This window comes from Candidatus Methanomassiliicoccus intestinalis Issoire-Mx1 (genome assembly GCF_000404225.1).
Taxonomy (GTDB): Archaea; Thermoplasmatota; Thermoplasmata; order Methanomassiliicoccales; family Methanomassiliicoccaceae; genus Methanomassiliicoccus_A; species Methanomassiliicoccus_A intestinalis.
The window spans coordinates 1-57,671 of record NC_021353.1 but is presented as its reverse complement, the minus strand read 5'-3'; the positions used below and the strand labels follow the sequence as shown (position 1 = coordinate 57,671).

Sequence of the window (57,671 nt, the reverse complement as noted above, 5' to 3'; positions counted from 1 at the left end):
TTGGCGGCCAGACGTTTCCCAAGCTCATGAACGAAATTTTCCGCACCGCCACTCTGCGGATGTGTGATATCACGCCAGTTCAAGATAAGAATCCTCATGCTATCTGGTGACAATATCTAGTCTTGCTGATCCTATTTTAAGACTCTGAATTTATTAAAGAACGCGTGTGTGTCCAATAATGCACTATATATATGAATGAAAGCCATCAAAAGTTAACCTGGGATTCTCATGAAAGTTGTGGTGCTCTGCCGAAAACTAGAAGGTATGCCAGCTAACGGTTTTGACAGGTATTCTCATGATCTTGTAGAAAATCTTTCAAAATTACCGGAAGTCGAGATCATTCTGCCCAATCAGACGCCATCTTTGGATATACGATCTTATGGTTCTGTAGCTAGTCCGTTGTACTATGACATTTTTCTTCCGATCGTTACCATTCTCCGCGGACGCATGAAAGGTGATGTATTCCACGCCGTCACAGATGGCCAAGCGGTTGTTTTTCCATGGTTGAAAGGCAAAAAGATACTGACGATGCATCATGTTGACAAGACCCCGCCGATCGGTGTCAAAGAAAAGATCTTCCGCGTCTTTTACGGCTTCGGCACAAGGATGGGAGTCGAACACGCCGATATGATTATCTGTATTTCTGAACAGACGAAAAAAGAGATTCAAGAAGCATATGGAGTAGAAGATTCGCGGCTGTGCGTCATCAACCACTCTGTTTCCAGCCGCTTCCAGCAGCTGCCTGATGTTAAAAAAGAAAGAGTCGTGGGGTATCTGGGAGCACTTAAAAACAGAAAGAATCTTGAATTTATGATCAGAACTGCAGCAGCTTACAAAAAAATGTATCCGGATGATAAGGTAATCTTTTCCATATGCGGAGAAGGTCCAGAAAATGGAAGGTTGAAGTCTCTGACTGCACAACTTGCATTAGATGATACCATTGAATTCCGGGGGAAAATTCCCGATGATGGGTTGGTAAATACCTACAATTCATTCAAGCTCTTCTGCCTTCCCAGCCTGCAGGAAGGCTTTGGACTGCCGGTAATTGAAGCTGAACGCTGCGGCGTGCCTGTATTGACGATTGCCGATGCAATGATACCAGAGGAGGTTGTGACGGCAGCCACAAAGTGCCAAGACGAAGAAGATATGGCAGCAAAAATCCACCTTCTGCTTGATGATGAGACTGCTTATCAAGAAGCAGTTGATAAGAGCCTGAAACACTCACAGATTTTCAGCCCTGAGTGTACTGCAAAACAAACTTTGGAAGTTTATCAAAAGGTTCTCGGCAGAAGTTAATCTGCCGATTTTACAGAGTTCATTAAAGGCCACGTTTTTTATTCTGCATAAGACGGACAACCACAAACATAACTACTGCGGCTCCTGCAACTACGAGCAGGTAGGTCAGCAGCATTTCATTGTAAGTCTCTTGTCCCTCATAGTGCAGCGTGATCGTATGCTCTCCCGGCGGCACATGATATGCATTTGCCATCGAATTTGTGGCAACATGATCTAAGACGGTCCCGTCCTCCAAAGTGGCGACCCACAGATCAGAATAGCTGTCGGCAACGATCATCCACATCCAATCCTCTGAAGAGGTCTTGATGGTATAGTCAGTATTGGTAGGATGCGTAAACTCGATCGTACCAGCAGATCCATCAGAAACAGAGAAGCCCGCTGGCAGCAGCGAGACCCCGTAGAAGTTCATATCATCTACCCTCAGCTCATGGACCCCTGCCTCCAGATGAATTACCGCTTCCAGATAATCGCCATTACGCTGCAGATCCACCTGTTCGCCATCAATCGAAAAGGTACCAGCACTTTCGCCAGCGACCCGGATTAAAAAGTCGCCGCCGTATGGCAGATCAATACTGTGAGTGGCATAAGAATGTTCAAGCGAGACAGATAAAGAGTCAAGATATACTGTGTTCTGACCGACTGATTTCAGAGTGATCTTGAGAGAACCTCCTGACGAGACCACGGTTAAAGCAGCTCCCTGCATATCCGCGCCGGAAACAACTAGCGTGCCGATCGGCATATCGGAATTATTCTCCCACACTTCAACAAGAACTGCAGAATTAGCATCAAGTGGAGCGGCATTGAGTTCAATTGTATATGGCACACCAGCGGCAGTCTGCGGAATTTCGCCCAAAGTAATCGTTTCACCAGGCTTGACTTCCTGTGGCTTTCCATCGACAACGAAAGAGTTCGTGTAGAATGATCCGATACCGTATCCGTCTTCACCAAGCCACGGCAGGTAGACGCCGTCCCATGATGAGGAAGACACAGGCAGCACAAAGGCGGTCTGGTCCGCCAGTTTAGTTAGAAGTTCTGTAGCGCGGCTTAAGGCAGCATCATATTCGTCAGCACCGATCCATAAAGTACGCTGCAGACAGATTTTACCATCTCCATGGGTAGAAAGTGTTACCTTGTGGCTGCCCTTCGTCACATCAAGATCCGCGACATGTGTCCAAGCAGAATGCGTGAATGTGCCGGATGTATCGATTTCTGCCACCTCCTTGCCGTCCACATAGACGGTGACGGTACCGCATCCTGGTCCGAAGATCATATCAAGCCAGAGTGAGAAGGTTCCGTCCGTGTCGGCATTTATGGAGATATCAAGCGTATGTTTCCCGGTAGTTGATACACCTGGATATGCGGAGTATCCCCCCATGTAGTAAGAGGGGTCATAAATCCAAGTAGAAGCACCATCAGTTGTATGGGTGCTGCCTAAATCAGAAAGCATGATCATTGCTCCTCCCCAGTCTTCCATTTCCATGACGAAATCTTCTAAAGAAGGAGTGGCAATGGTTCCCATAGATTCCAGGGCATCGCTGACATCGCCTCCGGGATAACCGGCGAGAATGTTAAGACCAGCGAGATCTGCTATGCCCATACCAGACAAGCCGATGAGGTATTGCCTGGGACCGGTAGTGAAAAGAGGATCACCGGCCTGATGAATGCGGTCCAGCCAGTCTTGGTTTTCATAGATAGTAGCTCCGCTTTCGTAATCTTTCCAGACTGTGAGATCCTGCAGTGAAGCAAACAGACGGGCTTCTTCTTCAGGCGTATGCACCTGTACAACTATGAAACGGACATCTGCCGTACCGCCAAGCAACTCCGAGATGGTCTTATAGCCAAATGATTCACTATAAATGGCCGAACCTAAGAAGGACCAGTAATCTTCGGTTTCTAAACCGAAGGCATACATCTTACCGGAGATATACGGACTATACATTCCTACTTCGGGTGTCTGCGATGAAGGATAACCGTCAAAGCGTGGCTGATCAGGAGTGTAGTAAACCTGCGCATAGGGCAGATTTAGAATGCGGAAATTCCCATCGACACCGGCTAGATCCTCATAGGGTTGTGCATAAACACCAGGCAGATTGAAAGATTTGATTTCACCGGAAAGGACTGCCGAAGAGGAAAATATTATACAGACAGATAGTGCAACGGCGAGAACTTTAGGCTTAAGAACGTCCCGCCTGATCTTTTTCCAGATCCCCTTAAGCATAGTTGGGGAATGACGCAGTTCATCAGCATGCGTGACTAACATTCCAACCATCAATGCATAGGCGAATCCTGTCAGCAGATGAAGGCGCGAGTAGACACGGATCGAATCCATCAACGGAACTGTGTCAAAGAGAATTTTGAATGATGACCCGAAAATAGAATTAGGCCCGCATGCCAGTACAATAAAGATTAAAGAGGGGATGGCCAGTGATAACAGCAGCCGTCTTTCTTTTTTGATTTTTAGAGAGTAGAATGCAGCAATAGGAACTGCGAAGGCTAAGATGTAGCCTAAAATTCCATAGCCGCTCAGTATCGTCCAGTTATCCAATGACGGTTCTGAATGAATAAAGGAGTTTTCTGTGGACTGCAAGAGGAAAGAATAGAGGAGAGAATAACTGCTGTACTGCTGGGCAGCTTCAATCGTGTAAACAGTAGAAAGCGTGGACATGCCGCCGTCTGCAAATTTTGACAGAGCCATGGGCATGACTAAAACTGCCACTGCCAGTATTCCGGTAAAAAGTAAAAACGCCGAATTTTTAAGTTCGATGTGCTTGCGATAAAGCGGAAGCAGCGTATAGACCAGAATAAAGAGTATTAGAAACACTGCAGTTATAAGGACAATGTGCGGAGAGCCTATTGAGCCTAAAATAAAGGCAAAAACAGGCAGCAATGCAGCATAGAGAGATTTGTGTTCCGTGATAGTTTTGTAAAAGCAGAGAAAAAGAAACGGTAAAATTGCATAACCAGCAATGAAGAGATGATGATTTTCAGTGATCTGTGAAAGATAGATCTGCGAGAATATGTAGACAATACCGGCAGTTACCGAAGCCAGCCTGTTTTTTGTAATCCCATATGAACAGAGATACATAGCAAAGCCAGCAAGCCAGAAAAAGCCAACTACGAAAATCTTAAACACTGTTGCGGCAGACAGATGGAGGACCTCTTCCATCAGATAGTACCCTGAAGACAGAATCACAGAGGGAAAATCAATATGCCCTAACGAGGGCATATCTCGCCAGGCAGAAAAATAAGAGTTCTCGTTGAACATCACGCTGAAGTCTGTAGGCGGACCCATTGCATCGGTGCCAACAAAAAACGAGCCTGAAAAATAATTTCTAAAAATGATTAAGGTAATAACGGCAAAGAATAGCGCCGGCACTAATATATTTTTTACACTGCGGCTGGATGCTATATCCTTCCAGTTCATTCTTTACCCGCCTGAGACTTTGAAATGTCCGTATATATAATTAATGTCTATACAACTTATGCTTATCTATATTTTCAGATTATCTATTCAACAGAATTTCTGCAATTGGATCAACAAAGGCTTTAATTTAGTTGAAACACTTACCCTATATAGAGAAAGTTAAGAGGCTTAGTTCATGCAAGATTCCGATTTCCAGCGTTTCTCTGTAATTCTCCCTACCTTCAATGAAGCAGAAAATATAGAAAAAATGGCATCAACACTCTTTGGACTGTACCCAGGAATAAAAGTTCTCGTAATGGATGACAATTCTCAAGATGGTACCATCGAGATCTGCAGGGAAATAGAGAAGAATAACGCTGATTTTAGAATCAATGTAAGAGACATTAAAGATAAGGGCTTGACTGCAAGCGCCATGGAAGGGATTGTAAAGAGTGAGACGGAGTATTATATAGTGATGGATTCCGATTTCCAGCACCCTCCGGCAATCCTTAGAAAATTGATGGAGGAATTATTGTCCGGTTCTGATATGGTCATCGGCAGACGTTCAGAGAAAGGTGCTTTGAGTACGGGCCGGAGATTATCATCTGATGCGGCACAGTATCTGGCCGCCTTCTATCTATGTTTTATCGGCCAGCAGGGTTCGAAAGACATTATGAGCGGTTTGTTCGGTGGTCGCACAGAGATGTGCCGCAAAGTTATTCAGGAAAAAGAGCAGGAATTTGAACGCATGGGTTTTAAAATCCTTTTTGATCTGTTGAAGTTTATCAATCCTGAGGCAAAGATTACTGAAGTGGAATATGAATTCGGCGCCCGGGCCGGGGGCGAGTCTAAAATCAGTTCCACAATTATAATCTCGGTCTTAAGGCAGTGCGGAGTCTTCGGTAAAGGCTGCGCCAGCATTGCCAATGCAGTCCTTTCTAAAAAATAAACAACCAGAAAAAGGCCAGAACATTGAAACGACAGTTGGCCCATAAGAAGATCTGCAAAAACTATTGATTGTGCAGAGAACAACATGAAAGTAAATTATCAATCAGTCTGATAACCTTTAGAGAATTGAACATCTGGATGATGTCTGACTTGATCGTTTAAGGTAACAACTGATAAAAGAGTAGGTTCAAGGAAAAAGTATTTTTATAAAAATATGTGAAACTCTGAAATGAGAGAATATCATGTTATGCATTGACAATAAATTTGTGTTAAATGTATAGATGAATAAGTATTACGAATATTAATATAATACTAATACTATCTACATATGCTTCATCAGAAGCTACATAACATGGTGGTAAGGACATGAATAGAACTATAAAAATGCTGATAGCATTTGCCGTTGTAGTGTCATTCTGTATAACACCTGTTGCATATGGAATGAGCACTCCAGTTACTGAAGAGATGTCTCTTGATATGACATTGGGAGATTACGCAATCTCTTCGTCAAAGGCAGAAGAAATAAGTGAAAAAGTAGTTGAATTAAATTCAATGGAAAGTTTCAAATCCATTGAAAAAGACAGTATATTGGAGATTGGCAATAATTCATCCAGCTTAGTTGGCTCTGCAGAATATTATAAGTCATTGACAAAATGCATATCTGACAGCATTCCAGTGGTTTCTTTAGATGGCGTATCTGCATTCACAGACAGCAATCTCGATATGCCTACTGCATTTGTGGAAAATGCAACCGCAAGTGGGGTTTATTATGATAAATCAACTGGTGCAATGTGTTGCTATAGTGTAAAATGTGATGATTTGAATGAAGCCCGAAACAGAGTATACGGATGGGCGGATGATAAACTAACTCAAAGCCTTGAAATCAAGGAGAATGCATCATTAGCTTCCTCTGCAGAGACCCCGGTGTGGGGCGGTGAAATCCAGTCATATGGAGATATATCATGCGGAGATTATGGATGGTTCTACATAAGGACTAACTATTACGAGCAAATGACGAACAGCAATACATATCGTTATTATCAAGCTGATTACAAACTTCAGGCTGTTCCAAATACCAGTGCAAACACTAGAATCGCTGATATGAATGTGCAGTGCGATGTTGACAAATTAAGGAGCACTCAAAAACTTCTAGACTATGGACCAACAACTACCTCGGGATCTTCAACAGCAAGTGTAAACCTTAATTGGAGCGTCAGCTTAACTGGTGGTTTCCAAGTAGAATGGGAATTGAACGTTCATATTCCATACCAGATATAATGGTTCATGATTATTCTTCATTTGGAGAGAATTTATTTACATGTAGCCATGACATCCAAGAAAGTGGCAATGTTGGATCCAGTACAATTCTAGTCAAACCAGGATTGATTGCTTCATCTGCTAGGTCCACAGATAACGGTTCATATACCATAGAAGACAATTATAGTGTAAATTATTGTAAATATCAAAAAGTTGGATCCAGTTGGTCCTGCCAGAATTATCACTTATTTTACACTACACTAAATGTAAACATTCCTTAAACACTACATTTGTAGTTTAGATATGCAGTTTACACTGCATTCATTTTTATTTTTAATTAGATTTTAGCAGAGTACTGATAAGAATATTCAAAAATAGAAAAATGCTCAGTGAATAAAGAGCATTTTTGACAGGATTCTGAAATGTTCAAACGGATTAAGACGTTTGATAATCACCGAATATTGCATCAGAGAGTATAGACCCGTCAGTAATTTTGCAGCCTTCGCCCAGTAATACATTCTGGAGACGGCAGTCGCGTCCAATTGTGCAGTTGTTCCGCATGAAAACACCGTTTAATTCCGAGTCTGCACCGATTACTGAATCGTGTCCGACAGCCGCAGAGTTCAAAACAGCGTTGTCACCAATAGAAACATTTGCACCTATGTAAGCCGGTCCAACGACCGTACATCTGCTGGTAGCAAAATTAGAAGAAACTATCGGCCCCTCGCAACGAGCATTGTTACGATCACCCATTGTACCCCGGCGTTCAGCCATCTGCAGATTGGCTCGCAGCAGATCATCTGGATGACCAATGTCAACCCACATCCCCTGCAGCACCGATCCTTGAATCTTTTTACCATCTTCCAGAAGAGCGGGGAAAAGTTGCTTAGAAAAGTCAAATTTTTCACCAGCAGGAATGTACTCCAGCACTTCTTTGTTAAGAATATAGATGCCAGCATTAATGAGGTTTGAAAAAACTTCTTCTGCCGCAGGTTTCTCTTTAAAACGAGTCACAGCCCCTGTTTCATCCAGTCCCACAATTCCGAACTCGCTGGGGTTTTCTACACTTGTTAAAGCCATTGTCGCTACTGCTCCAGACTGCTGATGCTCATTAAGCAGTACATTCATATCAACATCTGCAAGCACATCCCCACTAGCTACAACAAAAACATCAGAAAGTTGGTCCTCAAGGAGTTTGACAGCCCCGGCAGTACCAGCTGGCTGTTCTTCAACTGTGAAATGAACATCGACACCAAAGTCTACATTGCGAAGATTCTGGATCAGATCCTCTGATTTGTAGCCACAAGTCAGGTATACTCCTTGTATTCCTGCCTGAGCCAATGAGCTTACAACATATTTGATGCATGGGACATCAAGTATCGGCAACATAGGTTTCGGCAACGAATCCGTCAGGGGCCGGAGTCTTGTTCCCTCTCCCCCCGCTAGAATTACACCATTAAGCGGTCTAAACATTGCACATTAGTATGTATTCAGCAGGTATTTAATGGGAAAGTTCAACAGTGCGTAAATGCAACGCCTCATTCAAGATCAGCCTAAGAAACCTCTTTGATTAGCTGCTCGCAGTACAAACTCACCAAGATCTTTAGACTGTCTCAGATTGCTGGAGATATATGAGGTGATTTCACGGTGTGATTCATCAGTCTCATAATCGATACTGAGTGTGTCTACGGCCTTGGCGATGTCAGGCATTGAACTGAGAATATCTGGATTCATGAACTGCAGAGCCGAACGCATACTCGTGTCAAAGTGCGGGCAGACGTCACGAACAAAGTCTAGATCCTTTTCTGTTAAAGCATCCATACCCAGCAGCTCTGGTGGAATTCCTAAAGAGTATAAAGCACAGCAAAAGCCGATTGCCCGCGGCAGTTTTACACCTTCCATGCTGCGGGAGTAACCAAAGAGACCAATGTGCAGTTTCCTTTTCCTCCTACGCGGGACATAGTTAGAAACTTCACAGATGAGCGGTGCTAGTTTGACAAGACGCTTGCGGTAGGAGGTAGAGCAACGCGTTATGATGTCCTCAGCCTGCTGCTGATCAATTTCATGAGCGTTCTTTTTGCAACTGTCATTGAGCTGCTGGATGCCGCTGCGGACTTTCTCATTTGAATTATCATATTTGAAAGCGGATTGAACTGTAAAAGTCTGCACGGACGGGTATTCTTCCATGATTTCGTTTACATTATCTGGCTTCAGATCTCCTCTGAAAGGTGCTGAACCAACACCGATTATGGGGAATATCTCAACACCGCTTCTCTCTTGCAACTCTTGAAGATTATATAGAGCAATTTTGTTCATAAGTATGGCACTAAGATCGCCATAGTTCATAGCAGGGTCAGAGCGGGCTAGGAATACGCGCTGATAATCCAGATTTTTGCCGCTGATGTATTTTTCAGTAATATTGTGTGCATCCAGCATATGATCAAGATCTTCAAAAAGAGGGATGACATTGATGGCTTCGGGTTCAAATGTTCCGATCCAGTCAGATACTGGCGTTGAATCATCAAAAAGCATGTGCTGTTTACCTACCACAAAATTGCGATAGTAACTGTAGACACGATCCAGCGACAGAGCTGAAGAAGTCATCGGCAGGATTACTTCAAAAATAGGCGGGATGTCGTTTTGATAGAACAACTGAGCAGTATCAAAGGAACGGGGAATCGACTCCAGCGTTTCCAGCAAAATCTTGGCTTCATCTTTTTCTACAGTTGGATTGGGCACACGCAATGTAAGAAAAAGATCTTTGCCTATCTGCTTCTCACGGAAATACCACTCATATTTGGAAAGCAATTTTTTGACCACAAAGTTATCAACTTCCTTACCTTCACAATCCCACATCTGTTCATCACATTCTAAGTGAGAAAACACGTAATAAGCTTCCTGAATCTCATCTTCACCACCCATTTCTGGCGATTCTGCAAAAAAAGGCGGATTGACATTATCAGGGTGCTGGGTACTCATACAGCGAGGAATGTTGAAAGAGGTCATTGTATGTGCACTTGAGCATTAGTATTTAAAATTGATCTTCTCTCAAGTCGTTATTTGAAAATAACGTAATTACTACACGAAATCATTAGAAATAAGCTTTATATTCTATGAAAAATGTAAAAAATATAACGAAAAACGTTTAGAGCTTTTTAGTGCTCTCAACTATGTCCCACATCACCACATCACCTTTCTGGTTTGATACGTGGCGAGCCGCTTTTACCCGGGAGTATAATTCCAATGAAATAGAGAAGATGAACTTGAAAGGATGAAATCCCAAGGTCTTCATTGAATCAAGCGTTGCATGGAGAATTAATTTTTTATCCCAGGTGGGAATTTCAAAATCATAATCTTTTTTCATATATTGCTCGCCGATATTAACCCTGATCCGCTGCTTAAGAAAGTCTTTGACGGTATCAGGACCGCGGTTCAGAACAACTGCATCAGGTGCATAGACGCTGTGATAACCTTTCCGTTCCAGTTCCATCTTCATAATATCCTCGTCAGACTGCTTGCCCACAGTCAGCGAGATTCCCAGATTTCTAAAGGCTATGAGCTCCCCGATTTTCGGGACTTTAAGAGAAATGTTATGATGCATTTCCCAGATCATATGGGAAGCAAACCCTACAAATGTAGAGATGTCATTGGTAGGTATCGGATGTCCTCCTACTATACCAGTCTGCGGATCGTCAAAAGGCGCCAACAGCGGCATAAGACATTTGCTGTCACGGAAGACATTATCTGCATTGAACAAAACAACGATGTCTGTATCAACACGACTCAGAGCAGCGTTGATTGCTGAGTTTTTACCTTCTCTTTTTTCCTGCACGATGAGTTCCAATGTAGGATATTCATTGATGAGTTCGGTGACTATTTTATCTGTATCATCAGTGCTGGCGCTTGAAACAACATACGTTTTCTTCAGCACAAACCCTTCAATCTGCTGCACATAAAGCGAGCGAATTGCTTTCTCGATATTATTGGCTTCATTATATGCGCATATACATACTGAAACAGACTGCATTTTTTCACCAATTAAATAAAAAGTTAGTGGAGGGGAATCCACAAACTTCAGTGCCTGAAGACTCTGGTTCCGGTAAACACCATTGCCATGTTATGTTCGTTGGCAGCCTGAATCACTTCTTCATCACGGATGGATCCGCCCGGCTGGATGATTGCGGTGGCTCCCACTTTAGCAGCCTCATCGACTCCGTCCCTGAAGGGGAAGAAGGCATCGGAAGCCATCACTGAGCCTTTTGCATCCTCGCCTGCCTTGTGTCCAGCAATGAATGAAGAATCGACACGGGACATCTGCCCGGCTCCGATTCCTACAACTCTTTCGCCTTTAGCAAGAATGACAGTATTGGACCAGATATGTTTGACTACTCTGTTGGCGAACAGCAGAGTCTTGATTTCTTCCTCAGTCGGAGCGCGGTTGGTTACCACTCTCAGATTGTCTCTTGTGACCTGAGAATTATCAGCACTTTGCACGAGCATTCCGCCTTTGACATATTTCATCTTCAGTGTCGGGGCGTCAGCCAGAGTTACAGCTTCGTTGGTCCTCATGATCCTGACATTCTTCTTTTTAGTAAGAATCTCAAGAGCCTCGGGTGCAAAGGATGGTGCCATGACAATCTCTACAAAATGCTTGCTGATTTCATCAGCAGTAGCTACATCGCATTCTCTGTTCAGACCGATAACACAACCGAAAGCGGCCAGAGAATCAACGTTGTAAGCGGTAATGAATGCGTCATAGATGTTATCGGCACAGGCAATCCCGCAGGGATTGGTATGCTTAATCACGACTGCACAGGGACGCTCTTCGAATTCACGTAAAAGAGAAAGTGCTGATTCAATATCGAGAATATTGTTGAATGAAATCTCTTTTCCGTGCAGTTTCTCCAGACGGGAAGCTGCCACGCCCTTGGTAAATGGATCAGCATAGAAAGCTGCAGCCTGGGAAGGATTTTCGCCGTAGCGGAGATCCTGGACTTTCTCCATGCCGATGGTAAGATACTTCGGGAACTGTTCTGTGGGGAACACTCCTCCGAGATACTCAGAGATCATACAGTCATAAGCAGCTGTGGAGCGGTATGCTTCAAGCATCAGACGTTTAAGCGTCTCCTCGCCGATTTCCCCATTGCTGCTGTCCATCTCTTCGATTATTGGATTATAATAGGAAGGATCAGTAACAACTGCCACTGAATTGTAGTTCTTGGCGGCAGCGCGGATCATGGAAGGACCACCGATATCGATGTTTTCGATGATGTTTTCCAAAGTAGAATTTGGTTTAAGAACTGTTTCTTTGAAAGGATACAGGTTTACAACAACCATATCGATCTTCTTGATGTTCATTTTTTTAAGCTGTTCCATGTGCTCAGGAACATCTCTGCGGGCCAGTATACCAGCATGTACATTTGGATGCAGTGTTTTAACGCGTCCATCAAGCATCTCCGGAAATCCGGTGATGTCTGAAACATTCACGGTAGGGATGCCCTTGTCATTGAGCAGAGCCGCGGTTCCACCAGTTGAAATTAACTCTACTCCGCGTGAGCGCAAGGCATCTGCGAAGTCTACTATGCCATTTTTATCCGAGACACTTACAAGTGCGCGTTCAATCTTGACCAAAATCAGGCCTCCACAAAAGCAAACCGTGAGGTTTACCAGCTATATATCTAACCTTCACATATGAAGCTTATTATCAAAACCAGCTAAAGAAGGTATAAGATTCTTGAGTTTTCAGAAGCACATCTTTTATTTTGATGAATATTAAAAGAGCATTTTGTAAAATATGATTTTAACAAATAACTTCGTCAATTAACGAAATATATCTTCAACAAATACTAAAACAGATATATAGCAGAACAAAATCAATATTTCATGGCCGACAACAACAATATGCCGACCAGAGTCCTTGCAAATCCTGCGCCCCTGGGGCTTCTAGGTTTTGGAATGACAACTGTACTGCTGTCATTTCACAATCTGGGAATGTTTCCCATGGATATGACAATCCTGGCACTGGGAGTTTTCTACGGCGGACTGGCACAGCTGATTGCAGGGGTTATGGAATACAAGAATGAGAACACTTTTGGAGCTACTGCCTTCACATCATACGGATTTTTCTGGATGGCTTTCGTCCTCGTAGTTCTGAATCCGTTTGGTGAAGCAGATACCACAGCTGGAGGAATGTTCTTCCTGCTCTGGGGAATTCTTACGCTCTTCCTTTTCATAGGAACGCTGCGCTCCGATATGTCTATGAAGATAATCTTCGGAACACTGACCGCATTATTCTTCATCATTGCAGCAGGGAACTTCACTGGAAGCGAGATTATTCCGATAATGTCAGGCGCCCTGGGAATAATCTGCGGAGGCTCTGCGATGTACAGGGCATTCGGAGAAGTCATCAACGAACAATATCAAAGAGAGGTCTTACCTCTCTAAATTTTTATAGTCATAAAAAACCTACATATTAACTTACACAGCTGAACTGACACTAAGGGGGCAGCTGACTCTGTCGGCACCTGTTTAGAAAAGCCTCGGCGTTGATGAAGATGATCAGGTATCGTTAATGGAACGTGAATACGATTATGATATCTTAAATACTAAAGATCATAAGATGCAGAAGCGGCTTGAATAGAAAGAGCTGAGAGACAGGTTTGAAGGAGCAGCAGAAGAGACTAGCCGAAAAGAATAGATACATGAAGGAAAAGTGAAAGGAAGAATAACGATCAGATGAGTTATTCCGATCAATTGCTACCTTAAAATTTCAATGGGCATGATCTAAAGTGCAGACAGGTCAGACCGCTCGTATGAATTGCTGCCAGACATTGATTTCTTATAATTCCAGCATTGAATCGCCTGCTGTAAGGTTTTGTCAGGATTGTCTTCAAAAAATGCATGGATGTAAGAATTGTACTCAAACTGCCTGCCTATCTCAGCCGGTCCTTTCTTCTTTTCTGCAAGAATTTCATGATACGCCGCTATCGCTTCAGCATACGTCTTTCCTGTATTTACCTTCAGCCATTTTTGAAATTGAACGTTAAAAGAGAAGCTGTTTCCGATTCTTTCTTTGAAAAATGCCCTGTGTTTTTCAGAGCATACAAAATCAGGCTCAATCAGCGATTCTTCTGAAATCTGCACGACTCCAGTCTTTGTCTTCTTTGCTTTTTCTGCTGGCTTTATTTCACCAGTTGTCAGATAATCTGCGATGCGTTCTGTAAGTTCCATTTTGCTGCCTGATGCAGGAAGTCCGTTTGCTCTGCAGAATGCCACCAGTTCTTCTTTCAGAAAATAATAGCTTCGAAAAATCTCTTCGTCAAGATTCCTGTCAAGAGCTGGCTTTTCATTCATGAATGCACCTTTTTTTCTGTTGGCTATGTAATTGTGCATCTGTATTTTAGTGTGCGTTGATGTAATAGTCCATAAAATTGCTCATTCAATTGAGCAATTCTTTATTTTTTGATAGTTTTGCTCAGTTTATTGAGCAAAATTTAATCTACTATTCCGCTTATTTACAATGCACATGATTGCCAGAGACGAGTATCTGCAGAAGCTCATAGACCTTCGCGATACTGATTTGATCAAAGTCGTAACGGGAATCCGCCGCTGCGGGAAATCTACACTGTTCAAACTGTATCAGGATTACCTGAAATCAAACGGAGTTTCCAACGAGCAAATCATCTCTATAAACTTTGAGGATCTGGCATACGAAGAGCTGCTGAATTACCGCAGTATTTACGATCATGTCAAAAGCCGTCTGATCTCTGAAAAAATGAACTATGTTTTTTTAGATGAAATACAGGCTGTAGATCAGTTTCAGAAAGCAGCCGACAGCTTGTATATCCAAGACAATGTTGATCTTTACATCACTGGTTCCAACGCATCGCTTCTTTCAGGAGATTTAGCAACTCTGCTTTCTGGCAGATATGTAGAAATCGCAATGATGCCCTTGTCGTTCAAAGAGTATGTTTCTGCGCAGACTGACAAGTCAAGCATTTCAGAATTGTATTCAAAATATCGCAAAAACAGTTCTTTTCCTGGTGCGATAGAAATCTCCAGCCACGGCAAACTGCGGGAATATCTTTCAGGAATATACAATACTATAGTGCTGAAAGATATTGTCGCGAGATACAATATTCAAGACGTATCAATGCTGGACAGCATCATCCGCTTTATGTTTGACAACATTGGGAATGTCTGCTCATCAAGAAAGATCGCGGGAGCTCTGGCTTCCAGCGGAAGAAAGGTCTCTGCCAATACTGTGGAGCGCTACCTTTCGGCTATGACTAGCAGTTATATCCTTTATCAAGCAAGACGTTATGATCTCAAAGGAAAACAGTATCTGGCGTCAGGCGAGAAGTACTATGTGGCAGACATCGGCCTGCGGAACTATCTTCTCGGTGACAAGGCTGCAGATTTGGGCCACATCCTTGAAAATATTGTTTTTCTTGAGCTTCTGCGCCGCGGAAATGATGTATATATCGGCAAAGTAGGCAATTCAGAAGTGGATTTCATTGCTGTCGGCGAGGAAGGCACAGTATATTATCAGGTAGCAGCAACAGTCCGGGAAGAATCAACACTGAATCGAGAGCTGGCGTCTCTGAATATGATTCAGGATCACAATCCTAAGTATCTGCTCACACTTGATGATGACCCGCCGATGTTTCATAACGGCATCAGGCAGATAAACGCCCTTGACTGGCTGTTGTCCCGTCCGCAGGATTGAACTGCTGAGCGTTTAGTCTCAATCACTGAGTTATTCTGCTCTTTAGAAACTTTATTACCTGTTCCCTGTCATGAATGACGAACTTATGTTCAAAACCGTCATTAGTATAAACTGAAATTCCGTTCGGCACAATGCCCAGCGTATTTCTTTTCTTTATATCTTGGATGGCAGCATACTCAATGCGCGTTTCTCCTGTTTGTATGTTAACAGCATGCGATTTGAATGTAAGACCGTTCTCGTCAAAATTGATCCAGCCGCCTACTGCTTCTTTTCCACGCATATAGTTAGCACCGATTTTCTCATTGACATAATTCTCAGCCATATTTCATCACATCCTTCATATTGTTAAACGTAATAGTAATATAATCATCAATATTTATATTATGTTATACATATGTATTATGCTGCATTGAAACTGCAAATAACCGTTTTAACAAATGCTGCAATCTCTAAAAAGCAGCATATTTTGGTTGATTAGTTCCATAGAGAAGCAGAAATGATAATACCCTCATTCCAGATACAGTGAGAAAGGTGCGGATGCATGTTCATAATCAGTGAAAGGATCAACGGGCAGTTCATTTCAGTAGGAAAAGCGATAGATAACAGAGATTCAAAATTCATTCAGGAACTCGCTTTGAAGCAGGTAGACAGCGGCGCCCAGGCTTTGGATGTCAACGTAGGACCGGGAAGAGACAACGGCCCGGAAGACATGACCTGGCTGGTTTCAACTGTTCAGGAAGTGACGGAGGTCCCGCTGTGCATTGACGCTTTTGGACCCAAAACCATGGAAGCAGGAGTCAAAGCATGCAACAACCCGATCATAATGAATTCAACCAATGCAGACCCGGCGCGCATGGAGAAGTATTTCCCCATCTGCAGGGAATACAATGCAGACATCATATGCCTCTGCATGGACGAAAAGGGAATTCCCAACTCCGCCGATGCCAGAGCTGAAATGGCCATGCTGATGATGGCTACTGCAATGGAATATGAAATCATGCCGGACCGCCTGTTTCTGGATCCTCTTGTAATGCCGGTCTGCGCGGCCCAGGATCAGTGCGCTAAGGTCATTCAGGCAGTAAGCATGTTCCAGTCGCTCAATGAACCTGCACCGAGGACTGTAGTGGGTCTGAGCAACGTTTCCAACGGAGCCAAGAACCGCAGTCTCATAAACACCACATATCTGGCAATGCTCATGGGCGCCGGACTGTCCTCAGCAATCATGGATCCTGAAGACAAGGAGCTGATGGATGCCCTCAAAGCCGGGGAGATCCTGCTCAACAGATCGCTCTACTGCGATGATTTCCTGAGAGCTTAATTTCTCAGTTCAGCGTCTTCGATTATTCTGGGAACGACTGATTCCCAGGAAATTGCCATAATGTGCACGCCGTGCACTCCCTTTATCTTCTTTATTTCTTCAATAGTCTCATGACAAATGGCTAGACCCTCTTCCTTGGGGTCGGCAGCAGACTTCATTCTGGAGACCATTTCATCAGGCAGGCTGATGCCGGAAACATTATTCTTCATGTGTTCAGCCATGTTGTAAGACTTCAGAGGCATCACGCCGGCAAGGATATGCACTTTTTTATCGAGACCTCTGTCACAAACGGATGACATGAAATTTCTGAACCTTTCAACATCGAACACTGCCTGAGTCTGAATAAAATCAGCACCGGCAGTGATTTTCTTAGCCAGCCTCTGCACCCTGAATTCAAATGGATCAGCAAAGGGATTGGCGGCAGCACCGAGAAACAGTTCAGGCTTCTCTTTAAGCTCATCTCCGCCCCAGACCCGGCCTTCGCAGCGCATCTTGTTGAAGATCATCAGCTGCTGAATTGAGTCAACGTCATAGACGTTCTTAGCCTCCTTCTGATTACCAAAACTCTGATGGTCGCCGGACAGACACATCACGTTGTGAATGCCGAAAGCAGATGCGCCGAGGACGTCAGACTGCATGGCAATTCTGTTTCTGTCGCGGCAGGTCATCTGCAGTATCGGCTCGACTCCCTCCTGCAGACAGGCCAGAGAAGAAGCGAAACTGGAGATTCTTACGATAGCGGTCTGATTGTCAGTAAGGTTGACGGCATCAACGCAGTCTTTGAGCATAGCCGCTTTCTTTCGGATTGTTTCACACGAAGCAGATTTAGGCGGGCTTATCTCAGCAGTCACGGCGAACTTTCCTGACTCAAGAACATCCTTCAAATGACTCATTCCAGCCCCTCCTTGATTTTCTTCTCATCTTCGCTTAAAACCATCTCCTTGCGGACAATCTTTCTCGGACCGCCGGATCGGGAAGGAATCCAGTTTTTAGGGGGAATTATTTCTGAAAGTGTTTCAAGACGGTTCAGCCTTTTGAGGTTCTGATATATTGCATCCCAGGCGCATTCAGTATCAGGATTAATCTCACATTTCCCGTTTTGAGAACCGCCGCAGGGGCCGTTAAGCATAGATTTCGAACATCTGGCAATGGGACAGATTCCGCCGGTGAGGTGAAGCGTGCAGTCTCCGCAGCCGCCGCATTTCTCAAGATAGATTCCCTGTTCTTCCGGACCGCCCATGTTAGAAGTGTTCAGACCAGGGAAAACAGGAATGCTGCTGACTTCCTGAATAAACTGCACTCCGACCCCGCATCCCAGAGACAGAATGACATTCGCCGAGGAGGCTTCTTCAGCAATCTCTTTAGCCCACTCTTTTTCACACTGTCTTTCCTTAGAGACTTCAGAGATCTCCCAGCCTAGAGAGTTCAAGTCTGAGTACAGACCGAGAGCTTCCGACAAGGCAGAGACTTCCCTGTCGCCTCCCGCCATACACACAGAGGCACAGGAACGGCAGCCGGCAATCAGGATTTTTTTATTATTTCCTATTATTGAAATAATTTCGGAGATCGGTTTTCTTTCAGCAATTATCATCTCTCAGCCCCCAGAATGTCAGGATGTCCCAGTCTCATAACTACTTCTTTCATGTTTTCAAATAAATTAACTAAATCAACTGCCTGATTAGGAGCCAGATTTAGAATTTCAAGCCTTTCACCGCTGATTCCAATTTCTGTAAGTATGTCACGGACTTCATTCACGCAGCGCCTGGCCTGATAGTTTCCAGAATTGTATTTGCAGTTGCCTTCAACACAGCCTGCAATAATCACAGCATCTGCTCCCTTCCTGAAAGCGCGCAGAATGACAGCCTCATCGATTCTTCCAAGACAGGGAAGCGCTAAAACTGCAGAATCTGGCAGGTCTGCACTCTCAACTGTTTCTTTCATTTTTTCACAACAAATTATCAAAATACGGCAGTCATTCATGCAAACACCTCAGGACATCATCGACAGCGCTAATGATTTCCAATCTTCCAGAACCCTTTAAGGAGATAGCAGAAGCAGGGCAGAGATTTACACATAATCCGCAGGCCTGGCAGAGATCTCTGCAGATTTCAGACTTTCCTCTTTCATTAATGGAGGGAGCATGAAACAGGCACACTCTGACGCATGTCATGCAGGACGCGCATTTCTCCTCGTCAACTTCTGCAGAATCAACCGCAAGAGGATTGCGGGCGGCAGTAACAGCTCTGGTGGCAGCGGCTCTGGCAGAAGTGTCCATTTCCCTCGGCAGCAGAGCACGCGAGGCGGTGCCGCATAAAAAGATACCGTTTCTCATTGAAGTCACAGGACCTCTGCTCACATTTCCCAGACGGAAATGCCCGTCCTCGTAAAGATTGATGGAAAACGCCTTCGCCCAGAAAGCGGCGTTTCTCACTTCCTGCTCTTCATCGGTAATGACTAGATCAGGAAGGATATCCAGCACTTTTCCTGATGGAGAATCAGTAACTCTCATTTTACCGAAAGAGCGTTCAATATTCTCTGCCCTGATGAATATAATTCCTTTCTTCTGAGCTTTACAGTATTCCAGCTCATCAAGCCCGAATGTCCTCACTTCAGGAGTGATTATATAAATTCTGCAGTCTGGATTGTTATCCTTTATCTCGATGGCCTTCTCAACTGCAATGATGTGCGATGAACGGGAAGGTTTCTTGGCATCAAGCATTATCACAACTGTGCCGCTGCATACTATTGAATTGTTTTCTAAAACTGAAGATAATGTAATGCAGTTGGAATCAGCAGCCTTGGGAGTCTCGTCGACGGCAATGACTGCAGCACCGACATTGAATTTTTTAACTTCAGAATCAGTCTCAATCTCAGCCAGAAAGTCTCCCTGCATGCCTGTGAAGCTGAGCAGCCTGCCCTTGACAGTCTCAACACCTTCTAGAGGCGAGAAGGTCTCTTCAGGAAGCACCAGGCGCAGAGGAACCTCACCCTGATGAATGATTTCTTCAGCAGCAATCTCTGAAGATTTTCCTCCTCCGGCGATAAGAATCAATGAAGCCCCTCCAGAAATGCAGCGGCCTTGCCGGCGGCGGCGATGCCTTCTTCCACGCTTTCCCTGATGTCCTTGGGACCGGTGCAGCAGCCGGCAGCGTAAGCTCCCTCGCCCTTCTTGATGAAGAAGCCGTACTGATTGCACTGCAGTCCGAGAGAAGCAGCAAACTTCTGCGAGTTCGGCGGAGGCTGCAGTCCTACTGCCAGCACAACAATGTCAAAGGGATCCTCGCGGACTTCGTCTTCGACTGTGGCATATCTTACCAGCGGCCTGCTGTCTGCTATGACTTCCGCCGGCCTGCTTCTTACCACATGCACGCCGTCTTCCCTGCCGTACTCGGCAAGCTTGTCATAACCTCTGTCAGAAGGCCTCCAGTCCCGGTAGAAGAATGTAACCTCGATACCGGGCAGTTCTTTTCTGATTCGTTTCACCAGTTTGAGAGAGTATTTGCAGCATACTTTGGAACAATAGGGAGCACCGTGCTTGGCGTCTCTGGAACCTACGCACTGAATAACAGCCAGGCTTGAGGGGGCTTTACCGGTCGAAGGCATGTGTATGTCATTAGAGATCATCATCGTCTCTAAGTCTCGGGAGGTAAGAACGTCAGCGCAGTCCGAGTAACGATACCTCGCATCTATGGCAGCGTCGAAAGTCGGCGAGCCGATAGCAATGATAACTGCTTTCACCTCAATCTCAGAAAGACCTGAGGAAGACTGGACTGAAAGAACATAGCTGCCGGGAATACCGCGGACATTAATTACTTCTGAATCAGAGAGCAGTGTAACAAACGGGGACTTCCTCACCTCTCTTCTGATATCCACAGGAGAACAGGCATCACATCTCTGGCAGACTGGATTGGCTTTGCAGCACAAATCTCTTGACAAACCGCCTATGTGCCTGCCGGAATCTATCACTGCAGAGGATATTCTCCTCCTGGAAAGCTCGAGAGCTGCGGCAAGCCCGGCAGCTCCTCCCCCGATGATTCCGACTTCGTACATATTGTTCTCCTGAGATGATGCTATTGTTTATTCACTTTGTGAAGGAAGCTTGAATAACAGACAAGAATATAGCGGTTTGTGGCTCTGATATCATTTACGGTAGATGTCGACAGGGATGTTAATCAAGCGGTGCAGGGAAGCCCGGACGCGGTCTGTCCTGGAGGCTGCACCCGTTTCAGTTCATCATATGAAGGCTTGAAGATATTTATCGAAGTTTTAAATGAGCTGGGAATCAAAGGCACGTTTTTCATGGAAGGAAAAACAGCTGAAGTCATCAGCGCAGACTGCGACCTGAGAGATTTGATGAAAATCCACGAGATAGGATGCCACGGCTATAACCATGAAGACTTAACAGGAAAAGACAGCGGGGTAATTCTCACCAATGAAGAGATAAAAGCAGCTGTAGAAAGAGGAATCAACGCAGTAAAAGAAGTCTTCAAAAAAGATCCGCGGGGATTCAGAGCTCCTTATCTTCACTACGATGACCGCATACAAGCAATAATTTCAAACTTAGGATTTAAATACAGCTCATCGACCGTGAAGGTTGATGACGAGTGTGTCTGCTCTGAAAACAAGATTCTGGAAATACCAGTGCTGAAAACCAGAGATTCAGGCGGCAGATGGATGCAGTCCTACCTGTGGCCGCTGCACGAAGGAAAACGCTCTCTGGCAGATTATAAGTACCTTTTATTGAAAGAAGTGCCGCTGCTGGTTCTCGGAGACCACTCATGGCATATGGTAGAGAATTACTCAGGAATGTTTTCAAAAGAGAAAATAAAACAAAATAAGGAAGAGCTGAGGGACATTCTGTCCTATGCTCTTGACAGGGAGTTTGAGTTCGTAACACTGGAAGAGTATGCGGAAAGATTCAGCTCAAGCCGATGATTTTTCCATCGTCCGTGTAATCGATGTGTTTAGCAGCCGGATCGGTAGGCAGACCGGGGATCAGCATGATCGTTCCGCATATGGGGACGATGAACCCTGCTCCTGCAGACAAAGCGACTTCTCTCACTTCCAGTTCCCAGCCTGTCGGGGCTCCTTTGAGCGCTGGATTGTCTGAAATGGACAGCTGAGTCTTAGCAACGCAGACCGGCAGATTTCCTTTGCCTGACTGCTCTATCGATTTTATGTCTCTTTCAGCAGTCCCCACATACCTGACTCCGGAAGCTCCGTAGATTTCTGTAGCGACCTTGTGGATCTTTTCTTTGATTGTCAGCGAGTCTTCATAAAGAGTGTGGAAGTCTGCTTTTCCTTCCTCAAGAACCTTCATCACTGCCTGTGCCAGCTCGTTTCCTCCTTCGCCTCCCTTGGCAAAGACTTCGGAAATGGCGCAGGGCACTCCCAGTTCTCCGCAGTGCTTTCTTACTGCCTCGATCTCTTCATCCGTATCAATGGAAAAGCGGTTGATGGCGACCACAGGAGGCACGCCGAACTTCTTGATGTTCTCAACATGCTTATCCAGATTGGCAAAGCCGCGTTCCAGTGACTCTTCTCCCAAGGCATCGTGCAGCTTGATTGCTCTGACTGAAGCTACAACGACCGCGCAGTCGGGGCGGAAGCCGGCCTGTCTGCACACAATATCAAAGAATTTCTCAGCTCCCAGATCAGCGGCGAAGCCTCCTTCAGTCACCAGAACATCTGCAGTCTTCAATCCGTACTTTGTCGAAATGACGCTGCTGTTGCCGTGAGCAATGTTGGCAAAGGGAAATCCATGAATGTATACCGGGTCCCCCTCTAAAGTCTGAACTAAGTTGGGATTGATGGCATCTTTGAGAATCAGCATCATAGCACCGACGCAGCCGATCTGTTCTGCAGTTACAGGCTTGCCGCGTATGTCGTAAGCTACGACTATCTCACCCAATCTCTTTCTCAAGTCGGATACTGAATTTGCCAAAGCAAGGATGGCGCTGATCTCAGACGCTGATGTAATGATGAAACCGCTTTCCCGCGGGATGCCGCCGGTGCTCTTTCCTCCCAGGCCGACAACAATGTTCCTGAGTTCCCTGCAGTTTGTATCCATGGTCTTCTTCCATGTAACTCTCGTAGGATCGATCTGCAGCTCGTTGCCCTTGGCAAGATGATTCTCAACCATTGCTGAAAGAAGATTGTGGGCTGCTGAAGCTGCATGAATGTCGCCGGTGAAATGCAGGTTGATGTCCCACATCGGATAGACCTGCGCATAACCGCCTCCGGTGGCTCCCCCTTTAATGCCAAACACCGGCCCCATGGAAGGTTCCCGGAGGCCTCCGGCCACTTTGACGCCCAAACGTCCCAGCGCTTCAATCAGGCCGATGGATGTGACTGTTTTTCCCTCTCCTGCTTTGGTAGCGGTGATGGCAGTAACCAGAACCAGCTTGCCGTTTGGCCTGCTGTCAAAGCGCTTGAGAACATCCAGAGGAATTTTGGCGGCGTATTTGCCGTAAAGATGCAGATCGTCAGGTGTAAAACCAAGTTTAGAAGCCGCAGCCTGTATCGGTTCCATGCATGCTTCGCTTGCAATTTCAACATCAGTCTTCATAAAGAATCACTGTATATGAACTGGTGATAGGAGTAGAAATATTAGAGAGTTGGTGAAGCGTGTAGGAAATACAGATATCAGTCATTTATAAGATTCTACAACCATATAATAAACTCTATTTTTCAAATAACGTATATATGTATTACGTTATTGAAGTAATTGAAAAACTATAATATATGAAATGTATCTCAAGGGCCCCCACAAAAGATTGGTGATTAAGCAAGTCTTTATGAAATATGTTCAATATAGTATAGGATGATGATCATGTGCTATTATATTGGGATTCAGGATCTCGTGGCTAATGCGTTAATCGAGTTAGTCGATAACAATAAAGAAGGAAAGGTCAGTTTTAAAGAACTGAATGAGTACGGAGCTAAAGTTCTTGATGTATTGAATGAGAAAGGAGAAAGGGCAGTATTAGTACTGTCTAGGGATTATACAAACAGATTCATTCATAATTGCACAGAGTATTTCGAAATAGAATCTCATGATGATGAAAAATATGTCTGCCTTAAAGAAGGTATTACAACAGATAAACTAAGAGATGTGTTTAGATCGTATACTACATATCAAGTTCTTCAAGCATTCGTTGACGCGAAGTCCCTTGAAGTGTTAGGAATAACAGCCTAACTCGATAATTTTTTTAATTCCCAAATTTCTTGTGTTAATATGATGATGTTTTATATATTGAAAGGTCTTTAAGAAATAAATTGATGCAACAGAATACATGTAAACTGTTTAAAGATCCAATCTATGGATATGTTCAAATACCTGAAAAAATGGTAAGACAATTCATAGATAGCGCCTGTTTTCAAAGACTAAGGAGAATAGGACAAACGAGTTATACTCCCTTGTATCCTGCTGCACTTCATAATCGTTTTATTCATTCAATAGGCGTTTATCACCTGGGAAAAATTGCATTTGAATCATTGAAAAAAGACGTTTGTAAAAGATATCAGGATTGCAAGGATCTAGAGTGGGATTATCTAGAAGATGTGTTTGAAACTGCATGTCTTTTACATGACGTCGGTCACGCGCCTTTTTCACATTCTGGAGAAGAATATTATCTAACAAATGGTAAATCAGATGATCCATTGTATGAATTATTGAAATCCACTGTATCTGATGAATCTTTTACACAAGATATGGAGTACTATCTTGAAAATACAAAATCTGCTGCGCCACACGAAATAATGAGCGTTATTGTATCGATTGTATCGTTTAAAGAGTACTTTAAAGACTCCGAGTCTAAAAGTCTTTTTGCCAGATGTATAACTGGATATATACATCAAAAACCAAATGGATTTGAAGAGTATCTTGAAAACATTCTAATAAAATTGTTAAACTCTCCCATCATCGATGTTGATAAACTGGATTATCTTATCAGAGATGCATACGTGACTGGGTATGATAATATACACTTAGATTATACTCGTTTATTAAACAGCATAATGATGCAGAAGATTGGTGAAGAGTATGAGCTGGTTTTTGATAAAGGTGCTTTGAGTGTGCTGGAAAACGTAATCTATGCACATGATTCAGAAAAGAAATGGATACAGTCTCATCCAATAATTCTCTATGAGCAATTTCTAATAAGATATACGATAAAACATGTAAATTCATGCATGAGAAAGGATAACCAAGTCGATCATGAAAATCTGATATGCTTTGATGCAATAACTGAAAAAGGAAAAAAGTTTCAAGATACAACCATTTCATACTTATGTGACGATGATTTGATTTTCTTAGTCAAGAATGTCTGTCCAGATAAGTTGACTCAAGAATATTTTGAAAGAAATAGATGGCGCCGTCCGTTATGGAAATCAAAGTCAGAATTTAGATCAATAATTAATACAATTGGATTAGAAGCCATCGATGAAATAAATAGATATTTCAAAAGAATTTATAATTTTTTATCAGAAAAAGAAATCCCAGTGTTAGATGATACAACAATCAAAGAATTTGAAGACATGATATCTAATTTAAAGGAAATTGATAATCCAAAATTAAAAACAGATAAACAGAAGAATTTAGAGTTAGACGCTAAAACATTAAAATTCATGGAATTCATTAGAGAGATGCTAAAATGCAAGAATATTCCATTTGATATAGTAATCTTAAAATCAAATGATTTTAAAAGCGGGTTCCAAAAGGAAGAACTTTCTAACACAAAAATATACTTTCCCAGTTTAGATAAAGTAAATAAGTTGAAAGTTGTGTTAAACACCCTAAACTTTACTGAAGATTCGATGGAAATGTATTACATATACTACAGACCAGCCTATGAAGATGATAGTCTAGTAAAGATAAACCTTAGTGAATTTATGAATGGATTAAGGAAATATCTGATGCCTAACTGACTTTGATGATCATACGGAGTGATAGTTGTTGATTGTATCATACACAATGAATCCTATGCTCAATAAATCATTAACATATATTCTGCAGATAGTTCGTTAAACTGGAGATTGTTAAATAGTCTCGATGCACTTTGCATGAAGACAGAGAGGATTATATGGGCGGATCACAGATTATTTTCGCTGTTGCAACGTGCATGGTAGTCATCGTCATCGCTGCGGCTTCATACTGGTATTTCAAATTTTACAAAATAGAGAGTTTTGTATGCCCGAAGTGCGGCTGCGAGTTCAAGCCGAATGCCGGCAGGATGCTTCTGTCAAATGATAATTCAGAAACTAAAGTAGTCAAATGTCCGAAGTGCGGCTGCAAAGAACACATGCAGCCTGTAAAAGCTGACAATATTCCTAAGAACTAAACTATTCTACAACGATGACGGTACTGCAATATGTCAGTTGCAGTCCGTTAGAATAATTCACAACTCTGAAAAAACACATACTCAGGGAAGTTAAGTGTGGTTAGTCATAAAAAAATAAAAATATTAATATCAAATAATGTCATATACCCTTGTGACAAACGGCCCTGGTGATCCCTCCGTCGCATTACAGGTCTCCGGCACTATTCTGGGAATTCATATGACTGTCCAGATTGAGAAAGGGCCGGACAGCACAGCACTGTCTGGTACCTGCAGTCTGACTGAAAATGACCTTCTCAGGATTCTCTCAAACTTATCATCAGATTGGGAGAAAGAGTTTCGGGAGTCTCCGCTATATCCCTTAGTTAAAGACTTGAAGCTTGAAACTGCACTGATATATGACAGCCGGGGAGATCTTGCAGCTGTCGGCCATGTTACATCAAGCAAAGAATCAGCTGCCCTGGGAATTCTGAAAAACGGGGGAGATCTCCTACTGCTGCTGTCATTTACAGATCAAAGTCTGAATGATGCTTTGTGTGCTAATGATTCATTCACCGATTTTCTGGCAAAGGTCATAGAAGTTGCCGGTGCCATGAATCTCTGCATCGGTTTCAAGAAAGGAACGGCAGCATCATTTTCAGATGCAGGCAGCAGATTTTCAAAGATTGAAAAAGCAGTCTTTGATAAAAGCGTGTTTGAAAGGGTAGCTCTTCCTGATAGGAAAGAGTTAGACAACCAGACTATAATAGTTTCAGGGAAAGTAGTGCTTGAGTCAAGTTCTCTGGAATTTCTGCGCAGTCTGGGAAGAATAGTGCCCAGCGGCTCTGCGGTTTCACTCACTGCCGGCTACGGATCCCCGTCATTTATTCTCATAAGGATAACAAAAGGTTCCGAGACACTTGAGATAATGAATGACGGCCTAAGCTTTAGACATCTGGATTGTTACCTGAAGCTTGGATCCCCGATACTCATAGATGTCAAAGGAATGCTGGATTTCGATATTAACGGACAGGCTTCAACATTCATTATAGACTGTAAAGCATCTTCATCAAGCTTCGGGATATCTGCTGAATACGGAGGAGCTCCGATACCTTTTGGAGACTTGTTTTCACTAAGTCAGATCGGCCTCTCGATAGGAGAAGCAAAGGATCTGCTGACTTTCGGAATCTGGGGAATTGTGCAACTCCAGAAGATAGATCTGTTCGCCCTGTTCTTTGCTCAGGTCGGAGGCGGAACCGTAAGAATTCTGGCAATGGGACTTGCATTGAACAGGCTCAGCATATCATCATTGATTCAGTCTCTCATGCGTGTGACCCTGCCGGGATCAGATTACTTCGACTTCATCAAACTGGAGCCTTTTCCTCTTGAATCCACGGTGATGGAAACAAATGTATTCTCAGATCTTTCCAGAGAAGGTCTTGATAAGATAGCTGAGACGTTCAATAAAGCATGCAGCGGCAAGCTGGGAGGAAGAGCTTCCAGTCCGGTAAAGGGCGATTCCATAATTGTAAGGGCAGACGGCAGCAACGGCTGGGTTCTGACTGATGAAATAAATGTCAGGCATTATTCTATAACTAAAAGTGGAAAAATCTCTCTGTCCCCTCAATTTTATTACTGTACAGAAGCGAATCTGTCAGCGGGCAGTTATAACCTGTACAAAGGGATGTTTGTATGCGCATCAATCGAGATTCTGAAACAGAGAATCAATATTTACGGAGAAGTCGACGATAAGAACGGCTTCGAAGCTTTAGTAATGGTTGCCCCCATCAAGAACTCCTGGATCAAGCTTACAAAATCCGATAAAAATTACGCACTGATGGAAACTGGATCCAACAGCATTGTGGAACAGTATCTCCATGACGGGGACGGCCCGGTATTTTATCTTTGTTTGAAGAAAAATAATTATAGAATGTATCTTGATGCTTCTCTGGAAATTACATTTCTTTCCTTGAAGGCTGCTACATACCTGTCATTCGAATCGGGATCATTTTACTTATATGCACAAATCAAATTTTTCCTGATAGAGGCGCGTTTGATGCTCTCGGCATCATACAGCGACTTCAACAATTCTTCATTCTTCTTCAAAATAACACTTGATTTCTCATTCTTTCAGGATATCGCTCAAACAGTAATAAACATGGTAAGGGCTTTTGTTGCCAAGACTCAAGCCAGAATCACAGATGTTCAAAATAAACTGGCGTATGCTCAGCAGCAGGTGCTGGGTTTACAGTATCAGATTGACAACGTTAACAGAAAGATTGATTCATATTCCTATGAACTGTCACACCTCAAATGGTACATGTTCTGGAAAATACCATATTACATCTGCGTACTGGGAGTTTTGGAAGTTGAAAAGGCTGGCATATATATTGCCATGGGTGTTGCATATGCTGCCCTGGAAATAGCTAAGTTAGCATTAGAAGCAGTAAAGCAGGTCACTGGAGCGATAGGTTGGCTCATAGAGAAATTGGTTGAAGCGGTGTCGTCAATATTCTATCTTAAAGAAATTTCAATAACACTTGATGCTAAGGCAAGTCAAAGCATGAGTGCTGCCCTGAGCGCCTGCTTCACACTCTTTGGGAAGGATTATACAATAAATACTTCAGCATCCCTCTCAGGCAACGTCAGCAGCGGCATACACAGCAGCATATCAAATAATGTCACCAGCAGAACGCAGTCTGAACTGAACAATATGGACAAACTAGATGCCGTTGCCTGCATAGATACAGCCTTGAAAGACTATATTGAACAAAGCGACTTTCCCTACACAGACTGTGATGAATACTGTCAGTGCATTTCAGACGGTCTTGAATTTGTATCTAAGTCTGCCACTACATATGGAGCATTAGGAGCATTTTACAAGTACACCTACGGGAAGGATGATGATCTCAGAGAAAGCAGAACCGGACAGATTGTCAACAGACTGAGCAATGCCCGTTCCCAGTGGATGGGAAACTTCGAAATACTGCTCAATGTAGACTGCGAATCTCTGATTCAAGAAGTAAAAAAAGAGACGCAGGCAAATGGCACTCAGAACGACTGTTCTGAAAACGTCCTTGGAGCTCTAGAAGAAAAAGGAAAAAAGTTTAGGAACTTTCAAGAATATCTGTTAGAACAGAAAGATATTATTTCTAAGATGGATGAAAATTTCCAAGAAGCAACCAGATCTGTTCAGGACAGTATCTCCAGTTCTCTTCCAGAACAGGACTGCAGCAACTATTCAGAAGATTTGGGAGAACGGTACTACGAAAGCGTTTTCAATATCTGTTCTGATTTTGCATTAAATGATGAAAATGCACCAGACAACTCTTTGGATGGGTTTGAATTAGACGATAAGGAGACATATTTCATAAACCCGGCGAATGAGCCGATTATCAATGCCATGTTTCTCAAGGTCTGCGAGAATTCAGAATCTCCGCGCCTGCAGAACATGAAATCAAGAGTTCAGGAGAATCTTGAAAGCAAACAAAAACTGAAGAATTACAGAGTAAGGATTCCGATAGTTAATGAATGAAGTTAAAGGGTGAAAAAATGGCAGATGAATTGGTAAGTCAGCAATATGAGGATCTTGCAGCAAGTGATTCAGCGACACAGATGAGAATAACTGTAGGATTTAAACTATTGAATGTTTCCCTGTATGGAACCCTGGAATCTCATGCAGACGACAGCAAAGAGCTGCTGATTATGCCGTCTATGAATTATGATGCAGAACCGTTTACATTAGTAGAGTTGGTAGATGGATTAAACTCATTCCTGAAAGGCATAACCGGCAAAGAGTGGTTCACTAAAGATGGCATACTAAATAGTTTAAAAAAATTCTTAAATGAAACAAATTTAGACTCATTAAAAATCTCAATTCAGCAGGTTTTTCTGCATGTTAAAAAGCCAAAAAGCGGTGAGTCTACAACAGAATATGCATTCAGTCTTAAAATATCAAAGGATTCAAATGCAGCTCCAAAGGATTTTACATTTGCATCCATAGACAGTTTGGCGTTTGGTATCTGGAACACCAACAATGTCCGCATCCTTTCAAATATGGATCTATTGTCAATTAAACAATTGCTGGAGTGATATGAAGTATGGATGAGGAAAGATTAAGCAGCATTGCGTCTAAAATCGGTTACACGATCATAAACGGATTGAATGCAATCCCCTCATATCAAAGATATTTTGAAAATTTTAAAAGCATTAGTATAATATATAAATTAAATAAAAAATGGAGTGAAATATCATCTGAGATAGATGCTTACATCAATGCATATTACATGTCAATATTAAATCAAATATGCTGCACTAGAAAAAATACCATAAACTGCCCTAAGTTAAATTCGTTTGCCATTCTAACTGGATGTACATCCTGTCCAGCATATGATTATAATCACAAGGCACTGAAAGATCGTATAGTATCAGGCATTAAAAAGCATCTTGAAAAAAATATTGTTAAAGTACGGCACAGGTGTTTTTATCGTTTCTACCCTGTGGGGCAAGGGCTGATGTGCGGGATTTATACATGCAGATATCAGTATACAAATGTAGATATTGACATGGACATAAGTTCAAATGGATTCAGCAGCAGATATGATATAGTTGACGGTCGCCTTACAATCTACGACTGCGGAAGCACAATAAGCTTGAATTTTCCAGAAAACCAGGGAAATATTGTATTTCAAATGCTCAAAGACGACTGTGAGCGCTTTAAAGTGTGCACAGAGACAGAAAAATATGTGATAGACCAGCTGATTGTTTCTCATTTTGACTGCGATCATATTAATGGAATCAATAAATTAACTAAAGATTACGTAATTAAGAACTTTATCTATCCCTTTTCAAGTAAATTAGATAAGATTTGTATGTTCTTTAAACATCTTGATGTTCTTACAGAGTTAGAAGAACTATTCGCACCGAAAGAATATCTGATGTCAAATTTGAATGCTAAAAATATAATTGAAGTTCATTCTGGAAATAATTCAGATTATGGAACCATGCCCTTTCTAAAAGATAACATAGAGATAGAAGGTATTGCTGGCTCATTGATTTATGATCCTGTAGATGAGGTGAGTAATAATGAGAGACCGGCATTCTATAAAGCATATATGCCAGATGGAGTGGGTGTTGAAGACAATATATCCGCCACCAATAAAGATGATGTGTGGATGCAGCAGCTAATTTTCTGTCTGCCCTCTGATAAAACCTATGAAGATGTATATGAAATTATTAAAAAAGAGTTCATAAAGATAGGAATAAATTTAGAGACAGAAACGCCGGAAACAATACGCAATCTAATTATGATCAAATTAAAGACTAAAGAAGGTCATGGAGAGATCGCACAGATATTCAGAAGCTTAGGATATAAAGCGGATTCGGACACTAATGCCTCATCACTGTGCTTTTATTTTGGTCCCACAACGTCAGGAAATGTAGTGGATAGCGGCTACAGAATTAGTGCAATCAATGTAGATGGCCATTGTATTAAGGAAATTCAGAAAAGCCTGAATCAAAGAGGGCTGCTTTTAACAGGCGATAGTGTCTTAGATTATGAAGAGAAAGTCTCAGAGACGAATATCGTGTCTCATGCTCAAACACTAGTTAATGAGATGAAAGAAAGCGGAGCAAGTCCTGGAGCAATTTTACTTCCCCATCACGGTTCAGAACATAATATCAGTGCAGACTCATTTAATATCCTGCATAATGGCACTGGTGCCAAAAACTGGGTAGTCAGTTTTGGAATAAATTATAAGTTCGGACACCCTCACAACGTACCCTGCATGTTATTCGGATGTCATGTACTTCCAGTAATTCAAAAAGAAGAAGCCGGCATAAGTGATGTAGAAAAACGTTTTAAGCCAATAAATGAAAACTTAGTCTATATCAACACAGTTCCGGACCCCTCATTTCAATTTGGCAACCGGTGCATAAATGATGTAACGCTCTTTCACTGTAATGATCAGTGCTGTGTTCTCTTAGAGAGTTATAATTCACTATGACAATGATTAAAGAACCCAATTTTTCCTCTAGAAACGTTAAAATACACTCATGCCCTCGAAAGGTGCAAGATGGCGTTCGAGCTCTTGGATGACCGCATTCGTGCGGTTCTCAAGGAAAAGGGCATTGTAGAAGCTACAAAGGCTCAGGAGAAGGCAATTCCACGCATACTGGAAGGTAAAAACATACTCCTAGTAGCTCACACCGGCATAGGCAAGACTGAATCTGCCATGCTTCCTATTTTTCACAATATTCTCAAGACCTCCGGAAAAGGAATCAGATGCCTTTACATAACTCCTCTGAGGGCCTTAAACAGAGATATGCTGGGACGACTGACCGAATTGGGATCCGCTCTGGATATCCAGGTAGCCGTAAGACACGGAGATACAGCTCAGGCAGAAAGGCAGAAACAGTCTCAGAATCCTCCAGATGTTTTGATCACTACACCAGAAACGCTACAGGTGCTCTTCACCGGCAAGAGATTAAGAGAACATCTCAAAAATGTGAGATGGGTTGTAGTCGATGAAGTTCATGAACTGGCATCAAATGAAAGAGGTGCGCAGCTGGCAGTCGGACTGGAAAGGCTGGCGGCGATCTCAGGAGAATTTCAGAGAGTTGGTTTGTCGGCTACAGTAGGAACAGTGGAGGAAGTCGCCGGCTACTTAGGCGGAGACAGGGAAGTAGAGATTGTACAGGTAAAATCATCAAAGGAACTGGACATCTCCGTGAAATGTCCTGTGGTAGATGATCATGTTAAAGACTTAGCAGGAAGGCTTCAATGCGATCCTGAGTTGGCAGCGGCGATGGTGCTCTCAAAAGAGATTATCGACGCACACAGATCAACGCTGCTTTTTGTAAACACAAGGGATACTGCGGAAGCTTTGGCAGCAAGATATGCTGTCTGGGATGAGAACACAAAGATCGGAGTACATCACGGATCGCTGTCTAAAGACATCAGAATAGATACGGAAGACAGATTCAAACATGAAGAGCTCAGCGGCCTCATCTGCACATCATCTCTTGAATTGGGAATTGATATCGGATCAGTAGATTATGCTCTGCAGTATAACTCTCCCAGACAGGTTTCAAGGCTGATTCAGCGTATGGGCCGGGCGGGGCATGCAGTAGGAGAAAAAACAGAAGGTTCAATAATAGCCACTGAACCAGACGAACTGGCAGAGGCAATGGTAATTACCAGAAAGGCTGTGGCGGGAGAACTTGAACAGCTGAATGTAAGAGAGAATCCCCTGACAGTCTTGGCAAATCAGCTTGTGGCGGCATCAATGGCCGGCAAGGTGGAGAAAGAAGCCACTTACAGCATATTCACAAGATCATACCCATTCAGGAATTTATCTAGAGACACTTTCAATGATGTCATTGCTCAGCTGGTCTCGATAGGTTTGATCTTCGACAACGGCACAGATTACAAGCGCTCCAAGAGAGGAATGACATATTTCTATGACAATCTGTCAATGATCAGAGACGAACGGACTTTTCTGATCAGAGAAATAAGCTCAAGGAGAATCGTCGGTACGCTGGATGAGTCGTTCGTGGCATCGTTTGCAGAGCCTTACGCGGTATTCATCACACAGGGAAGATCCTGGAGGATCGTAGAGCTGAGAGAAGATGAGGTGCTGGTAGAGCAGATAAATGATCTGGGCTCCATTCCATCATGGACAGGAGAAGATATCCCTGTGCCTCTGGAAGTGGCAGAAGAAGTGGGCAGTCTGAGAAGGCTGAAAAACTTCAAGGATTATAACGGAGACAAGCGGGCAGTAGAGACAGTTAATAAATATTTAGAAGAAAACGGAGAGAATATTCCGTCTGATAAACTCATCACTCTGGAACTGAGCAAAAGAACGGCGATCATCAACATGTGCTTCGGCACAAAGGTGAACGGTACAATTGCCAGGATTCTTTCTATGCTCTTGACTGCGAGAATGGGCGAGTCTGTTGGAGTTACCACAGACCCTTACCGCATAATTCTTGAACTTCCAAAGGAAATCGGACCAAAAGTAATCGAAGATACTCTGATGTCTGTCAAATCTGCAGGAATTGAATCATTGATGAGAATGTTTCTCAAGTCGTCTTCATTCCTCAGATACAGATTTGTTTACGTAGCGAAGAAATTCGGCGTCATAGAGAAAAATGCCGATTACCGCAGTGTCAACTTCACGAGGCTGGCTGAGGCCTTTGAAGGCACACCTTTGTTCGAAGAGGCAGTCATGCATGTCCTCTGGAATGATTTTGATATTGCAGGAACAAAAGAAGTTATAGGCCGTATAGAACGCGGTGAAATTGCATTTAAAGTAACGGGCAGCACCACTATCGGCATTGCAGGACTGCGGCAGTCTAAAGAGCTTATCATGCCTCAAAGGGCAGATCACAGCATTCTCATGGCATTGAAGAAAAGATTAGAAGACGAGACTATGAGCATGTCGTGTGTAAGCTGTCAGAATCAATGGAGAATGAAAGCAAAGGATGCTCCCTCAAGAATTCTCTGTCCCAAATGCGGGGGCATGATGGTTGCTGCGCTTCTGCCTTACAACAGAGACAACATTTCTTTACTAAAAAAAGATAAACCTACTGCAGAGGAAAAGAAAGAAATCAAAAGAATGTACAAAAATGCCTCGCTGGTAAAAGACTACGGGCCCAAAGCGGTAGTGGCGCTTGCGGGAAGAGGCGTAGGACCAGACTCAGCATCAAGAATACTTTCAGGATTTTATGAGAATGAAGATGAGTTTCTGCGGGACATCTTGAGTGCAGAACTCACCTATGCAAGAACAAAGAGGTTCTGGGGCTGAAGGAGCAGTAAATAATCTTTTGAGAATTACACAAGATATGATGAAAAATTAAAATAATTCTTTTGGAGCTCCTGAATCACTCAATGGCACTCATTTTATTAAAGAGTACCAGAATATTCTGAACCTCCAAAGTCTAGGAGCCAATCAATCACATTAATGATTTTCACACCTTCCGGGACTTCTGGAAATTCTCGATCCAGCGTTATCACGATTCTTTTGAAATCTGGACCCATGGATACAAACGATCTGGTTTCACGGTCCAGAGTGTTCTTGTCTGTCAATGAAAGAACTACCTGATAAAATTCTGGTTCCCCGTTTAGCCAGGCAGTAAAGTCAATCTCCCTGGTTTTGTAAGAGCCTACAAACACCTCATAGCCTCTGCGGATTAGTTCCAAATACACTACATTCTCCAAGAGTGCTGACTCATTATATTCCAAGCCATAGATAACCACATTTCTCAGGCCTGTATCGGCGGCATAGAACTTAGCATTCGTCCTCAGGTGTTTTTTACCTATGATATCATACTTGCTTGCCTTATAGAATACAAAGCACTTGCAAAGTTCACTGAGATATTTCTCAGTGGTGCGAGGATCACCAATCAATGCACCATTGGTTATATTGGTTGTAGAGACTAAGTTTCCAATATTAGCCATCATGAATGAGGTTACATTCTCCAATATGCCTTGCTCCAAATCTACACGCATTCTGATATCATTATTTACGATCGAGTCATAAACTCCTCTGAGTATAGCTTTGTTTTTAGACTCGTCATCTTCGAGATCTACTATCGGCATCCCACCCCAACGCAGATACTGATAAAATCGCTGAGTGTATCCATTTTCCATATCAATAGGATATCTTACAATAAACTCCCTAAAAGAAAACGGAAGAATGTGAATTTCAACAAATCTGCCTGTGAGATGTGTTCCAAGCTCAGAAGATGTCATCTGTGAGTTAGACCCGGTTATGTATATGTTCGCTTCAAATTCTAACCTCAGTGTATCTACAGCTCTCTCCCATCCACGGATCAGTTGAACTTCATCAAGGAGGATGTAAACCCCTTTTGTGTGAATCAGATTATGAATAGATTCATACAGCATTCGCTCAGAATCAATGATGTATCTTTTCTCTTCTAAATCAACATATATTACATCTTGCTGTGAGACGCCGTGGTCCAAAAGGTATTGGCGAAACTGTCTTAAGAGCTCCGATTTTCCAGATCTTCGAATCCCAGTTATAACCTTGATAAGTTCGGGATTCTTTCTATAACTCTCCAATTGAGACAGATACTGAATACGAGGCACTACTATTCTACTCACAATCATATCATGATAAAACATGGATTTAAATGTTATTAAAATATGGATGACAATACACTAATTTTATGGATCTGCATACACAAATTCGTATGAACATCCAAAATAGGAAATGTTCTGAATTAAAATTATGCAAACAAGGATATTGAAAAGTTGGAGAGAACCTGCACCAGATATTGAATTGAAGATCTACTGCTATGGAATGAAAGACACCAGCAGTCTAAATTAAAGAATTACAGACTCATTAGAGCCTGTGAAATTTATTTCTCAGAGTGCCTACGCTTTCAATCTTCACTTCCACCTCATCGCCGTCCTCTAAGGGACCTACACCAACAGGAGTTCCTGTAGCAATTATGTCTCCAGCTTCCAGAGTGATGTATCTTGTGATGTACTCGATGAGCTCTGGAACAGAAAAGATCATGTCGGAGACGCTGCCGCTCTGTTTCAGTACACCGTTGACTCTTGTCTCAATTTTCAGATCACTAAGATCAGGCACATATGTAATCGGTACTGGATCAGACATAGGCGCAAAAGTATCAACACTCTTGCTGAGGGCCCAGGGAAGTCCTGCAGCTCTCGCTTCATCCTGCATATCTCTGGCAGTAACATCATTGAATGCCGCCAGGGACACTGCATATTCCAAAGCGTCTGCGGATTTTACATTTTTAGCTTTCCTGCCGATAATGACTGCCAGTTCTCCTTCGTAATCAACCCGTCCTTCTCCAGGAAAATAGATTACTGCCCCGTTTTCAGCAAGAGAACTCTGAGCTTTAAGAAAGATCACCGGCTCTTTTCTTACTTTAAGTTCCATCTCATCAGCATGAGCTTTATAGTTCTGGCCTATGCAGACTATCTTCATTGTTCTTCCTCCGGCACAGGTTCTTTGGGAGGAATGAATCCTTTCGCTATTATATAAATCTCAGAACTGCTGTCTCGTGAAGCTTTTGGAGAGTGCAGTTTTACATTTTGGAAACTTGAGCGGACATCATTCAGGAAACCTTTCATCATGTCGCCTTCGAAAATCTTCATGACCAGATTTCCTTTGGGCTTCAAAACCTGTCTCGCAAAGTTCAGGGCATATGTGCAAAGCTCTACAGACCTGGCATGATCCATACAGTAGCTTCCGCTGATGTTCGGAGACATGTCGGATATGACTACGTCAGCTTTGCCGCCTAGAAGCTCTTTGAGTTTTTCGGCAGTCTCGGGCTTCAGCATATCCCCTCGTATGGTCTGAACACCCTCCAGAGGTTCAATTTTCTGTAAATCAACACCTACAACTTTGCCCGTTTCGCCTACTCTCTCTTTTGCGATCTGAAGCCATCCCCCGGGAGCAGCCCCCAGATCGGTCACGGCATCTCCTTCTCTGAAAATATGGAATTTTTCGTCTATCTGAGCTAGTTTAAACGAAGCTCGGGAACGATAATTCAGCTTCTTGGCCAAACGGTAGTAATGTTCTCGCTTTCTTTCAGCGAGCCACCTGTCGCTCATTACAATGCAATCTATGGCAGCGCTTTAAACCTTTGGTTATTCTAAAAATGTACTGGGTTTAAAAATGAATGGAATAAAAAACAGTCAGTAAACGTAAACTAAAGAATTCTGCTAGAAAGTTTAGGTATACCAAACATTTATTAGGTACGACTAAAATACAGATTTAGGTTAGCCGAAATAATCCTTACAGATTAAGGATACTCGGCCGGATGGTGAAAGATATGCTGTTATCAATGGCTGGATCTGGAGAAAGCGTAGAGATTAAGAAGATCTCCGGCAAAGACGAAACCAGAGGACACTTAGCATCCATGGGCTTCATAGAAGGAGAAAAAATCACAGTCGTCTCGGAAATGGCGGGAGGTCTTATTCTAGACATTAAAGGTACACGCATAGCCATTGACCGCGGCATGGCCAACAGAATCGTATGTGAGGGAGTTGCATGAAAACTCTTAAAGATGCAAAATGCGGCGATACTGTTACTGTTATCAAAGTGAAAGGCGAAGGACAGCTCAAAAGACGGTTTATGGACATGGGAATAACTAAAGGATGCAGCATTTTTGTAAGAAAACTGGCTCCATTGGGAGATCCCATAGAAATTACAGTAAGAGGCTATGAACTGAGCTTGAGAAAGGCTGATGCGGAGTCTATAGAAATCCAGTAACTAGCTGTGTAAAATTTACCGGTTCTGCCGGTGCGTGGAGGTTCGATAAATGGTAATTAGATTAGCGTTAGCTGGCAATCCAAACTGCGGCAAAACAACGTTATTCAACAACTTAACAGGTGCGGTACAGCATACCGGAAACTGGCCTGGAGTGACTGTTGAAAAGAAAGAAGGAAGGTTGAAAGGCAATAAAGACGTTGTAATTACAGATCTGCCGGGGATATATTCATTGTCTCCGTACAGTCCTGAAGAAGTTGTCTCAAGAGATTATCTAATAAAAGATAAACCAGAAATAATCATAAATGTTGTAGATGCCACAAATCTGGATAGAAATTTGTATCTCACTACCCAGCTTTTAGAGACGGGAATTCCGGTAGTGGTAGCTCTTAATATGATCGATGTCGTCGAAAAGAATGGCGACAAGATTGATTCTAAAAGATTGTCTGAAATTCTAGGATGCAGCGTTATAGAGATTTCTGCCCTGAAGAAAAAAGGCATGGATGAACTTGTTACAGCCGCAGTAAATACTGCTAAAAGCAAGCAGACATCTGCAGTCAAAAAGATATTTTCAGATAAAACTGAAAGATTCATTTCAGAAATAGCAGCAGTTATCGAAGGAAAGGCTGAAGACAGTCTTCTCAGATGGTATTCGGTTAAACTTCTGGAAAAAGATGAAAAAGCTACTGAAACATTAAAGCTTGATGCTCAGGAAAGAAACAGAGTAGTTGAGATTGTATCAAGATTTGAAAAAGAATTTGACGATGACGGAGAAAGCATCATCACCAATGAACGTTACAATCACATCGGAACGGTTGTAAAAGAAACTTCTAAAAAAACAAGAAAAGAGAAACTAAGTGCTTCTGATAAAATAGACAGGATTGTAACCAACAGAATTCTGGCTCTGCCGATTTTTGCCTGCGTGATGATTGCTGTCTATTACATTTCCATCTCCACAGTGGGAGGGTGGATGACAGACTGGGTCAATGATACATTGTTTGCAGAGACACTCATACCAGGTGCTGAATCATGGCTGGAATCTGTAGGCGCTGCAGACTGGCTTACCTCATTCATTGTCAACGGTGTCATAAACGGAGTCGGAGCAGTATTGGGCTTCCTGCCTCAGATGATTGTGTTGTTTATTCTGCTGGCAGTATTGGAAGACTGCGGATATATGGCTCGTATAGCATTCATTATGGACAGGATATTCAGAAAATTCGGACTGTCTGGAAAATCATTTATTCCTATTATGATCGGAACTGGATGCGGTGTGCCGGGAATCATGGCATCCCGTACAATTGAGCAGGAATGCGACAGGAAGATCACCGCCATGACAACTACATTCATTCCCTGCTCTGCGAAGATACCGATTATCGCTTTGATCGCCGGAGCATTGTTCGGCGGTTCAGTGTGGATTGCCGTATCTGCATACTTCCTGGGAGTAATCGCAATCATAATGTCTGGCATTATCCTCAAAAAGATGAATAGGTTCTCAGGAACTCCCGCCCCGTTTGTAGTTGAACTGCCTCCTTACCACATCCCGGGTTTAAAGACAGTTATGTTCAGCACAGGAGACAGGGCAAAGGCGTTCATTAAAAAAGCAGGTACAATCATCTTCGTAGCGTGTGCATTGATCTGGTTCCTGTCGTCATACAACTGGTCGCTCCAGCCAGTAGGAATAGAGAATTCAATTCTCGAATCGATAGGATCTGCAATCTGCGGAATATTCGCTCCTCTAGGGTGGGGAGACTGGCAGGCTACAGTAGCTACTATTACAGGATTCATTGCAAAAGAGAATGTGCTGGGAACATTTGGTACATTATTCGGTCTGTCTGAAGTATCTGACAGCGGAGAGGAGATCTGGGGCTTCGTTGCAGCATCATTCACACAACTGTCTGCCTACTCATTCCTGATTTTCAACCTGCTGTGCGCTCCATGCTTTGCAGCAATTGGAGCCATGCGCCGCGAGCTGGGAAATAAAGGATGCCTGTTCGCTGTGGGATATCAGATGGTATTCGCATATGCAGTAGCTCTCTGTGTGTATCAGTTCGGAATGTTCTTCACCGGCGGAGGATTTACTGCATACACGCTGCTGGCTGTAGTCGCACTGGTAGGAATCATCTTCTGCCTGGTACGGCCAGATAGGATACTTGACAGAAAGAAAGCGGAGGTTTCAGCAACATGAACGCTGCCACTGCAGTCATAACCCTGATCATCGCAGCATGTCTTGCATATGCAGTATACAACATAATCAAAGCAAGAAGAAATGGAGGCTGCGGAAGCTGCCCGTCCTGTTCAGGATGTGGAGTCTGCAAAATCAAAGAAGAAAAGAAAAACTAATTCGAGTGAGGTACAAGCCTCACTTTTTATTTTTTAAATTTGGTATACTATATGATAATAAAACAAAATATTTTCTAAAAGTGGTATAGTATAACTGAAAATATTGATTCAATTTCAGAAAATGACATAGTATAACATACAATTAAATAGGCATGTTCACATCTAAAATGTATATGAACAAAAAACTGGTCGAACGAAGTGGATACCTTGAAAAGTTAGAGATGTTTCGAGATGATACTAACTTTATCAAGGTTATAATGGGAGTTAGAAGATGTGGTAAATCTACACTTCTAGACCAGTATATCAAAAGACTCAAAGATTTGAATGTCGGGGAAGATGAAATTCTCCGGATGAACTTGGAATCAGCAGAATTTGATCATATTGAAGATTATCATGATCTCAAAGAGTATATTTATCCAAAAGTTCCAAAAAACGGAAGATTTTACATATTTTTGGATGAGATTCAGAGAGTAAAGGGATGGGAAAAGATAGCTAATGCATTGATGGTGGATACTGAAGCGGATATATACATCACTGGGTCCAACTCTCAGTTGTTATCTACGGAATTATCCACATACCTCGCTGGCAGATATATCTCAATTCGTATGCTTCCCTTATCATTCAAGGAGTATCATGAGCTGCGCGGAAACAAAAGAGATGACAATGAGGTCTTTGAGGATTATATGAAATATGGAGGATTTCCAGCCATAGATCCTGCAAACGGAGAAACTTCTGTGGCATCTATGCTTCAGGATTTGTACAATTCAGTAGTTTATCAAGATGTCGTTTCACGGGGAAATATCAGAAACACTGGAGAACTGGAAAGGCTGGTAAAGTACATGATGTTTAACATCGGTAATCCCTCTTCACTGAGAAACATAAGTGAAGAAAGCAGCATAAACAGGAGTACTGTAGAGAGATACTTGAATCTTTTAGAAGAAGCATGTATAATCTACAAAGCAAATAGATTCGATCTTAGATCCACAGCACTTAATCCCACACCAAAATATTATTCTGTAGACACTGGTCTGAGAAATATCTCAATAGGATTCCCATCGGCTGATAAGGGAAGAGTACTAGAAAATATAGTTTACTTAGAACTGCTGAGACGCGGATACAGCGTTACAGTTGGAAAGTGGGATTCAAAAGAAGTGGATTTTGTAGCTGAAAAGCCTACAGTCGGAAGAGAATATTTTCAAGTGTGTTATAATGTGTATTTAGAAGAGACACAAGATAGAGAGCTGACACCGTTAAGGTTGATACAGGATAATTTTCCTAAGACTGTATTGACCATGAATGCGGGCAGGCCCTCAGTGACTAAAGACGGAATACTGATAAAAGACGTAGTAAGATGGCTGCTCAATGAAGATGAGTGAATTAGTCAGCTCAAAATCACAATGCCAATAAAAACAATCAGAGTTATAAAAAGAAAGGAAAGTGGGCTTGCGCCCGTTAGTAAGAAACGCTCTTAGCCTGTTTAACCGAATAAAGCAGCTAGACCGGCAGCAGCCTCGTCTTCGCTGACTTCTTCTTTCTTCTCTTCTTCTGCTGATTTTGGAACGTCAGCAGGAGCAGCGGCAGCGGCGGGAGCAGCGGCAGCTACAGGGGCGATAGCAGCGGAAGCAATAGCTTCATCGATGTTTACACCCTCAAGGGAAGCAGTCAAAGATTTAATCTTGGCGGCATCGGGTTCGACGCCTGCGCTCTTAAGAACGTTTGCGATAGCATCCTCATCAACGGCCTTTCCGGCAGCGTGAAGGACCAACGCACTGTAGATATACTCCATTTATATTCCTCCAAATTTACTTAATCAAATAATCCTCCAAATCCAGCAAAGGAAGCTCCTTCTTCGGAATTGGATTTTTCTTCATCGTCTTTCTTCTCTTCGGCCTTTGTCTCCTCAACAGCTGCTGGTGCAGCATTGGCTGCGAGCTGCTGTGTCAAACGCTCGTCTCCAAGTTCTGGGACACGTGATGCAATAGCAAGCATTCCTACGTTTGCTTTTGCCAGGAGAATCTTTACATTTTCTTTTGTAGGTATTGCAGCTTCAACACTGAGTGATAAAGCTTCGCGGTAAGCCTTCGCGATTAACGGTTTAATTGTCTCCTCAGTTGGGTAGACTATGCTTATACCGAGTGCAAAAGCGTTATGCGCTCCAGTTGCCAACAAATTGATGTAATGATCGGGGGGCACGTCGAGAACGGTTTTGTCATAGATGACGCCTTCTTCATATGCAGCTCTGAGGTCGAGACCTACGATCATAGGTAGAATTTCTAATTTAGGCAAGAGTTTAGCTAAGTCCTCGGGGACTGCTTCTCCCTGTTTAACCAGAACTTTATCTTTACGGATAACGATCTTTCCGCCTTCAATTGCTGCTGGAATTCCTGCTTTCTGTAACTCACCCACGATTGGGCCGGGTTTGAAAGGTGTGTCTCCAGCTTTGATCTCGATATCTTCAGGAGCTATGTCGCCAGGTTTCGCAGGAGCAGGTGTTTTAGTCTTCTCCATTGAGCGGAACAGCTTGAAGGGGTTCATTGGTGTGGCAACAATGGCGCACTGACCATGGACTTGTTCTTTCAGCTTTTCCAATCCCGGTTTCTGCTTTGCGGCCTCGTCTAAAGCAAGAAGCATGAGATTGTTCCTGGTCATGACCATGGAGCTGTTTTCCCTCATGTTGCTTCTAATGGCCTGCATTTGAGGAGAGGGAATTCCGTGAACGTCAACAATGGCTACGACTTGTCCGTTAACCATCATATCAGCCAGTTCTTTGACCTTCTCTTTTTTCCAAGATGCTACATGTGCCATCTCAGCTCACCTACAGAACCCTTTCAGACGGACCCATTGTCGTCTTGACATAGGCCGAGTCGATGTTCATTCTTCCTTTCTCAAGCTTGCCGGTAACCCTCTTGAATATAGCTTCGATATTTTCTGCGATTTGCTCAGGATCCATGTCGGCTGTGCCAACGGGAGTCTGGAACGTTTTACGGTCCTTTGTACGGACTGATACGCTCTTACGCAAATTTTCTATTATTGGAGCAGGGTCCGCACCAGGTGCAATTGGCTTTGGCATTTTACCACGCGGAGCGAGTACTATACCGAGCCTCTTACCAATCTGGGGCATCAGTGGAGCTTCAGCTATGAAATAATCACATTCTGAAGCTACCTTTTTGGCCTGTTTTCTATCATCGGCAATCTTACCCAATTCATCGGGTGTGATGACCATGTCGGCTACGTCCTTAGCTTTAGCAGCCAGTTCGGCGCCACCGATAACACAGACCTTAATATCCCTACCTCTTCCATGTGGCAGAATAATATCCTCTTGAATCCTATTTTTAGGATTGGAGAGATCCACATCCTTGAGGTTAATGGCCAAATCAACAGACTCTCTGAAATTCCTTTTCGGGGAACTCTCAAGAGCCTTTTTGACGGCCTCTAGGGTCGTTTTTTCAACCAAGTATATTCCTCCTGTAGTGCAAGTGAGCTAACGCTCTCCTACAGAGTGAGTGACTCTAACAAGGTATTGGTCTTAAAGTTTACGGTTAGACAATGCTAAAAAAACAAGTGAAAATATGCAATATCAAGTATACAATAAAGAGTTCAGATGCATTTTTTGATTAAGATATCTTGTATCTTTTAGTCTTGAGTTTATTTTCGATAGCACATGCAGAGCAGACTGGTTTTTTGAAGAATAAATATTTTTTAAAATATTGTGAGCACGAAATGCATACTGTCTTATCACAAAAACTGCACTTTAATCCATGTGATTTCTTTTTACTAACATGCACAACTGCACCACAGTCGTTGCATAGCATTCCAGAAGATATCTTAGAGTTGCAGATTTCACAATTCAAGAAATTTTCATTCAGCACAAAAAATGAGCTTGTGTGGTTTTCTGCCAGAGACATTTTTCTCTTGCGATCATGCAATAAGAACTCAATGTCTGAATAAGGTATATACACATGAGTTACGTCTTTGATCAATATGTCTTTTTTAGAAGGAGCGCAAGTTTTAGTATAACTCTGATTGTTTCTTCCATCATAGCTGACAGATCTTGTATGTTTATTGATTATATACTCATAAGCAGTCTTTGTTAATTCATTCATCGTAGGTGCTGGACCAGATTGATCTACACACGTCATATCTGCTACAGGATCATAAGATTTGAAAGAAGATGCTGGAAAACACTGAGAGAATGAGCTGTCGCACAAGGAAAGATCTTGCTGCCTTAGATAGAGAGTGTCGCTACATTTTTCCGTATGTATTAGACCCACTGAAGTAGAAAACGTTGCATTTACATCATATTCAACTTTATAAAAGGGGACTAATACCGACTTTTTTTCTTCAATTGCCAGTTCAGAAGAGATGCTGTTAGGATAAGATAAAAGTGTTCTACTGATGAATGAGGATAAATGATCTTTGAATATCTCTCCACTTTCAGGAGGTATGTATTGCATAGATCCGCTCTTGTCATCTGATTCAGACAAGAGGAGTGAATATCCCACACCATACGCAATTTCTTTCAGCCTATCCCGATCGATCAGATCAATAGGAAGATTGTTTATATTTACATGATTGACAGCATCCTTTGAAAAGTAGCCAGTAGTTACAATTATTCCTTTTGAAACGTTTTCTGTTATCATTGCAGAATGTAATTTTTGAACAACTGGACGTCCTATAGGATTATGTGGATGGTGTTTACATTCAACAAAAATGTCTCCATCGGGAGAGTGTATTATCAGATCTCTGCCTTTATCATTAACAAGTGGCATGTTTTCTACAGGGACTTTATAGTATTGTAAAAAAATATCCTGACAAAGTACTTCAAAATTACCACCGGACAAGGTGTTCAAATAAACAGTTTTCATTACTACCCAGACTCCTGTGTATAATGGGATATATCCACTATATTATACATTGTGAAAGGATAAGAATCAATAAAATAATTTTATTATGATCAGTCTCCCATGAACAGGAAGTAAACAATGAGAATGTAACCTAAGACTAGCATAAAAAGCGAAATAATCCAGAAGGTTTTGAGGTATCGACCTCGAACCTCTGGATCTTCCCAATCAAAAAGTTTAGAAAAAAGTTTCACTCTTGTGCCTCGGCTTTTCCTTTGAGATGTTTCAGAGAGAACAAGTTGTCTCTTTCCATCTCCTCTAAACGGAGTTCAATGAATGCTTCCGCTTCCTGCAGTTCAGGAATTACCTTGAATTCAAGAGCGTTGACTCTGCGCTTTGTACCCTCAATTTCGTTGAGGAGCTTTTTCAGAGTTGTCTCGATCTCAGCTGCCTTGGTGAGTGTTTCAACCAATTCTTCGAATGCTTCAGTAGCTTCGTTGATGTAGGTGGAAGTACCCACAATACCGTACCCGCGTTCTTCGATAGTGCTTTTGACTGAGTTTGCCTCAATCTCTGGCACTACCAAACCCATAACGTTCTTGGAACGCACGGAGATCTCAGGATGTGTTTTGTGGGCGTAGGCCGCAGATTTGACGGAGATTATTCCGTCAACAGCCATTGCAACATTGATTTTCCTCATGGCGACTTCATGCTGCTTGCTAGCTTCCTCACGAGCCTGCTTAGCTTCTTCTAGGATTTTGAAGAATTCGAGAATCAGGCCGTCCCTCTTCATCTTGAGGATTTTATAACCTGACTGCGTAAGCTTGATTTTACGCTTAACTTCGAGCAGTTCGGACCGGGTTGGCTTGACCTCTGTAGTTGCCATGTTCACTCACTCTTTCTGTGTGCAGGGTGATACTTTTCAATGTATTTCCTGTCAATTCTGGACAGCTGGTTCTCAGGTAGGAGAGCTACTAACTGCCAAGCAATCTCGAGAGTTGTCTCGATGTCTCTGTCTTCATCAGCACCCTGTCTGACAAACTTGTCTTCAAAGGCGTCAGCGAAGTCCAGGAACTTCTTGTCTCTCTCGGATAATGCTTCTTTACCGACGATAGCCACGAGACCTCTGAGATCACGGCCTTCTGCATATGCAGCATAACACTGATCTGAGATGGCTTTGTGGTCTTCACGAGTCAGGCCTTCTCCGATACCTGCGTTCATCAATCTAGACAGGGAAGCCCCTACGTTGATTGGTGGGTAGATACCGGCACGGTACAAGTCTCTGGATGCCACAATCTGACCTTCGGTAATGTAACCGGTAAGATCTGGAATCGGGTGGGTAATATCGTCACCAGGCATAGTAAGAATCGGAATCTGTGTGATTGATCCTTTCTTTCCCTTGATACGGCCTGCTCTCTCATACATGGTTGCAAGGTCGGTATACATGTAACCTGGGTAACCTCTTCTACCTGGCACTTCTTCACGAGCTGCTCCGATCTGTCTTAGAGCTTCGCAGTAGTTTGTGATATCAGTCAGGATAACTAACACGTGCATGTCGAGTTCAAAAGCGAGATATTCAGCTGTGGTGAGAGCGAGCTTAGGTGTAATCATACGCTCAATAGCTGGATCATCTGCTAAGTTCATGAACACTACAGCACGCTTGAGGGCACCGGTTCTCTCGAAGTCAGCCATGAAAGCCTGTGCTTCTTCAGCGGTAATTCCCATGGCAGCAAAGACCACGGCGAATTCCTCATCGGTACCGCGCACTTTTGCCTGACGGGCAATCTGCAGAGCGACATCGTTGTGAGGAAGACCAGATGCTGAGAAGATTGGCAGTTTCTGTCCTCTGACGAGGGTGTTCATACCGTCAATGCTTGAGATACCAGTCTGGATGAATTCTTTAGGTTCTGCCCTGGCCCATGGGTTGATAGCAGCACCTGTAATGTCCAGACGCTTTTCAGGAGTGATTGCTGGACCTCCATCAATTGGATCTCCAGCACCGTTCAGGATTCTTCCAAGCATGTCGTGAGACACCGGCATTTTCATGGTCTCTCCAAGGAACTTGACTCCTGCAGCGCGTTCAATACCGGAAGTACCTTCAAAAATCTGAAGAACTACGGTAGTTTCTGATGTATCAAGAACCTGACCTCTCTTCTGGCTGCCGTCAGGCAGAGTAACAGTGGCCAGTTCTTGGTAACCTACAGGCTCTGTTTTCTCAACGAAAACGAGAGGACCTGCAATCTGAGAAATTGTATGATATTCTTTGGAAACTATGCTCATGCCTTTGCCTCCAGTGCTGCGAATACATCAGGAAGTTCTTTGGCAATCTCATCAAGTTCCTGATCTATTGTTTCTTCATACTTTGACTTGGCAAACCTGTCCCTGATAGGTAAAGCAACGATTGAGTCCACGCTTACATTGTTGCTTACAGCTTTGTTTGAAAGCTCAGCAAACTGCTTGATGAGTTTCATCATCTTGTACTGGCGTGGCATAGGACAGTATGTGTCAATCGGGTGGTAAGCGTTCTGCTGCAGGAAGATTTCACGGATCATCCTGGCAATTTCAAGAGTCATCTTCTGCTCTTCTGGAAGAGCATCTGAACCGACTAACTGCACAACTTCCTGAAGTTCAGACTCACGCTGCAGAATTTCCATTGCCCACTGTCTGAGGTCTGGGAAGTCTGGAGCTACATTGTCTCTGTACCACTTGTCTAAGTTACCAGTATATAGAGAGTATGAAGTAAGCCAGTTGATTGTCGGGAAGTGCCTCCTTTCTCTTAATTTAGAGTCAAGAGCCCAGAATACTCTTACGATACGTAGGGTGTTCTGTGTAACAGGTTCGGATAAGTCTCCGCCTGCTGGTGAAACTGCACCTACTACAGATACAGATCCTATGGATCCATTGATGTTCTCTGCACGACCAGCTCTCTCATAGAATTCAGATAGTCTTGCAGATAGGTAAGCTGGATATCCTTCTTCACCAGGCATTTCTTCTAAACGAGAGGAAATTTCTCTCATAGCTTCTGCCCATCTTGAAGTAGAATCAGCCATCAGGGATACGTTGTAACCCATATCACGGAAGTATTCTGCAATTGTCATTCCGGTGTAAACTGAAGCTTCACGAGCGGCCACAGGCATGTTTGAGGTGTTAGCAATAAGAACTGTCCTCTGCATGAGCGGCTCTCCTGTCTTTGGATCCTCTAACTTAGGGAATTCAGACAGAACTTCAGTCATTTCGTTTCCTCTTTCTCCGCATCCGATGTATACCACGATTTCAGCGTCAGACCATTTGGCTAACTGCTGCTGTGTAACTGTTTTTCCAGTACCGAATGCACCAGGAATTGCACCTGCTCCTCCCTTTGGCAGAGGGAACATTGTATCAAGAACTCTCTGTCCAGTGATTAATGGAATATCTGGCAAGAGTTTTTTGACGATCGGCCTTCCAATACGTACAGGCCATTTCTGCAGCATTGTAATGTCTTTTCCGTCAACAACAGCTACAACATCATCAATGGTAAAGTCTCCACTCTTGACTTCTTCGACTTTTCCAGTTATACCGTGGGGCACCATGATCTTGTGAGTTAGGTAAAATTCCTGCACGGTACCGAGTACATCTCCGCCTTTGACGACATCGCCGACTTTAGCGACAGGTGTGAATGTCCATTTTTTGGAGTGATCCAGACCTGGAGCTGAAACTCCTCTGTTAATGAAGTCTCCCATCCTGTCCATCAAGACTGGAAGGGGTCTCTGAATACCATCATACACACTGCTCAACAATCCTGGTCCCAATTCAGCAACTAGGGGCTGTGCAGTATCGATAACTTTCTCACCAGGTTTCAACCCGGAAGTCTCCTCGTAAACCTGAATGATAGTCTTGTCGCCGGAGATCTTGATAACCTCACCCATAAGGCCTTCTTCCCCGACCTGCATGACATCATACATCTTCGGGGAGATGCCAGTCGCGGTTACGACCGGTCCAGCGACCCTGTAAATCTCTCCTTGCTTAGCCTTAGCCATATTAATCCCTCTCAGTCTTATACAAATCAACGCCAATTGCGCTCTTGACTTTCTCTCTCAAATCGCCCTCTTCTCCGCCAACCTGTACTACGACCGGAGAAATGCTGTCCAGCGCCTTTTTACGTGCACTAGAGGATACGCGCGAGATGTCTTCCGAATCCACTGCTAGAATTCCAATGGAACGATTTGTAATGAGTTCTAAAAGTTTGGATTCGTATTCCTCTGGTTCAACGGCGTAAACCTCTTTGACGCCGGCGAGACGGAATCCCATCACAAACTCTTCGCTTCCTATAACTGCAAAGTCCATTAGATCACCAGCAGTTTTTTGATAATTTCATTGTCCATTCCGCTAGCCTTTCCCCTGGCAATAATGCGGATGTTATCAACTTCAATTTTCTTTCTAATGACATAATCCAAGATAGGCAATACCGATAATGGATAAAGATGGGAAAATCTCTCTGCCTCCTTGGCCAAATATTTGTCTAATTTCACCATTACTGGATTTAAAGATCTTGTGGTCTTGGCCCTCTCTAATGAATTTTTGATTTCATCATAGAATGAGTATTTTGACAATTCATCAACTAAATTATCAAATGTCTCTACACCAGCAAGTCTGTTTAACTCAGCAATAGAGAGTTCATTGCTGCCGCCTTCAATGAAGTATGTCTTAATTTTATCACCAGGCATACTATCCATTTTTAGTTTCAGCAATGTTCTTAAGTTTACAATATCAATTTCACGCTTTACAAATGAAAGAAATTGACTATCTGATTTCTTATTGGGGTCTATAGAAGCCAATAATCTTTGGTAATAAATGAAATCTAGATAATCTTCTACCGCAGCTAAATTGCCATCCCGTTCAAGTGATAGAGTTATGTCCGCAGGAACCTGAATGCTAAGCTTGCGGGCAGATGTCTCGAGAATCTCGGACATGCTGTCGATAGCAAGCAGAGCGTTTAGGTCTTCTTCACTGAGAGTTCCTGCAGGTACAAGGTCTTCCTGGATTTCTTCTACGGTGGCATTAGAGTACTTTCCTCTCAGAATGGTTTTGATGTTCCACATATCCCATCTGCGAAGATATCCTGCCACGATTTCTTTCAAATCACCAGAGCAGAATCCAATGATAGATCTGTAGGTGTGAGCGAGGTTTCTGGAGGTTCCCAATTCTATGAGGTCGACTCCGGAATACTTTGAGGCCAGTTCAGCCATCTCAGTTTTGTACTGCGTTTCACCCATGAATCTACCGATCTCATTGAGATCCATCATTAGCAACTTGGGGTAGTTGTCATTGGTCAGCAGGAGGCTTTTTTTCGATTTGATCCTTGCTGTTGCGTAAGCGTAATTGCCTTTCCCCCGACGCCCTCGTACAATCATTTATTCACCAGTTTCCCTTATTCGAACAGGATGTTCGATATTTCTTTCAGATCCTGATCCCAGATACCTTCTAAGATCGTCCTGAAGCGGAAGTCGAGACGGACTGTGCCGTCTTTACTTTCCAAAATCAGGCCCGATTCCATGTCAGTTTCTGTCAGTTTTCCCATTCCGTCGACGTCAGCCAAAAGATTCTTCTCTCCTATAGGGCAAAGAACCTTTGGAGATGGGATGACTTTTGAGCCTTGGTCGACGATCTTCTTGTAAATGCCGCCTTTCTCATTGGCATCCATTTCTGAAAGCTCGGCTAGCATTTCCTCGAAGGTGCGGTTGAGAATGTCTTTCCTCTTGTTGAGAACTATCTTTTTGGCATCTAGTTCAGCGCTGGAAATCTCTTGGCGCTTCATGCGCTCAATTGATTCCTGCAGCTCTTTCTCTTCAGCCTTACGCATATTCTCAATTTTCTGGTCGGCTTCCAAGAGTATCCTGGATCTTTCATTCTCCGCGTCCTTGACAATCTTATCAGCTTCTTTGCTGGCATTGCCAAGGATTTCGTCGGCTATCTTGTCCAATGACATGGAGTTAGCCTCTCTTACATGTTGATCCAGAGTAGGATAGAGATAACCAGACCGAAGATAACGATGGTTTCAGGGATAACTGTGAGAATAAGACCCTTACCGAAAAGTTTCTCGTTCTCAGCCATTGCACCAACTGCAGCTGCACCAATGTTTGCTTCTGCAATACCGGATCCGATACCGGCCAATCCTACTGCAAGTCCAGCTCCAACTGCTATAAGTCCTTCTGCATCTACCATTTTTATTCCTCCGTTGCTATTGTGTGTTTTCTAATTATTTTCAGGGGGTTGAAGTCTACTCCACCGCCCTCAAAGAATCTGTTAAAGAGTTCAACATACTCCAACCTTATACTGTGGAGTCCTGCCGAAATTATTGCCAGTATAAAGATCATTAAATGACCAATTATGAAGACTAAAAGTCCCAATACCAGCATTATACCGCCACCTGGAGCTATCATTTCCAGAGCGATCATGTTGAAAGCCAGCGCCATGCCTGCTTTAGACATACCGATGGCAGCTATCCTTGTATAGGACAGCACATTGCTTAAGACTTCAGGAGCCTCGATGATAGCTGTTGCCCCTTCAGCCTTTACAGCTATTAACAAACCAACTACAAACAGTATAACTCCAACTATGAATCTAATATCTGTGAAGTTCATAGTGTCTGATACTGGCATAAGCAGATTGTCAACAATCCACAGAACCAGGAATGCAAATCCTACGAACATTAAGATCCAAGAGAATTTCTCAGACACAGCTGCTTTGATTCCGTGCCTGATGGTTGTGTTGTAGAAACCTATTATTAAACCTAATAAGAGGTGTGCAATACCTACCCAGACACATGCATATAGCAGAAGTTTTACACTGCCGAGTTTTGTAACGTATCCCAGTTGTACAGCAAAGTCGCCTATGTTGAACAAGACATGTGGTATAGATACTCCTAAGAGATTTTCCCAACTGAGTGCCCCTGCTTCAGCAGCATGGAACTCAATACCAAACATATCGCCATACAAGAACAGTCCAAAGAATATAGAAGTCAAACCTCCATAGAACAGCATGGTAGCGATTCCACGCCATTCTTCACTCTTGCATCTTCTTAAACCAAGAAGACCAAGGACTGTAAATGGAATACCATAACCTACATCGCCTACCATCAAACCAAAGAATATTGGAAAGAATATGGCAACCGTGATTGTAGGGTCAATTTCATTATAACGAGGAGTTGACAGAAGCTTAGTGAAGAACGTGAACCTACCAACGGTCTTGCCGTGCTTAAGTTCTACAGGAACTTCTTCCTCTACTTCTACTGGCTCCTCTTCATCATATCCACTAGGTTCCGCATGCTCTTCTTTACGATCTTTGGTGCATAATACCTCAAGGTATACTTTGTCACCAACTTTCTTATTGAAGGCATCGGAAATTGAGCTAAATTCTTTTTCAGGCACCCACGCTTCGAGCACAAAAGAGTGTTCTGTGGCACCCATTCTCAAAGGAAGCTCAGCTTTTTCGACGACGATGCTGAGCTGTTCATCAGCTGCAGAAATAAACGATGCATAACTGCTTCTGATTTCAGCGAGCTTAGCCTCGATGTCTTCTAATTGTTTATTCACATCAGCGATTTCGCTTTCCAATTCAGCAACCATCTGAGATGGCATACCTTTTCCTTCGGGTATGGGAACTTCACTGAAGCCCTGTTGAGAAAGTGTGCGCTGAGCCTCTTCTAATTTAGATAGAGGAACAAATAAAACAATAAAAGAGTCGCTTCCCTTGAACAATTCGTATTCATTCTGTAATGCGTCTTTCAACGCAGTTTCAGGATCAATTTGAGAATATCCAGCAATTACGCCCAATGATGAATAACCACGATATAAACCCAAGTCTAGATCCACTTTTTTAAATGGATCCAACAAGGATATGCGGCCATTCAATTCGGACAGTCTGGTCTGCATCGAACTTTTAGATTCGACGATACCAGATATCTGCTTTTCAATCTCGTCCATTGTTGACTGAAGGGTGTCTTCAATTTGTTTTACAGAGATTTTCTCTTTGTAAGCGCGCCCATCAATTTCTAGATCTTTTTCCATAGATCTGAGCTTCAAAAGTTTCAGAGAAGCATCGGAAGCTGCCGAGAGTGGGGATCCTAAAGTAAATCCTTCCTCTCCATCTGATGGAAAATCGATAACATGAACATTTTCGAGACTATAAAGAAGATCGATAGTTGCCGGTAATTGATCCTTGGTCCCAACGACCAATATCTTACTCATTGATTCCGGTAGCAGCATCGAATGTCCTCTCGAATTGTTGCTTGATCATCATTTTTGCTTGAGGGATCTTCTTTACAGCTACAGCTTCTAGTGCTGCTGCATCGTCGTTCCCTTTCTGCAAAAGCCCTTCTTTTTGAGATGCCAACGAAGCCTTCTGGCTTGCTAACTCTGAAGCTGACTTGGACCTAAGGTCTTTCTCTGCCTGCTGTATCTTGTCTACAGCCTCTTTACGTGCAGAGGAAAGAAGTTCTTTCTCTTTAGATCTAGCCTGCTCGATTGTCTGCTTAGCCTTAGACTCGGCATCTTTAACCTGGAGAAGTGTTTCAGATTTACCCACGGGTCTCTCTCCGGTGATTTTCTTTGGGAATCGGATTAACGTATATAAAAACTTCCTGATAATGTATCCATTATTTAACAAAAAATAAAGTTTACATGATCATAATTGCGATATTAAGCAGAAAATACAGGCAAACAGTACGCTCAGATTGTTGCGAGTTAAGAAGAATTCACACGAAAAATATAACTAATCTAAAAATGTAGAAAAATTATCACTTGTTTTCCACATATCTCCTCACTAGTACATTGCTTTCCTCAAGAATTTCTCTTGAAAGAGTGTCTACGTAATCATCGAGGTAAATGACTTCTTTTATCCCTGCATTTATGAGAATCTTGGCACAGAGCACACATGGAAAATTAGTGATGTAAATAGAAGCATCTTTTACACTCACGCCAAAATAAGCCGCCTGAATTACAGCGTTTTGTTCAGCATGCACCCCTCTGCATAGTTCATGACGCGTACCCGACTCTATATGATTTTCTAACCTAACGCATCCAGTTTCCTCACAATGTTTAATTCCTCTTGGAGCTCCGTTGTAACCTGTAGTAAGAATTCTTTTTTCCTTTACAATAACCGCTCCCACGCTGCGCCGGAGACATGTAGATCTGGTGGCAGATAATTTTGCCATGTTCATAAAATATGCATCATTGTCAGGACGAGTCGCCATAAACAGTTATTGAAATCATAACTTATCTATCTTATTACCTAAAAATAACATCAGACCTCATAAAGATCAACATAGTTTTTTCTAATGAGTATCCAATAAAGTCAAAGTGAATAAAGAGAACAAATCTACTTTAAAGGCGATAATAACCATTCCAGCTGTTATTATAGTCATATTTGTAGCGCTGTTTGCATACAGCGGAATCTGGCCGCCTTTAGTAGTTGTAGACTCTGAAAGCATGCAGCATGGAGACCAAAGTTCAATAGGCACTATAGATACCGGAGATATCGTAATTATCAAAGAAACTAATTCATTTGAAGATATTACAACATACGCTGAAGGACTATCAACAGGACACAAAACCTACAGCGGCTACGGTGATGTTATAGTTTATAATTCAGAATACTTGAATAAATCTATAATACACAGAGCCATAATCAAATTAGAATATGATGAACTGACGAATAGCTTCAGTGCTCCTTCGCTGAAAGATATAAATGAGAATTTATGGGAAGCTGACGGCGGCCACTCTTATTCAAATCTTAAAGATGAGATCGTACTAAAAAATGTCCCGTATACTAAGGATGGAGAAATAAAAATAAATTTAAAAAATATTTTATATGACATGGGTTCCAGCCCGCACAGCGGAATAGTCACTATGGGTGACGGGAATACTAGAGTAGATCAGAACTCAGGAATATCAGACCTTGTGGAAGAAAAAGATATAACTGGTAAAGCAAGAGGAGAAATACCATGGTTTGGAATTGTAAATCTTATAGCAAACGGCCATGGCCTCAGCAGTGTACCTCAAAACAGTAAAACAGATTTTGTTATTGCTTTAATACTGATCATAGGAGTACCAATAGGGCTGAGTGAAATTATAGATTATAGAAAAAAGAAAAAGGATTAGATGAGAGTTGTTTGATTTTTTGGGCGATAATTTTTGAGAGGATGAAGAACCTCATCTTCTTCCAGTATTTTTTTAGTCTCATTTATAGGAACTGATAAGTCTATCTCCTTAGTGCGGCCGCCACGTCCAAATGATTTTACTCTTGCATGTACAATTCCCATCATGTCAAGCTCTGAAACTAAATCTGTGACTCTACGCTGGGTTAAAATCTGCATATCAATAAACTGAGAGATATCACGATAGGTCTCGTAAAGTTCTCCTGTCGTGAGCTTGCCGCTTCCTCTTTCTTCATTGATTATTATGCTCATCAATACTAATTTGGACTGTGTAGGAAGTGTTTTAATGGCTTCAGTAACACAATCTAATTCTATCTTGTTTTTAGCTTTGTAAACATGAGCTTCAGTAACCTTGTCGTCACCGTTTCTTTCTGCTATCTCTGCAGCTACTCTTAAAAGATCAAGTGCTCTGCGGGCATCACCATGTTCCTGGGCAGCTAAAGCAGAACATAGCGGCGGTACGCCGGGGTCAATTACATCAGGATAAAAGGCAAGTTTGGAACGCTGATCAAGAATATCTCGAAGCTGTTCAGCATTATAAGGCGAGAAAACCATTTTCTCTTCGCCGAGTCTGCTGCGGACCCGAGGATCTAAAAATTCAGTGAACTTAAGGTCATTAGAGATTCCTATCAAGGAAACTTTTGACCTTTCAAGGTCATCATTTATTCTTGAAAGATTGTATAAAACATCATCGCTTGATTTGTAGACCAGCTTATCTATTTCATCCAAAACGATGATTACAACGCGATTAAGCTCATCTATTTTCTCTCTGAGAATGTTGTATACCCGTTCTGTACTCCAGCCAGTAAATGGTATACGCTCTTCAAATTTATCGATGATCATGTTTCCTATATTTTGGAGAACACCATATTGAGTGTCGACCACTTCACAATTCATATAAAGATAAATGACACGATCAAATTCGTCTGCTTTCAGTATCTCTTTTCCAAGATATTTCACAGAAGCAGTTTTTCCTGTACCTGTTTTACCAAAAATAAGAACATTAGAAGGTCTATCTCCTCTCAAAGCAGTTACCAAAATAGAAGCCAGCTGATCTATCTGATCTTTACGGTGAGGAAGTTCATCAGGAATATAAGACGGCCTTAATATTTCACGGTCTCTTTTGAAGATTTGTTTTGAATTTACGTATTTGTCAAAGATGTTGCCGCTGATGTTGTCCATCTTAATACCTCTATTAAATACTCAATTTCTTCCGGCTGTGAGATTACCAGAGCAGAAGAATGATGAAATTTATTGATTAAGAAGGCTACACTTTAATATTCAGCAAAATAAGCTGTGGTTAATGCTGCACTGACTTGTTTCTGCATGAGAAATAAAGGTGCCTTGCAGAAGAAGGGAGAGAGCTTTTGGTATTTGATCTATGCGCTGATAGTAGAACATTGTAAAATAACACTAGAAAATTAACATGTAATATTCTATACTACCCCCACCCCTTCATTTCCACTGCAAATTTTATTCATACACAGCCTTACCTTGATTTTTATAAAACTAGGTAAACAACCCAATAAACAAAAAAATAAAAATTTTAAACAGCGTTAAGAAGTTTCCGTTAGAAAAAAAATTTAGAATATCAGAATAGATATAGAAAAAGAATCTACTAATATATTATATTATAATATAGGAAAAAGAAGAGAAAGAATAAGAAAGAGAAATATTTTTCTAAATTTAGAATTCTTAAAATAAACGAGTAGGTATGTAAAAAAACATTACAGTGGAAATGAAGGGGTCTCCCTCTCAATTT

At 42.6% G+C, this 57,671-nt stretch carries 53 protein-coding genes (1 of these 53 running past the window's edge); 21 read left to right on the top strand and 32 right to left on the bottom strand.

Annotated features, from left to right (window positions below):
• On the bottom strand, nucleotides 1-83 hold the 5' end (the start) of the coding sequence (locus H729_RS00255) for a glycosyltransferase family 4 protein (protein WP_020447995.1). The gene continues 1,027 nt to the left of window position 1, outside the view; only the first 83 of its 1,110 coding nucleotides appear in the window; the start codon lies at nucleotides 81-83; its stop codon lies beyond the left edge, outside the window.
• Between the two features lie 145 nt (nucleotides 84-228).
• Between H729_RS00255 and H729_RS00250 the strand changes: the two genes are divergently transcribed.
• Nucleotides 229-1,296: a glycosyltransferase family 4 protein gene (locus H729_RS00250; RefSeq protein ID WP_020447994.1), complete on the top strand. Its 1,068-nt coding sequence runs from the start codon at nucleotides 229-231 to the stop codon at nucleotides 1,294-1,296.
• 22 nt (nucleotides 1,297-1,318) lie between these two features.
• Here H729_RS00250 and H729_RS00245 read toward each other — a convergent pair whose 3' ends face one another.
• Nucleotides 1,319-4,720, bottom strand: coding sequence for a hypothetical protein (locus H729_RS00245; RefSeq protein WP_020447993.1), 3,402 nt, complete (start codon nucleotides 4,718-4,720; stop codon nucleotides 1,319-1,321).
• Between the two features lie 175 nt (nucleotides 4,721-4,895).
• Between H729_RS00245 and H729_RS00240 the strand changes: the two genes are divergently transcribed.
• From H729_RS00240 to H729_RS09860, 3 genes are all read left to right on the top strand, one after another.
• Complete coding sequence (locus tag H729_RS00240; RefSeq protein ID WP_020447992.1) at nucleotides 4,896-5,648, top strand: glycosyltransferase; 753 nt, start codon at nucleotides 4,896-4,898, stop codon at nucleotides 5,646-5,648.
• Nucleotides 5,649-6,013: 365 nt separating this feature from the next.
• Nucleotides 6,014-6,925, top strand: coding sequence for a hypothetical protein (locus H729_RS00235; protein ID WP_020447991.1), 912 nt, complete (start codon nucleotides 6,014-6,016; stop codon nucleotides 6,923-6,925).
• Nucleotides 6,889-7,185, top strand: coding sequence for a hypothetical protein (locus tag H729_RS09860; RefSeq protein ID WP_020447990.1), 297 nt, complete (start codon nucleotides 6,889-6,891; stop codon nucleotides 7,183-7,185). The genes H729_RS00235 and H729_RS09860 overlap by 37 nt, the downstream gene beginning before the upstream one ends.
• A 154-nt stretch (nucleotides 7,186-7,339) precedes the next feature.
• On the opposite strand, the gene H729_RS00230 is transcribed toward H729_RS09860, so the two are convergent.
• The 4 genes from H729_RS00230 to purH all read right to left on the bottom strand — a co-directional run bounded on the left by H729_RS00230 (nucleotide 7,340) and on the right by purH (nucleotide 12,535).
• A complete protein-coding gene (locus H729_RS00230) occupies nucleotides 7,340-8,377 on the bottom strand; it encodes a sugar phosphate nucleotidyltransferase (RefSeq protein ID WP_048133746.1) in 1,038 nt (345 codons plus the stop codon).
• Between the two features lie 75 nt (nucleotides 8,378-8,452).
• A complete protein-coding gene (gene ppcA, locus H729_RS00225) occupies nucleotides 8,453-9,910 on the bottom strand; it encodes a phosphoenolpyruvate carboxylase (RefSeq protein ID WP_197736776.1) in 1,458 nt (485 codons plus the stop codon).
• Nucleotides 9,911-10,049: 139 nt separating this feature from the next.
• Nucleotides 10,050-10,931, bottom strand: coding sequence for a glycosyltransferase (locus tag H729_RS00220; protein WP_020447987.1), 882 nt, complete (start codon nucleotides 10,929-10,931; stop codon nucleotides 10,050-10,052).
• A 47-nt stretch (nucleotides 10,932-10,978) separates the two neighbouring features.
• Nucleotides 10,979-12,535, bottom strand: a complete 1,557-nt coding sequence (purH, locus tag H729_RS00215; RefSeq protein WP_020447986.1) for a bifunctional phosphoribosylaminoimidazolecarboxamide formyltransferase/IMP cyclohydrolase — start codon at nucleotides 12,533-12,535, stop codon at nucleotides 10,979-10,981.
• A 270-nt stretch (nucleotides 12,536-12,805) separates the two neighbouring features.
• On the opposite strand from purH, the gene H729_RS00210 reads away from it, so the two are divergent.
• Nucleotides 12,806-13,348, top strand: a complete 543-nt coding sequence (locus H729_RS00210; protein WP_048134147.1) for an acetate uptake transporter — start codon at nucleotides 12,806-12,808, stop codon at nucleotides 13,346-13,348.
• A gap of 339 nt (nucleotides 13,349-13,687) precedes the next feature.
• On the opposite strand, the gene H729_RS00205 is transcribed toward H729_RS00210, so the two are convergent.
• A complete protein-coding gene (locus tag H729_RS00205) occupies nucleotides 13,688-14,257 on the bottom strand; it encodes a DUF6434 domain-containing protein (RefSeq protein WP_048134145.1) in 570 nt (189 codons plus the stop codon).
• A 172-nt stretch (nucleotides 14,258-14,429) separates the two neighbouring features.
• On the opposite strand from H729_RS00205, the gene H729_RS00200 reads away from it, so the two are divergent.
• The gene (locus H729_RS00200) at nucleotides 14,430-15,632 is read left to right on the top strand and encodes an ATP-binding protein (RefSeq protein ID WP_048134143.1); all 1,203 of its coding nucleotides are present in this window, start codon (nucleotides 14,430-14,432) and stop codon (nucleotides 15,630-15,632) included.
• A gap of 22 nt (nucleotides 15,633-15,654) precedes the next feature.
• Here the strand turns inward: H729_RS00200 and H729_RS00195 are convergent, their stop codons facing one another.
• Entirely contained in the window at nucleotides 15,655-15,954 is a 300-nt protein-coding gene (locus H729_RS00195; RefSeq protein ID WP_020447982.1) for a PH domain-containing protein, read from the bottom strand.
• Nucleotides 15,955-16,173: 219 nt separating this feature from the next.
• Between H729_RS00195 and H729_RS00190 the strand changes: the two genes are divergently transcribed.
• A complete protein-coding gene (locus H729_RS00190) occupies nucleotides 16,174-16,950 on the top strand; it encodes a methyltetrahydrofolate--corrinoid/iron-sulfur protein methyltransferase (RefSeq protein WP_020447981.1) in 777 nt (258 codons plus the stop codon).
• Here H729_RS00190 and H729_RS00185 read toward each other — a convergent pair.
• Genes H729_RS00185 through H729_RS00165 form a run of 5 tightly spaced genes read right to left on the bottom strand, consistent with a single transcriptional unit; the run spans nucleotide 16,947 to nucleotide 21,000 of the window.
• Entirely contained in the window at nucleotides 16,947-17,843 is an 897-nt protein-coding gene (locus H729_RS00185; protein ID WP_020447980.1) for a methylenetetrahydrofolate reductase, read from the bottom strand. The genes H729_RS00190 and H729_RS00185 overlap by 4 nt on opposite strands.
• Nucleotides 17,840-18,541: a methylenetetrahydrofolate reductase C-terminal domain-containing protein gene (locus H729_RS00180; RefSeq protein ID WP_020447979.1), complete on the bottom strand. Its 702-nt coding sequence runs from the start codon at nucleotides 18,539-18,541 to the stop codon at nucleotides 17,840-17,842. The genes H729_RS00185 and H729_RS00180 overlap by 4 nt, the downstream gene beginning before the upstream one ends.
• Entirely contained in the window at nucleotides 18,538-18,891 is a 354-nt protein-coding gene (locus tag H729_RS00175; RefSeq protein WP_172618637.1) for a hydrogenase iron-sulfur subunit, read from the bottom strand. Before H729_RS00175 ends, H729_RS00180 begins: the two co-directional genes overlap by 4 nt.
• Before the next feature lie 31 nt (nucleotides 18,892-18,922).
• Nucleotides 18,923-20,002 (bottom strand): 4Fe-4S binding protein, encoded by a 1,080-nt coding sequence (locus tag H729_RS00170; protein WP_020447977.1) that lies wholly within the window; start codon nucleotides 20,000-20,002, stop codon nucleotides 18,923-18,925.
• Nucleotides 19,999-21,000 (bottom strand): FAD-dependent oxidoreductase, encoded by a 1,002-nt coding sequence (locus tag H729_RS00165; protein WP_020447976.1) that lies wholly within the window; start codon nucleotides 20,998-21,000, stop codon nucleotides 19,999-20,001. Before H729_RS00165 ends, H729_RS00170 begins: the two co-directional genes overlap by 4 nt.
• A 78-nt stretch (nucleotides 21,001-21,078) precedes the next feature.
• Here H729_RS00165 and H729_RS00160 point away from each other — a divergent pair, with 78 nt between their 5' ends.
• Entirely contained in the window at nucleotides 21,079-21,885 is an 807-nt protein-coding gene (locus H729_RS00160) for a polysaccharide deacetylase family protein (RefSeq protein ID WP_020447975.1), read from the top strand.
• Here H729_RS00160 and H729_RS00155 read toward each other — a convergent pair.
• Complete coding sequence (locus H729_RS00155; RefSeq protein WP_020447974.1) at nucleotides 21,869-23,518, bottom strand: formate--tetrahydrofolate ligase; 1,650 nt, start codon at nucleotides 23,516-23,518, stop codon at nucleotides 21,869-21,871. The genes H729_RS00160 and H729_RS00155 overlap by 17 nt on opposite strands.
• A gap of 264 nt (nucleotides 23,519-23,782) precedes the next feature.
• Between H729_RS00155 and H729_RS00150 the strand changes: the two genes are divergently transcribed.
• The 7 genes from H729_RS00150 (at nucleotide 23,783) to H729_RS00120 (ending at nucleotide 35,074) form a co-directional block, all read left to right on the top strand.
• Nucleotides 23,783-24,148, top strand: a complete 366-nt coding sequence (locus H729_RS00150) for a hypothetical protein (RefSeq protein WP_020447973.1) — start codon at nucleotides 23,783-23,785, stop codon at nucleotides 24,146-24,148.
• A gap of 83 nt (nucleotides 24,149-24,231) precedes the next feature.
• Nucleotides 24,232-25,878: an HD domain-containing protein gene (locus H729_RS00145; RefSeq protein ID WP_020447972.1), complete on the top strand. Its 1,647-nt coding sequence runs from the start codon at nucleotides 24,232-24,234 to the stop codon at nucleotides 25,876-25,878.
• 131 nt (nucleotides 25,879-26,009) lie between these two features.
• Nucleotides 26,010-26,291, top strand: a complete 282-nt coding sequence (locus H729_RS00140) for a hypothetical protein (protein ID WP_048133739.1) — start codon at nucleotides 26,010-26,012, stop codon at nucleotides 26,289-26,291.
• A gap of 136 nt (nucleotides 26,292-26,427) precedes the next feature.
• Nucleotides 26,428-29,802 carry a hypothetical protein gene (locus H729_RS00135; RefSeq protein ID WP_020447970.1) on the top strand — a complete coding sequence of 1,125 codons (3,375 nt, stop codon included), beginning with the start codon at nucleotides 26,428-26,430 and terminating at the stop codon, nucleotides 29,800-29,802.
• A gap of 17 nt (nucleotides 29,803-29,819) precedes the next feature.
• A complete protein-coding gene (locus H729_RS00130) occupies nucleotides 29,820-30,359 on the top strand; it encodes a hypothetical protein (RefSeq protein ID WP_147554356.1) in 540 nt (179 codons plus the stop codon).
• Between the two features lie 8 nt (nucleotides 30,360-30,367).
• On the top strand, nucleotides 30,368-32,272 hold the full coding sequence (locus H729_RS00125; protein ID WP_020447968.1) for a hypothetical protein: 1,905 nt from the start codon (nucleotides 30,368-30,370) through the stop codon (nucleotides 32,270-32,272).
• Nucleotides 32,273-32,341: 69 nt separating this feature from the next.
• Entirely contained in the window at nucleotides 32,342-35,074 is a 2,733-nt protein-coding gene (locus H729_RS00120; protein WP_020447967.1) for a DEAD/DEAH box helicase, read from the top strand.
• A 98-nt stretch (nucleotides 35,075-35,172) separates the two neighbouring features.
• Here the strand turns inward: H729_RS00120 and H729_RS00115 are convergent, their stop codons facing one another.
• The 3 genes from H729_RS00115 to H729_RS00105 all read right to left on the bottom strand — a co-directional run bounded on the left by H729_RS00115 (nucleotide 35,173) and on the right by H729_RS00105 (nucleotide 37,878).
• Entirely contained in the window at nucleotides 35,173-36,393 is a 1,221-nt protein-coding gene (locus H729_RS00115) for an ATP-binding protein (RefSeq protein ID WP_172618636.1), read from the bottom strand.
• 241 nt (nucleotides 36,394-36,634) lie between these two features.
• Nucleotides 36,635-37,249 (bottom strand): fumarylacetoacetate hydrolase family protein, encoded by a 615-nt coding sequence (locus H729_RS00110; RefSeq protein ID WP_020447965.1) that lies wholly within the window; start codon nucleotides 37,247-37,249, stop codon nucleotides 36,635-36,637.
• Nucleotides 37,246-37,878: an RlmE family RNA methyltransferase gene (locus H729_RS00105; RefSeq protein WP_020447964.1), complete on the bottom strand. Its 633-nt coding sequence runs from the start codon at nucleotides 37,876-37,878 to the stop codon at nucleotides 37,246-37,248. Before H729_RS00105 ends, H729_RS00110 begins: the two co-directional genes overlap by 4 nt.
• Nucleotides 37,879-38,099: 221 nt before the next feature.
• On the opposite strand from H729_RS00105, the gene H729_RS00100 reads away from it, so the two are divergent.
• The 5 genes from H729_RS00100 to H729_RS00085 all read left to right on the top strand — a co-directional run bounded on the left by H729_RS00100 (nucleotide 38,100) and on the right by H729_RS00085 (nucleotide 42,252).
• Nucleotides 38,100-38,321, top strand: a complete 222-nt coding sequence (locus H729_RS00100; protein ID WP_020447963.1) for a FeoA family protein — start codon at nucleotides 38,100-38,102, stop codon at nucleotides 38,319-38,321.
• Entirely contained in the window at nucleotides 38,318-38,539 is a 222-nt protein-coding gene (locus H729_RS00095; protein ID WP_020447962.1) for a FeoA family protein, read from the top strand. Before H729_RS00100 ends, H729_RS00095 begins: the two co-directional genes overlap by 4 nt.
• A gap of 49 nt (nucleotides 38,540-38,588) precedes the next feature.
• On the top strand, nucleotides 38,589-40,721 hold the full coding sequence (feoB, locus tag H729_RS00090; protein ID WP_020447961.1) for a ferrous iron transport protein B: 2,133 nt from the start codon (nucleotides 38,589-38,591) through the stop codon (nucleotides 40,719-40,721).
• Nucleotides 40,718-40,876, top strand: a complete 159-nt coding sequence (locus H729_RS09595; RefSeq protein WP_081633067.1) for a FeoB-associated Cys-rich membrane protein — start codon at nucleotides 40,718-40,720, stop codon at nucleotides 40,874-40,876. The genes feoB and H729_RS09595 overlap by 4 nt, the downstream gene beginning before the upstream one ends.
• Before the next feature lie 173 nt (nucleotides 40,877-41,049).
• Nucleotides 41,050-42,252 (top strand): ATP-binding protein, encoded by a 1,203-nt coding sequence (locus tag H729_RS00085; protein WP_172618635.1) that lies wholly within the window; start codon nucleotides 41,050-41,052, stop codon nucleotides 42,250-42,252.
• A 101-nt stretch (nucleotides 42,253-42,353) separates the two neighbouring features.
• Here H729_RS00085 and rpl12p read toward each other — a convergent pair whose 3' ends face one another.
• From rpl12p to H729_RS00015, 14 genes are all read right to left on the bottom strand, one after another.
• Nucleotides 42,354-42,662 carry a 50S ribosomal protein P1 gene (gene rpl12p, locus H729_RS00080; RefSeq protein WP_020447959.1) on the bottom strand — a complete coding sequence of 103 codons (309 nt, stop codon included), beginning with the start codon at nucleotides 42,660-42,662 and terminating at the stop codon, nucleotides 42,354-42,356.
• 20 nt (nucleotides 42,663-42,682) lie between these two features.
• Complete coding sequence (locus H729_RS00075) at nucleotides 42,683-43,681, bottom strand: 50S ribosomal protein L10 (RefSeq protein ID WP_020447958.1); 999 nt, start codon at nucleotides 43,679-43,681, stop codon at nucleotides 42,683-42,685.
• Between the two features lie 10 nt (nucleotides 43,682-43,691).
• Nucleotides 43,692-44,330, bottom strand: a complete 639-nt coding sequence (locus H729_RS00070) for a 50S ribosomal protein L1 (RefSeq protein WP_020447957.1) — start codon at nucleotides 44,328-44,330, stop codon at nucleotides 43,692-43,694.
• 160 nt (nucleotides 44,331-44,490) lie between these two features.
• On the bottom strand, nucleotides 44,491-45,741 hold the full coding sequence (locus H729_RS00065; RefSeq protein ID WP_020447956.1) for a restriction endonuclease: 1,251 nt from the start codon (nucleotides 45,739-45,741) through the stop codon (nucleotides 44,491-44,493).
• A 226-nt stretch (nucleotides 45,742-45,967) separates the two neighbouring features.
• The gene (locus H729_RS00060) at nucleotides 45,968-46,603 is read right to left on the bottom strand and encodes a V-type ATP synthase subunit D (RefSeq protein ID WP_020447955.1); all 636 of its coding nucleotides are present in this window, start codon (nucleotides 46,601-46,603) and stop codon (nucleotides 45,968-45,970) included.
• 2 nt (nucleotides 46,604-46,605) lie between these two features.
• Nucleotides 46,606-47,997, bottom strand: a complete 1,392-nt coding sequence (locus tag H729_RS00055; protein WP_020447954.1) for an ATP synthase subunit B — start codon at nucleotides 47,995-47,997, stop codon at nucleotides 46,606-46,608.
• A complete protein-coding gene (locus H729_RS00050) occupies nucleotides 47,994-49,733 on the bottom strand; it encodes a V-type ATP synthase subunit A (RefSeq protein WP_020447953.1) in 1,740 nt (579 codons plus the stop codon). The genes H729_RS00055 and H729_RS00050 overlap by 4 nt, the downstream gene beginning before the upstream one ends.
• A gap of 1 nt (nucleotide 49,734) precedes the next feature.
• Nucleotides 49,735-50,040, bottom strand: a complete 306-nt coding sequence (locus H729_RS00045) for a V-type ATP synthase subunit F (RefSeq protein ID WP_020447952.1) — start codon at nucleotides 50,038-50,040, stop codon at nucleotides 49,735-49,737.
• Nucleotides 50,040-51,107 (bottom strand): ATP synthase A1 subunit C, encoded by a 1,068-nt coding sequence (gene ahaC, locus H729_RS00040; RefSeq protein WP_020447951.1) that lies wholly within the window; start codon nucleotides 51,105-51,107, stop codon nucleotides 50,040-50,042. Before ahaC ends, H729_RS00045 begins: the two co-directional genes overlap by 1 nt.
• A gap of 17 nt (nucleotides 51,108-51,124) precedes the next feature.
• Nucleotides 51,125-51,682: a V-type ATP synthase subunit E family protein gene (locus tag H729_RS00035; RefSeq protein WP_020447950.1), complete on the bottom strand. Its 558-nt coding sequence runs from the start codon at nucleotides 51,680-51,682 to the stop codon at nucleotides 51,125-51,127.
• A gap of 14 nt (nucleotides 51,683-51,696) precedes the next feature.
• Complete coding sequence (locus tag H729_RS00030) at nucleotides 51,697-51,918, bottom strand: H+transporting two-sector ATPase subunit C (protein WP_020447949.1); 222 nt, start codon at nucleotides 51,916-51,918, stop codon at nucleotides 51,697-51,699.
• Nucleotides 51,919-51,920: 2 nt separating this feature from the next.
• Nucleotides 51,921-53,960 (bottom strand): V-type ATP synthase subunit I, encoded by a 2,040-nt coding sequence (locus tag H729_RS00025; RefSeq protein ID WP_081633066.1) that lies wholly within the window; start codon nucleotides 53,958-53,960, stop codon nucleotides 51,921-51,923.
• Nucleotides 53,935-54,279, bottom strand: a complete 345-nt coding sequence (locus tag H729_RS00020; RefSeq protein ID WP_020447947.1) for a hypothetical protein — start codon at nucleotides 54,277-54,279, stop codon at nucleotides 53,935-53,937. Before H729_RS00020 ends, H729_RS00025 begins: the two co-directional genes overlap by 26 nt.
• Before the next feature lie 211 nt (nucleotides 54,280-54,490).
• Nucleotides 54,491-54,946: a deoxycytidylate deaminase gene (locus H729_RS00015; RefSeq protein ID WP_020447946.1), complete on the bottom strand. Its 456-nt coding sequence runs from the start codon at nucleotides 54,944-54,946 to the stop codon at nucleotides 54,491-54,493.
• 106 nt (nucleotides 54,947-55,052) lie between these two features.
• On the opposite strand from H729_RS00015, the gene H729_RS09345 reads away from it, so the two are divergent.
• Nucleotides 55,053-55,853, top strand: coding sequence for a S24/S26 family peptidase (locus H729_RS09345; protein WP_020447945.1), 801 nt, complete (start codon nucleotides 55,053-55,055; stop codon nucleotides 55,851-55,853).
• Here H729_RS09345 and H729_RS00005 read toward each other — a convergent pair.
• On the bottom strand, nucleotides 55,850-57,091 hold the full coding sequence (locus H729_RS00005) for an ORC1-type DNA replication protein (protein ID WP_020447944.1): 1,242 nt from the start codon (nucleotides 57,089-57,091) through the stop codon (nucleotides 55,850-55,852). The genes H729_RS09345 and H729_RS00005 overlap by 4 nt on opposite strands.
• Between the last annotated feature and the right edge of the window lie 580 nt (nucleotides 57,092-57,671).

Excerpts from the sequence above, each read along its gene's own strand:
- H729_RS00135 (WP_020447970.1), top strand. The coding sequence starts at position 26,428 with ATGTCATATACCCTTGTGACAAACGGCCCTGGTGATCCCTCCGTCGCA.
- H729_RS00210 (WP_048134147.1), top strand. The coding sequence starts at position 12,806 with ATGCCGACCAGAGTCCTTGCAAATCCTGCGCCCCTGGGGCTTCTAGGT.
- H729_RS00110 (WP_020447965.1), bottom strand. The coding sequence starts at position 37,249 with ATGAAGATAGTCTGCATAGGCCAGAACTATAAAGCTCATGCTGATGAG.
- H729_RS09860 (WP_020447990.1), top strand. The coding sequence starts at position 6,889 with ATGGGAATTGAACGTTCATATTCCATACCAGATATAATGGTTCATGAT.
- H729_RS00050 (WP_020447953.1), bottom strand. The coding sequence starts at position 49,733 with ATGGCTAAGGCTAAGCAAGGAGAGATTTACAGGGTCGCTGGACCGGTC.
- H729_RS00190 (WP_020447981.1), top strand. The coding sequence starts at position 16,174 with ATGTTCATAATCAGTGAAAGGATCAACGGGCAGTTCATTTCAGTAGGA.
- H729_RS09595 (WP_081633067.1), top strand. The coding sequence starts at position 40,718 with ATGAACGCTGCCACTGCAGTCATAACCCTGATCATCGCAGCATGTCTT.
- H729_RS00005 (WP_020447944.1), bottom strand. The coding sequence starts at position 57,091 with ATGGACAACATCAGCGGCAACATCTTTGACAAATACGTAAATTCAAAA.
- H729_RS00065 (WP_020447956.1), bottom strand. The coding sequence starts at position 45,741 with ATGAAAACTGTTTATTTGAACACCTTGTCCGGTGGTAATTTTGAAGTA.
- H729_RS00075 (WP_020447958.1), bottom strand. The coding sequence starts at position 43,681 with ATGGCACATGTAGCATCTTGGAAAAAAGAGAAGGTCAAAGAACTGGCT.
- H729_RS00205 (WP_048134145.1), bottom strand. The coding sequence starts at position 14,257 with ATGAATGAAAAGCCAGCTCTTGACAGGAATCTTGACGAAGAGATTTTT.
- H729_RS00245 (WP_020447993.1), bottom strand. The coding sequence starts at position 4,720 with ATGAACTGGAAGGATATAGCATCCAGCCGCAGTGTAAAAAATATATTA.
- H729_RS00145 (WP_020447972.1), top strand. The coding sequence starts at position 24,232 with ATGCAACAGAATACATGTAAACTGTTTAAAGATCCAATCTATGGATAT.
- H729_RS00180 (WP_020447979.1), bottom strand. The coding sequence starts at position 18,541 with ATGATAATTGCTGAAAGAAAACCGATCTCCGAAATTATTTCAATAATA.
- ahaC (WP_020447951.1), bottom strand. The coding sequence starts at position 51,107 with ATGATTGTACGAGGGCGTCGGGGGAAAGGCAATTACGCTTACGCAACA.
- H729_RS00030 (WP_020447949.1), bottom strand. The coding sequence starts at position 51,918 with ATGGTAGATGCAGAAGGACTTATAGCAGTTGGAGCTGGACTTGCAGTA.
- H729_RS00125 (WP_020447968.1), top strand. The coding sequence starts at position 30,368 with ATGGATGAGGAAAGATTAAGCAGCATTGCGTCTAAAATCGGTTACACG.
- H729_RS00085 (WP_172618635.1), top strand. The coding sequence starts at position 41,050 with ATGAACAAAAAACTGGTCGAACGAAGTGGATACCTTGAAAAGTTAGAG.
- H729_RS00055 (WP_020447954.1), bottom strand. The coding sequence starts at position 47,997 with ATGAGCATAGTTTCCAAAGAATATCATACAATTTCTCAGATTGCAGGT.
- H729_RS00035 (WP_020447950.1), bottom strand. The coding sequence starts at position 51,682 with ATGTCATTGGACAAGATAGCCGACGAAATCCTTGGCAATGCCAGCAAA.
- H729_RS00015 (WP_020447946.1), bottom strand. The coding sequence starts at position 54,946 with ATGGCGACTCGTCCTGACAATGATGCATATTTTATGAACATGGCAAAA.
- H729_RS00100 (WP_020447963.1), top strand. The coding sequence starts at position 38,100 with ATGCTGTTATCAATGGCTGGATCTGGAGAAAGCGTAGAGATTAAGAAG.
- feoB (WP_020447961.1), top strand. The coding sequence starts at position 38,589 with ATGGTAATTAGATTAGCGTTAGCTGGCAATCCAAACTGCGGCAAAACA.
- H729_RS00105 (WP_020447964.1), bottom strand. The coding sequence starts at position 37,878 with ATGAGCGACAGGTGGCTCGCTGAAAGAAAGCGAGAACATTACTACCGT.
- H729_RS00195 (WP_020447982.1), bottom strand. The coding sequence starts at position 15,954 with ATGGCTGAGAATTATGTCAATGAGAAAATCGGTGCTAACTATATGCGT.
- H729_RS00220 (WP_020447987.1), bottom strand. The coding sequence starts at position 10,931 with ATGCAGTCTGTTTCAGTATGTATATGCGCATATAATGAAGCCAATAAT.
- H729_RS00230 (WP_048133746.1), bottom strand. The coding sequence starts at position 8,377 with ATGTTTAGACCGCTTAATGGTGTAATTCTAGCGGGGGGAGAGGGAACA.
- H729_RS00120 (WP_020447967.1), top strand. The coding sequence starts at position 32,342 with ATGGCGTTCGAGCTCTTGGATGACCGCATTCGTGCGGTTCTCAAGGAA.
- H729_RS00185 (WP_020447980.1), bottom strand. The coding sequence starts at position 17,843 with ATGAGTCATTTGAAGGATGTTCTTGAGTCAGGAAAGTTCGCCGTGACT.
- H729_RS00235 (WP_020447991.1), top strand. The coding sequence starts at position 6,014 with ATGAATAGAACTATAAAAATGCTGATAGCATTTGCCGTTGTAGTGTCA.
- ppcA (WP_197736776.1), bottom strand. The coding sequence starts at position 9,910 with ATGACCTCTTTCAACATTCCTCGCTGTATGAGTACCCAGCACCCTGAT.
- H729_RS00060 (WP_020447955.1), bottom strand. The coding sequence starts at position 46,603 with ATGGCAACTACAGAGGTCAAGCCAACCCGGTCCGAACTGCTCGAAGTT.
- H729_RS00175 (WP_172618637.1), bottom strand. The coding sequence starts at position 18,891 with ATGAAAGAAACAGTTGAGAGTGCAGACCTGCCAGATTCTGCAGTTTTA.
- rpl12p (WP_020447959.1), bottom strand. The coding sequence starts at position 42,662 with ATGGAGTATATCTACAGTGCGTTGGTCCTTCACGCTGCCGGAAAGGCC.
- H729_RS00200 (WP_048134143.1), top strand. The coding sequence starts at position 14,430 with ATGATTGCCAGAGACGAGTATCTGCAGAAGCTCATAGACCTTCGCGAT.
- H729_RS00250 (WP_020447994.1), top strand. The coding sequence starts at position 229 with ATGAAAGTTGTGGTGCTCTGCCGAAAACTAGAAGGTATGCCAGCTAAC.
- H729_RS00165 (WP_020447976.1), bottom strand. The coding sequence starts at position 21,000 with ATGTACGAAGTCGGAATCATCGGGGGAGGAGCTGCCGGGCTTGCCGCA.
- H729_RS00095 (WP_020447962.1), top strand. The coding sequence starts at position 38,318 with ATGAAAACTCTTAAAGATGCAAAATGCGGCGATACTGTTACTGTTATC.
- H729_RS00045 (WP_020447952.1), bottom strand. The coding sequence starts at position 50,040 with ATGGACTTTGCAGTTATAGGAAGCGAAGAGTTTGTGATGGGATTCCGT.
- H729_RS00025 (WP_081633066.1), bottom strand. The coding sequence starts at position 53,960 with ATGCTGCTACCGGAATCAATGAGTAAGATATTGGTCGTTGGGACCAAG.
- H729_RS00240 (WP_020447992.1), top strand. The coding sequence starts at position 4,896 with ATGCAAGATTCCGATTTCCAGCGTTTCTCTGTAATTCTCCCTACCTTC.
- H729_RS00155 (WP_020447974.1), bottom strand. The coding sequence starts at position 23,518 with ATGAAGACTGATGTTGAAATTGCAAGCGAAGCATGCATGGAACCGATA.
- H729_RS00150 (WP_020447973.1), top strand. The coding sequence starts at position 23,783 with ATGTGCTATTATATTGGGATTCAGGATCTCGTGGCTAATGCGTTAATC.
- H729_RS00130 (WP_147554356.1), top strand. The coding sequence starts at position 29,820 with ATGGCAGATGAATTGGTAAGTCAGCAATATGAGGATCTTGCAGCAAGT.